General features: G+C 59.7%; 52 protein-coding genes, 2 tRNA genes and 1 pseudogene (2 of these 55 only partly in view). 32 read left to right on the top strand and 23 right to left on the bottom strand.

Annotated features, from left to right (window positions below):
• From ABIE63_RS04680 to ABIE63_RS04670, 3 genes are all read right to left on the bottom strand, one after another.
• Positions 1-877, bottom strand: partial view of a KpsF/GutQ family sugar-phosphate isomerase gene (locus ABIE63_RS04680; RefSeq protein ID WP_221205696.1) — the 5' portion only. The gene continues 125 nt to the left of window position 1, outside the view; the window shows 877 of its 1,002 coding nt (coding positions 1-877); the start codon lies at positions 875-877; its stop codon lies off the left edge, out of view.
• A gap of 193 nt (positions 878-1,070) precedes the next feature.
• Entirely contained in the window at positions 1,071-1,685 is a 615-nt protein-coding gene (locus ABIE63_RS04675) for a ribonuclease D (protein WP_183414808.1), read from the bottom strand.
• A gap of 123 nt (positions 1,686-1,808) precedes the next feature.
• Positions 1,809-1,895 (bottom strand) — tRNA-Leu (locus ABIE63_RS04670).
• A 203-nt stretch (positions 1,896-2,098) separates the two neighbouring features.
• On the opposite strand from ABIE63_RS04670, the gene ABIE63_RS04665 reads away from it, so the two are divergent.
• Positions 2,099-3,049, top strand: coding sequence for a complex I NDUFA9 subunit family protein (locus ABIE63_RS04665; RefSeq protein ID WP_354503240.1), 951 nt, complete (start codon positions 2,099-2,101; stop codon positions 3,047-3,049).
• 15 nt (positions 3,050-3,064) lie between these two features.
• On the opposite strand, the gene ABIE63_RS04660 is transcribed toward ABIE63_RS04665, so the two are convergent.
• Positions 3,065-3,910: an undecaprenyl-diphosphate phosphatase gene (locus ABIE63_RS04660; RefSeq protein WP_354503239.1), complete on the bottom strand. Its 846-nt coding sequence runs from the start codon at positions 3,908-3,910 to the stop codon at positions 3,065-3,067.
• 438 nt (positions 3,911-4,348) lie between these two features.
• Between ABIE63_RS04660 and ABIE63_RS04655 the strand changes: the two genes are divergently transcribed.
• From ABIE63_RS04655 to ABIE63_RS04640, 4 genes are read left to right on the top strand one after another with little or no spacing between them, the layout of a single operon-like run.
• On the top strand, positions 4,349-5,791 hold the full coding sequence (locus ABIE63_RS04655) for an NAD(P)-dependent oxidoreductase (RefSeq protein WP_354503237.1): 1,443 nt from the start codon (positions 4,349-4,351) through the stop codon (positions 5,789-5,791).
• 25 nt (positions 5,792-5,816) lie between these two features.
• Complete coding sequence (locus ABIE63_RS04650; protein WP_354503234.1) at positions 5,817-6,458, top strand: glutathione S-transferase family protein; 642 nt, start codon at positions 5,817-5,819, stop codon at positions 6,456-6,458.
• 22 nt (positions 6,459-6,480) lie between these two features.
• Positions 6,481-11,049 carry a glutamate synthase large subunit gene (gltB, locus tag ABIE63_RS04645; RefSeq protein ID WP_354503232.1) on the top strand — a complete coding sequence of 1,523 codons (4,569 nt, stop codon included), beginning with the start codon at positions 6,481-6,483 and terminating at the stop codon, positions 11,047-11,049.
• 48 nt (positions 11,050-11,097) lie between these two features.
• Positions 11,098-11,607, top strand: a complete 510-nt coding sequence (locus ABIE63_RS04640; RefSeq protein WP_354503230.1) for a GFA family protein — start codon at positions 11,098-11,100, stop codon at positions 11,605-11,607.
• Between the two features lie 17 nt (positions 11,608-11,624).
• Here the strand turns inward: ABIE63_RS04640 and htpG are convergent, their stop codons facing one another.
• Positions 11,625-13,520: a molecular chaperone HtpG gene (htpG, locus tag ABIE63_RS04635; protein ID WP_354503228.1), complete on the bottom strand. Its 1,896-nt coding sequence runs from the start codon at positions 13,518-13,520 to the stop codon at positions 11,625-11,627.
• A 98-nt stretch (positions 13,521-13,618) separates the two neighbouring features.
• Between htpG and ABIE63_RS04630 the strand changes: the two genes are divergently transcribed.
• Genes ABIE63_RS04630 through ABIE63_RS04620 form a run of 3 tightly spaced genes read left to right on the top strand, consistent with a single transcriptional unit; the run spans position 13,619 to position 17,429 of the window.
• Positions 13,619-14,332, top strand: a complete 714-nt coding sequence (locus tag ABIE63_RS04630; protein ID WP_354503226.1) for a protein-L-isoaspartate(D-aspartate) O-methyltransferase — start codon at positions 13,619-13,621, stop codon at positions 14,330-14,332.
• Positions 14,333-14,388: 56 nt separating this feature from the next.
• Positions 14,389-17,031, top strand: a complete 2,643-nt coding sequence (locus ABIE63_RS04625; protein ID WP_354503224.1) for a helicase-related protein — start codon at positions 14,389-14,391, stop codon at positions 17,029-17,031.
• An 11-nt stretch (positions 17,032-17,042) separates the two neighbouring features.
• A complete protein-coding gene (locus tag ABIE63_RS04620; protein WP_183414791.1) occupies positions 17,043-17,429 on the top strand; it encodes an RNA-binding S4 domain-containing protein in 387 nt (128 codons plus the stop codon).
• A 6-nt stretch (positions 17,430-17,435) separates the two neighbouring features.
• On the opposite strand, the gene ABIE63_RS04615 is transcribed toward ABIE63_RS04620, so the two are convergent.
• From ABIE63_RS04615 to ABIE63_RS04605, 3 genes are all read right to left on the bottom strand, one after another.
• A complete protein-coding gene (locus ABIE63_RS04615) occupies positions 17,436-18,017 on the bottom strand; it encodes a TetR/AcrR family transcriptional regulator (RefSeq protein WP_183414789.1) in 582 nt (193 codons plus the stop codon).
• A 39-nt stretch (positions 18,018-18,056) separates the two neighbouring features.
• Complete coding sequence (locus ABIE63_RS04610) at positions 18,057-18,614, bottom strand: carboxymuconolactone decarboxylase family protein (RefSeq protein ID WP_354503221.1); 558 nt, start codon at positions 18,612-18,614, stop codon at positions 18,057-18,059.
• Positions 18,615-18,812: 198 nt separating this feature from the next.
• A complete protein-coding gene (locus ABIE63_RS04605; protein ID WP_354503218.1) occupies positions 18,813-19,451 on the bottom strand; it encodes a DUF938 domain-containing protein in 639 nt (212 codons plus the stop codon).
• A gap of 114 nt (positions 19,452-19,565) precedes the next feature.
• On the opposite strand from ABIE63_RS04605, the gene ABIE63_RS04600 reads away from it, so the two are divergent.
• From ABIE63_RS04600 to ABIE63_RS04585, 4 genes are all read left to right on the top strand, one after another.
• Complete coding sequence (locus tag ABIE63_RS04600; RefSeq protein WP_183414784.1) at positions 19,566-20,024, top strand: TerB family tellurite resistance protein; 459 nt, start codon at positions 19,566-19,568, stop codon at positions 20,022-20,024.
• Positions 20,025-20,123: 99 nt separating this feature from the next.
• Positions 20,124-20,462 carry a ferredoxin FdxA gene (gene fdxA, locus ABIE63_RS04595; protein WP_183414782.1) on the top strand — a complete coding sequence of 113 codons (339 nt, stop codon included), beginning with the start codon at positions 20,124-20,126 and terminating at the stop codon, positions 20,460-20,462.
• Between the two features lie 392 nt (positions 20,463-20,854).
• Positions 20,855-21,352, top strand: coding sequence for a CarD family transcriptional regulator (locus tag ABIE63_RS04590; RefSeq protein WP_183414780.1), 498 nt, complete (start codon positions 20,855-20,857; stop codon positions 21,350-21,352).
• A 46-nt stretch (positions 21,353-21,398) separates the two neighbouring features.
• Complete coding sequence (locus tag ABIE63_RS04585; protein WP_354503215.1) at positions 21,399-22,292, top strand: hypothetical protein; 894 nt, start codon at positions 21,399-21,401, stop codon at positions 22,290-22,292.
• Positions 22,293-22,299: 7 nt separating this feature from the next.
• Here the strand turns inward: ABIE63_RS04585 and ABIE63_RS04580 are convergent, their stop codons facing one another.
• Positions 22,300-23,781 carry a M48 family metalloprotease gene (locus ABIE63_RS04580; protein ID WP_354503213.1) on the bottom strand — a complete coding sequence of 494 codons (1,482 nt, stop codon included), beginning with the start codon at positions 23,779-23,781 and terminating at the stop codon, positions 22,300-22,302.
• A complete protein-coding gene (locus ABIE63_RS04575; protein ID WP_354503211.1) occupies positions 23,781-24,605 on the bottom strand; it encodes a thermonuclease family protein in 825 nt (274 codons plus the stop codon). The genes ABIE63_RS04580 and ABIE63_RS04575 overlap by 1 nt, the downstream gene beginning before the upstream one ends.
• A 93-nt stretch (positions 24,606-24,698) precedes the next feature.
• Here ABIE63_RS04575 and pip point away from each other — a divergent pair, with 93 nt between their 5' ends.
• The 5 genes from pip to ABIE63_RS04550 all read left to right on the top strand — a co-directional run bounded on the left by pip (position 24,699) and on the right by ABIE63_RS04550 (position 28,318).
• On the top strand, positions 24,699-25,664 hold the full coding sequence (gene pip / locus ABIE63_RS04570; RefSeq protein WP_354503209.1) for a prolyl aminopeptidase: 966 nt from the start codon (positions 24,699-24,701) through the stop codon (positions 25,662-25,664).
• 63 nt (positions 25,665-25,727) lie between these two features.
• Positions 25,728-26,258 carry an acyloxyacyl hydrolase gene (locus tag ABIE63_RS04565; RefSeq protein WP_354503207.1) on the top strand — a complete coding sequence of 177 codons (531 nt, stop codon included), beginning with the start codon at positions 25,728-25,730 and terminating at the stop codon, positions 26,256-26,258.
• 126 nt (positions 26,259-26,384) lie between these two features.
• Positions 26,385-26,461 (top strand) — tRNA-Arg (locus ABIE63_RS04560).
• A gap of 88 nt (positions 26,462-26,549) precedes the next feature.
• The gene (locus ABIE63_RS04555; RefSeq protein WP_354503204.1) at positions 26,550-27,299 is read left to right on the top strand and encodes a sulfite exporter TauE/SafE family protein; all 750 of its coding nucleotides are present in this window, start codon (positions 26,550-26,552) and stop codon (positions 27,297-27,299) included.
• Between the two features lie 65 nt (positions 27,300-27,364).
• On the top strand, positions 27,365-28,318 hold the full coding sequence (locus ABIE63_RS04550) for a calcium/sodium antiporter (protein WP_354503201.1): 954 nt from the start codon (positions 27,365-27,367) through the stop codon (positions 28,316-28,318).
• Between the two features lie 624 nt (positions 28,319-28,942).
• Here the strand turns inward: ABIE63_RS04550 and ABIE63_RS04545 are convergent.
• Positions 28,943-29,761, bottom strand: a complete 819-nt coding sequence (locus tag ABIE63_RS04545) for a methyltransferase domain-containing protein (protein ID WP_354503199.1) — start codon at positions 29,759-29,761, stop codon at positions 28,943-28,945.
• Positions 29,762-29,943: 182 nt separating this feature from the next.
• Between ABIE63_RS04545 and ABIE63_RS04540 the strand changes: the two genes are divergently transcribed.
• Positions 29,944-30,435, top strand: a complete 492-nt coding sequence (locus tag ABIE63_RS04540) for a cupin domain-containing protein (RefSeq protein ID WP_354503198.1) — start codon at positions 29,944-29,946, stop codon at positions 30,433-30,435.
• A 160-nt stretch (positions 30,436-30,595) separates the two neighbouring features.
• Complete coding sequence (locus ABIE63_RS04535; protein ID WP_354503196.1) at positions 30,596-31,816, top strand: MFS transporter; 1,221 nt, start codon at positions 30,596-30,598, stop codon at positions 31,814-31,816.
• A 17-nt stretch (positions 31,817-31,833) separates the two neighbouring features.
• Here ABIE63_RS04535 and ABIE63_RS04530 read toward each other — a convergent pair whose 3' ends face one another.
• Positions 31,834-32,742 carry a LysR family transcriptional regulator gene (locus ABIE63_RS04530; RefSeq protein WP_354503193.1) on the bottom strand — a complete coding sequence of 303 codons (909 nt, stop codon included), beginning with the start codon at positions 32,740-32,742 and terminating at the stop codon, positions 31,834-31,836.
• 195 nt (positions 32,743-32,937) lie between these two features.
• On the opposite strand from ABIE63_RS04530, the pseudogene ABIE63_RS04525 reads away from it, so the two are divergent.
• The 8 genes and pseudogenes from ABIE63_RS04525 to ABIE63_RS04490 all read left to right on the top strand — a co-directional run.
• Positions 32,938-33,153 (top strand): annotated as a pseudogene (locus ABIE63_RS04525) (SDR family NAD(P)-dependent oxidoreductase); the annotation flags it as partial.
• The gene (locus ABIE63_RS04520) at positions 33,143-33,769 is read left to right on the top strand and encodes a 3-hydroxybutyrate dehydrogenase (RefSeq protein ID WP_354503190.1); all 627 of its coding nucleotides are present in this window, start codon (positions 33,143-33,145) and stop codon (positions 33,767-33,769) included. The pseudogene ABIE63_RS04525 and the gene ABIE63_RS04520, both read left to right, overlap by 11 nt.
• Positions 33,770-33,805: 36 nt before the next feature.
• The gene (locus tag ABIE63_RS04515) at positions 33,806-34,894 is read left to right on the top strand and encodes a patatin-like phospholipase family protein (protein ID WP_354503188.1); all 1,089 of its coding nucleotides are present in this window, start codon (positions 33,806-33,808) and stop codon (positions 34,892-34,894) included.
• Between the two features lie 235 nt (positions 34,895-35,129).
• Complete coding sequence (locus ABIE63_RS04510; protein ID WP_354503186.1) at positions 35,130-35,408, top strand: DUF2282 domain-containing protein; 279 nt, start codon at positions 35,130-35,132, stop codon at positions 35,406-35,408.
• Positions 35,409-35,461: 53 nt separating this feature from the next.
• Complete coding sequence (locus ABIE63_RS04505) at positions 35,462-36,466, top strand: DUF692 domain-containing protein (protein ID WP_354503184.1); 1,005 nt, start codon at positions 35,462-35,464, stop codon at positions 36,464-36,466.
• Complete coding sequence (locus ABIE63_RS04500; RefSeq protein WP_354503183.1) at positions 36,453-37,250, top strand: DNA-binding domain-containing protein; 798 nt, start codon at positions 36,453-36,455, stop codon at positions 37,248-37,250. Before ABIE63_RS04505 ends, ABIE63_RS04500 begins: the two co-directional genes overlap by 14 nt.
• A gap of 15 nt (positions 37,251-37,265) precedes the next feature.
• Entirely contained in the window at positions 37,266-37,742 is a 477-nt protein-coding gene (locus tag ABIE63_RS04495; RefSeq protein ID WP_354503181.1) for a DoxX family protein, read from the top strand.
• Between the two features lie 4 nt (positions 37,743-37,746).
• Positions 37,747-39,027, top strand: a complete 1,281-nt coding sequence (locus tag ABIE63_RS04490) for an NAD(P)/FAD-dependent oxidoreductase (protein ID WP_354503179.1) — start codon at positions 37,747-37,749, stop codon at positions 39,025-39,027.
• Between the two features lie 48 nt (positions 39,028-39,075).
• Here ABIE63_RS04490 and ABIE63_RS04485 read toward each other — a convergent pair whose 3' ends face one another.
• On the bottom strand, positions 39,076-39,378 hold the full coding sequence (locus ABIE63_RS04485) for a hypothetical protein (protein WP_183414750.1): 303 nt from the start codon (positions 39,376-39,378) through the stop codon (positions 39,076-39,078).
• Positions 39,379-39,594: 216 nt separating this feature from the next.
• Here ABIE63_RS04485 and ABIE63_RS04480 point away from each other — a divergent pair, with 216 nt between their 5' ends.
• Positions 39,595-40,320, top strand: a complete 726-nt coding sequence (locus ABIE63_RS04480; protein WP_354503176.1) for a class I SAM-dependent methyltransferase — start codon at positions 39,595-39,597, stop codon at positions 40,318-40,320.
• A gap of 234 nt (positions 40,321-40,554) precedes the next feature.
• Here ABIE63_RS04480 and ABIE63_RS04475 read toward each other — a convergent pair whose 3' ends face one another.
• The 5 genes from ABIE63_RS04475 to ABIE63_RS04455 form a co-directional block, all read right to left on the bottom strand.
• Complete coding sequence (locus ABIE63_RS04475; RefSeq protein WP_354503175.1) at positions 40,555-41,223, bottom strand: ABC-type transport auxiliary lipoprotein family protein; 669 nt, start codon at positions 41,221-41,223, stop codon at positions 40,555-40,557.
• Positions 41,201-42,259, bottom strand: a complete 1,059-nt coding sequence (locus ABIE63_RS04470; RefSeq protein WP_354503173.1) for an MlaD family protein — start codon at positions 42,257-42,259, stop codon at positions 41,201-41,203. The genes ABIE63_RS04475 and ABIE63_RS04470 overlap by 23 nt, the downstream gene beginning before the upstream one ends.
• Positions 42,260-42,269: 10 nt before the next feature.
• The gene (locus ABIE63_RS04465) at positions 42,270-43,040 is read right to left on the bottom strand and encodes an ATP-binding cassette domain-containing protein (protein ID WP_354503172.1); all 771 of its coding nucleotides are present in this window, start codon (positions 43,038-43,040) and stop codon (positions 42,270-42,272) included.
• Between the two features lie 4 nt (positions 43,041-43,044).
• Positions 43,045-44,199: an MlaE family lipid ABC transporter permease subunit gene (locus ABIE63_RS04460; RefSeq protein ID WP_354503170.1), complete on the bottom strand. Its 1,155-nt coding sequence runs from the start codon at positions 44,197-44,199 to the stop codon at positions 43,045-43,047.
• Between the two features lie 135 nt (positions 44,200-44,334).
• Positions 44,335-44,700, bottom strand: a complete 366-nt coding sequence (locus ABIE63_RS04455; RefSeq protein ID WP_354503167.1) for a hypothetical protein — start codon at positions 44,698-44,700, stop codon at positions 44,335-44,337.
• A 134-nt stretch (positions 44,701-44,834) separates the two neighbouring features.
• On the opposite strand from ABIE63_RS04455, the gene ABIE63_RS04450 reads away from it, so the two are divergent.
• Entirely contained in the window at positions 44,835-46,331 is a 1,497-nt protein-coding gene (locus ABIE63_RS04450; protein ID WP_183414742.1) for a CoA-acylating methylmalonate-semialdehyde dehydrogenase, read from the top strand.
• Positions 46,332-46,441: 110 nt separating this feature from the next.
• Here the strand turns inward: ABIE63_RS04450 and ABIE63_RS04445 are convergent, their stop codons facing one another.
• From ABIE63_RS04445 to ABIE63_RS04425, 5 genes are all read right to left on the bottom strand, one after another.
• Positions 46,442-47,239: a DUF1223 domain-containing protein gene (locus tag ABIE63_RS04445; protein WP_354503165.1), complete on the bottom strand. Its 798-nt coding sequence runs from the start codon at positions 47,237-47,239 to the stop codon at positions 46,442-46,444.
• An 83-nt stretch (positions 47,240-47,322) separates the two neighbouring features.
• The gene (gene holA / locus ABIE63_RS04440; RefSeq protein ID WP_354503163.1) at positions 47,323-48,375 is read right to left on the bottom strand and encodes a DNA polymerase III subunit delta; all 1,053 of its coding nucleotides are present in this window, start codon (positions 48,373-48,375) and stop codon (positions 47,323-47,325) included.
• 36 nt (positions 48,376-48,411) lie between these two features.
• Positions 48,412-48,945 (bottom strand): LPS assembly lipoprotein LptE, encoded by a 534-nt coding sequence (lptE, locus tag ABIE63_RS04435; protein WP_354503161.1) that lies wholly within the window; start codon positions 48,943-48,945, stop codon positions 48,412-48,414.
• Positions 48,946-48,964: 19 nt separating this feature from the next.
• Positions 48,965-51,628, bottom strand: coding sequence for a leucine--tRNA ligase (gene leuS, locus ABIE63_RS04430; protein ID WP_354503159.1), 2,664 nt, complete (start codon positions 51,626-51,628; stop codon positions 48,965-48,967).
• A 127-nt stretch (positions 51,629-51,755) separates the two neighbouring features.
• Positions 51,756-52,298: a DUF3576 domain-containing protein gene (locus ABIE63_RS04425; protein WP_183414737.1), complete on the bottom strand. Its 543-nt coding sequence runs from the start codon at positions 52,296-52,298 to the stop codon at positions 51,756-51,758.
• A 512-nt stretch (positions 52,299-52,810) separates the two neighbouring features.
• On the opposite strand from ABIE63_RS04425, the gene ABIE63_RS04420 reads away from it, so the two are divergent.
• The 3 genes from ABIE63_RS04420 to ABIE63_RS04410 all read left to right on the top strand — a co-directional run.
• Positions 52,811-53,899 (top strand): porin, encoded by a 1,089-nt coding sequence (locus ABIE63_RS04420; protein WP_354503157.1) that lies wholly within the window; start codon positions 52,811-52,813, stop codon positions 53,897-53,899.
• A 414-nt stretch (positions 53,900-54,313) separates the two neighbouring features.
• Positions 54,314-55,453, top strand: coding sequence for a porin (locus tag ABIE63_RS04415; RefSeq protein ID WP_354503155.1), 1,140 nt, complete (start codon positions 54,314-54,316; stop codon positions 55,451-55,453).
• A gap of 320 nt (positions 55,454-55,773) precedes the next feature.
• A protein-coding gene (locus ABIE63_RS04410) for a porin (RefSeq protein WP_183414734.1) crosses the window boundary here: on the top strand, positions 55,774-56,612 show its 5' portion. 256 nt of this gene lie beyond the right edge of the window; only the first 839 of its 1,095 coding nucleotides appear in the window; its start codon is at positions 55,774-55,776; its stop codon lies off the right edge, out of view.

Below are 56,612 nucleotides of genomic sequence, written 5' to 3'. Positions count from 1 at the left end.
CCTCCTTGCGGATGGTCTTGGGCGCGGCTGTCATCACCGCACCGGCGGCTTGCGATAACAGCGCATCGCCCATATGGCGGCGCAGGTCGCCGTCGGTAATGATGCCTGTGAGACGCCCGGCATCGTCGACGACGCCGATACAACCAAAAGTCTTCGTGGTCATGGTCACGATCGCCTCGCTCATGGGGGTGTCGCGGTTGCAAAGCGGCAACTCTTCGGGACCATGCATGATGTCGACGACACGCACCAACTTACGGCCCAGGCTTCCGCCCGGATGCAGAACATGGAAGTCATCCGCCGAGAAACCCCGTCGGTCAAGTAGCGCGACCGCCAAGGCATCGCCCAGCGCCAGCATCAAGGTTGTCGATGTCGTCGGCGCCAATCCCATCGGGCAGGCTTCGGCTGTCTTGGGAAGCAGCAAACAGGTATCCGACTGTTCGGCAAGCTGGGAATCGGCGCGCGCGGTCATGCCAATTAATGGAATGCCGAACCGCCGCGTAAAGGCGATAATGTCAGTGAGCTCCGCCGTGTTGCCCGAGTTGGACAGCGCCAGGACCGCGTCACCCTGGGTTATCATGCCAAGATCGCCGTGGCTGGCTTCGCCGGGGTGTACAAACAGCGCCGGTGTCCCCGTGGAGGCTAGGGTGGCGGCAATCTTGCGTCCGATATGGCCGCTCTTACCCATGCCGGTCACCACTAGGCGACCGCTCAGTTTATGCAGAAGATCCACGGCGTCCGAAAAATGACTATCCAGGGAATCGGCAAGGGCGCGCAGTCCGTCGCATTCCGTGTGTAACACGCGGCGGGCTACTTCCAGATCGCCCTCGCGTGCGGCCGTATCACCGTTGTCCGCTTGATTGTGCGGCTCACTATTCATGTTGGTTCCGTTCGTCATATTGTTTTTGCGCATTCGGATGTCCGTGACGCCACGTTGCCCGTTGCGCAGTTCTGGCGCCAGCTTACTCCAAGCACGGCGGCTAGGCGAGATTTAGGCCGTTGGCCGTAGATTCCAATGCTTGATTGCAAAAACGAGGGGTCGTGAAGTCGGTTTCTCGGTTATCCAATGCCGTTCAAGCGTGCGCGAAAACATCCACGTCGGGCCAACCGGCAAGATCAAGCTCAGCGCGCCAGGGGAGGAAATCGAAACAGGCTTGCGCGAGCGCCGCGCGATCGTCGCGCCGCAACATCGCGTCCAGGTGTTCCCGCAAGGCATGCAAATGCAGGACGTCAGAGGCCGCATAGGCGACTTGGGCGTCATTCAGTTCGGCAGCACCCCAGTCAGATGACTGCTGTTGCTTGGAGATCTCCACGCCAAGAATATCGCGGCAAAGATCGCGCAGGCCATGGCGGTCCGTGAAAGTACGCACGAGCTTAGAGGCAACCTTGGTGCAGTAGACCGGTCGGCAGGTTACCCCCAGGTCGCGACGCAGAACGGCAAGATCAAAGCGCGCAAAGTGGAAAATCTTGGTTACGCCAGGGTCGCCCAGCAGTTTCTTGAGATTCGGAGCGTCGTATCGTGGCTCGGGAAAATGCACAAGGTGTGCTGTCCCATCGCCCGAAGACAACTGTACGACACAAAGTCTGTCACGATTGAGGTTCAAGCCAAGGGTTTCCGTATCCACCGCCAGGCTGTTTCCGAAGTCTAGCCCTTCCGGGATATCGAAGCTGTGAACAGTGACCGACATGGGCGGGTTTCCCCCTCGACAAAGCCCCAACAGGGTCAAGAGACTAACATTCGCAGCGAGATAGCGAAATGAAAACGCCCCTCAATCGGGCTATCCTGAAGGGGCGTGACGAACTCTTGTAATTGGTGCCCAGGAGAAGACTCGAACTTCCACGACCTTTCGGCCACAGGTACCTGAAACCTGCGCGTCTACCAATTCCGCCACCTGGGCATCTAGCGAGGCAGGAAGATGTTCAAGGGCGGCGCTTCTGTCAAGCCTTGTTTCGGTAAATAAGCGCGCCGCCTCGCCGGTTGCTGCGCCTAGGGCCTTTTCCTAACCCGAACGGCTGTTGTATACCCACCGCACGGAATTGGTTTGCCAGAGACAGCGAACCGAAGGGTTATCCGGGCACTGTTTGGACAGGGAGTACAGGAATGGGCACGCGGCAGGTAACGGTCTTCGGCGGATCGGGCTTCATCGGCCGCTATGTCGTCGAGCGCTTGGCCGACCAGGGTTGGGTTGTCCGGGTTGCCGTACGCAATCCGCGTCGCGCCGATTTCCTGAAGCCTTTGGGAAATGTTGGGCAGATCGTCCCGATGCGGGCCCCTCTTCAAGATGGCAATGCTGTGCAGGCCGCCGTTGAGGGCGCCGACGCCGTCATCAACCTCACAGGCATTCTCTATCAGCAAGGTGCTCAAACCTTTGCGGCCGTGCAGGCTGAAGGTGCGAAGCTCATTGCCGACGCGGCGGTGGCGGCGGGCGTGGGCACTTTCGTCCATGTTTCCGCGATAGGGGCTGATGCGCAATCGGCCTCCGCTTATGCCCGGACCAAGGCGGCGGGCGAGCAGGCGGTGCGGGATGCCTTTCCTGAAGCGACGATTCTACGGCCCTCGATCGTCTATGGCCCAGAGGACGATTTTTTCAACCGCTTCGCTGTGATGGCGCGGTTGTCTCCGGCGCTACCCTTGATCGGCGGCGGCAGAACGCGCTTTCAGCCGGTTTATGTTTGTGATGTGGCGGATGCTGTCGTGGCGGCGCTGACGTTGCCGGCGGCGCGGGGAAATCTCTACGAGTTAGGGGGGCCGAAAACCTACAGCTTCAAGGAGCTGTTGGCCTATATTCTGGAGGTTACAGGACGGCGTTGTTGTCTTGTGACCCTGCCGCGCAACATGGCGCTCCTCAAGGCGAGCGTGCTTGAGAGGCTTCCGGGCGCTCCCTTGCTGACCCGGGATCAGGTTAAGCTACTCGACCACGACAATGTTGTCAGCGAAGGTGCGGCAGGTTTGACGGACCTAGGGATCACGCCGACGGCGCTAGAAGGTATTGTTCCCGAGTATCTCCTGCGCTACCGCAAAGGCGGTCGCCTGACGGCCGACGCCGCCTAGCTTGGCGGTGCTCCACTACACTGGCAATAGCCCGCTGTTGCCATAGACCAGCCAGAACAACAGGCCCGCGAGGCCAAGGCGATACCAGACAAAAGGTGTAAAGCTGAAGCGCTTCAGCCAAGCCATCATCGCCGCAATTGCAATGAGAGCCATAACGAAAGAAAGGCCCGCGGCGATCAAGGCATCGGCGGTTAGTTGCGCATCTTCGGCTTTGGCAAGATCCAGGCCTGCGAGCGTGCCGGCCCCCAAGATTGTCGGGATGGACAGCAAGAGGGAGAAGCGCGCTGCCTCTTGCCGTTCGTAGCCCAGAAATCGTGCGGCGGTCATCGTGATTCCAGATCGGCTGGTCCCGGGAACCAGCGCCAACACCTGCGCGAGTCCGATGATCAGGGCTTGCACTACGGTGATGTGCTCCAATCGCCTGACCGTCAGACCGATGCGGTCGGCGAAGTACAAAAGCAGGCCGAACCCGAAAGTCGTCCAGGCGATGATCTCTATGCTCCGTAGGCTACTGGCAACGAGGTCCTTGGCGACGAAACCGACCACCACGACCGGCAGGGTGCCTATGATAAGCGCCAGCGCCAAACGCGGCATCGGCCCGCGCCCCCCCGCAATCAGCTTGAAGAACCCTGCTATCGCGCCCGATAGGTCGCGCCAGAAGTAAAGGCAAACGGCACCCAGGGTGCCAACGTGGACCGCAATGTCGATGACGAGGCGATGTGCGTCGCTCTGAGACAGTCCGGGAAGGCCTTCGGCATCGAAGACGGCCCAGGCCAGGATCAAATGGCCTGAAGACGATATTGGCAAAAACTCTGTGATTCCCTGAACGAGCGCCAGGATCAGGAGATGCAGAATAGGCAAAAGATCACCTTTCGCTTCCTTGTAAAAATATACCGAGACCGCGGAAGAAACCCCTTTGCTGTTCCCAGGATCGGGCTCCGAGTCGCTGTTCGGTCATTCGATTACACCACCTCCAACGGCTTCGCTAGGCGGAAGAACGTACCAAAACGGGACTAATAGGATAAATTTCCGTCAGCCGATCCGCTGAAGGCGCTGATGACGGGATGTGGGCAACAACAATTAGTCAACAATCATGACCTATTAAGGGATTTCTCCTGGATTTGACCACTTTCTTCCCTTATAGAAAGGCAGAGCGCCTGATTTGAGGCCACAAAGTTACGGATAACTCGAGGGCGGCGAACTCAAGCTCGCAAAGGGCTCAGATGCAGAGTTCGTGATGGCTCCGTTGACGCGCCGACGGCGTGTAGACCACCGCCGACAAAAAGGGGAAGGCCAAGAATGGCAAACAAGATGCTGCGCTTCGTTGATCTCGAAAAATCCATGCCCGACAAGCGCGAGGCCGATAGTCGCAGGCAGGATTTCGATGAGATCTATGAAGATTACATACCCGCCGCCGCAGCAGAACAGGCTGCCCGCTGTTCCCAGTGCGGCGTGCCTTATTGTCAGGTTCATTGCCCGCTCCACAACAACATTCCCGATTGGTTGAAGTTGACGGCGGAAGGCCGGGTTCAGGAGGCCTACGAACTTAGTCAGCAGACTAACAACTTTCCCGAAATCTGTGGCCGCATATGCCCCCAGGACCGCTTGTGCGAGGGAAATTGCGTGATCGAAAAGGCTGGGCACGGGACGGTCACCATCGGATCGATCGAGAAGTACATTACCGATACGGCTTGGGAAGAAGGTTGGGTCAAACCAGTCCGCCCATTGGCAGAAAAGCCGCAGTCCGTCGGAATCATCGGTGCGGGACCGGCCGGGCTGGCTGCTGCCGAGGAGTTGCGACGCCAGGGTTACAAAGTAGAAGTATATGATCGCTACGACCGCATCGGCGGGTTGATGGTCTACGGCATTCCAAGCTTCAAACTTGAAAAGGATGTGGTCGCCCGCCGAGCGAAGCTGATCGCCGATGCCGGGGTGATCTATCACACAGATTGCGCTGTCGGAGAGACGCTCGCGTTCGAAGAGCTTCGCGAGAAACATGACGCCATTCTGGTAGCAACTGGTGTTTACAAGGCGCGGGACATGAAGGCGCCAGGCATTGGTCTGGACAATATCGTCCCGGCATTGGATTACCTGATCGCCTCGAACCGCAAGTGTTTGGGTGACGCGGTGCAGGCTTTTGATGACGGTAGCCTCAATGCTGCTGGCAAGCGGGTTGTTGTTATCGGCGGCGGCGATACGGCGATGGATTGCGTGCGTACCGCCGTGCGTCAAGGCGCCGAAGCGGTCAGCTGTCTTTACCGACGTGATCGGGCCAACATGCCCGGATCGCAGCGCGAGGTCGCCAATGCTGAGGATGAGGGTATTGATTTCCAGTGGCTGTCGGCACCCGAGGCCTTTCTGGGCGAGAGCGAAGTTTCCGCCGTGCGGGCGCTGAAGGTGCGGTTGGGCGCGGCCGACGCGACCGGACGTCAGACTCCGCAGCTTGTTGAAGGGTCACAGTTCACGATCAAGGCGGACCTCGTGATCAAGGCGTTGGGTTTTGACCCGGAAGACCTCCCAAAGATGTTTGACGTTCCCGAATTGCAGGTCACCAAATGGGGCACGCTCAAGGCGGATTTCAGGACTTTCGAAACGAGCCTGGAAGGCGTTTTCGCCGCAGGCGATATTCTTCGCGGGGCATCGCTCGTGGTCTGGGCCGTGCGTGATGGGCGTGATGCGGCTGAACAGATTCAAAAGTTCCTGGAACGGAAGGCCAGCCGTCGCGAAGTGGTTGCGGCGTGAGGAACCAGGAAGGGATGGGATAGCAATGTATCGTCTCTACGACGACCCGATCTCAGGCAACGGTTACAAGGTACGTCTGGCGCTGGCGCAGTTGCGCATCGACTATCGGTATCACGCTCTGGATGTCCTAAAGGGCGAGACCCGGCAGCCGACATTTTTGACCAAGAACCCGCTCGGCAAAATTCCGGTCCTTGAGACACCCGACGGCCGCTTTCTTTCAGAATCTAACGCGATCCTGTGGTATCTGGCAGGCGCCCATCCAGCCGGCCGGTCATTCGGCCCGGCGACGCCGGATGAAGAGTATGAAACGCTGCGCTGGATGTTTTTCGAGCAATACAGCCACGAGCCGAATATTGCCGTTGCCCGCTTCTGGCGTCATCTCCCGGAGATGAGCGAGTTGCAGCACAAGATGCTGCCCGAGCGTTTGGAAAAGGGTTACCAAGCCCTAGCGGTAATGGAGAAGCACCTAACCGGCGCGGATTACTTCGTGGGTAACAGATACGGCATCGCAGATATCGCGCTTTATGCCTACAGCCATGTCGCCGAAGAGGGCGGGTTCGACCTTTCAGTATATCCGGCGCTTGGCGCCTGGCTGAAACGAGTTGCCCGTCAGCCAAACCACGTCGCCATTACAGATGTACCAGCCGCCGCCGGAACCGCGGCTTAGTGTCCGGGAGGGACCAGAAGAGATGGAACAGAGCCAGGAAGTGAACCGGCCGACGGAACAAGGATCGCAGTTTGTCCAGCAATGGAGAAAGGATGCCACGGTATTGTCCGAGCAGGGCCTTTATGACCCTGCCGAGGAGCACGATGCCTGTGGCGTTGGCCTAGTTGCCGCCATTGACGGAAAGCCCCGCCGCGAGGTCGTTCAGGCTGCCATTGATGCGCTGAAGGCCGTTTGGCACCGGGGCGCGGTGGATGCGGACGGCAAGACGGGCGACGGCGCCGGCATTCATATCCAGATTCCGCAAGATTTCTTCCGTGAGCACATTTCCCGCACAGGACACGAGCATCATGGCGAAACCATCGGTGTGGGCATGGTTTTCCTACCGCGCACGGATCAGGCTGCGCAGGAGCGCTGCCGTGTGATCGTGGAGCGTGAAATTCTCAATTACGGCTACAAGATTTACGGCTGGCGTCAGGTGCCGGTGAACACCGATGTGATTGGCGACAAGGCGAATGCCACGCGCCCCGAGATCGAGCAGGTCATGATCTCGAACCGCAAGGGGGCGCTGGACGGTCAGTTCGATATCGACCTCTATGTGATTCGGCGCCGGATCGAGCGGGCGATGAGCCATGAATCGATCAAGGAGTGTTATATCTGTTCGCTGTCCTGCCGCTCGATCATCTACAAGGGCATGTTCCTTGCCGAACAACTCGACACCTTCTATCCCGATCTTCGAGATGCCCGGTTCAAATCGAACTTTGCAATATTCCACCAGCGCTATTCGACCAACACTTTTCCGACTTGGTGGCTGGCGCAGCCCTTCCGCGTACTTGCCCACAACGGCGAGATCAACACGCTCAAGGGCAACGTCAACTGGATGAAGGCCCACGAATGCCGCATCGCCGCGCCGGCCTTTGCGGATACCATTGATGACCTGAAGCCGGTCGTCCAACCGGGCAGTTCCGATTCAGCCGCGCTGGATGCCGTTTTCGAGTTGATGGTCAGGGCTGGCCGTGACCTGCCGATGGTCAAGACGATGATGATCCCGGAAGCCCTGCGACCGGACGATTCCATGCCGCAGGTGCACAAGGATTTGCTCAGTTACTGCAATGCGGTCATGGAACCATGGGACGGCCCGGCGGCGATCTGCGGATATGGCGGACGGTGGGCGATAGCCGGAATGGACCGCAACGGGTTGCGGCCTTTGCGCTACACGCTCACCGGCGATGGGCTGCTTTTTGCGGGCTCTGAAACCGGTATGGTTCGCATTGACGAGGCGACGGTAATCGAAAAGGGCCGTATTGGGCCCGGCGAGATGCTGGCGATTGATTTGAAACTGGGCAAGCTTTATCGGGAAGGCGACATCAAAGCCTATCTCGCGAGGCAAAGACCCTTCGGCGAGTGGACCAAGAACACAACGGCGCTCGATGACTTGGTGCGCCGCGCCGCAAAGGGCGAAAGTGCGGAATTGAGTCGCGAAGAGCTGCGCCGCCGCCAGCTATCCTTCGGTCTCACCATGGAGGACATGGAGTTGATTCTCCATCCCTTGGTGGAGGACGCCAAGGAGGCGGTAGGCTCTATGGGCGACGATACGCCGCTTGCGGTTTTGTCGGATCGTTACAGGGGGCTGCACCACTTCTTCCGGCAGAACTTCAGCCAGGTGACCAACCCACCTATCGATTCTCTGCGCGAGCGGGCGGTGATGACGCTCAAGACCCGGCTTGGCAACCTCGGCAACATCCTGGACGAGGACGAGACCCAGTGTCGGCTGCTGCAGCTCGACACGCCGGTGCTGACCAATGCCGAGTTTGAGGCCATGCGCGGCTACATGGCCGAAACCGCCGCTGAGATCGACTGCACTTTCGACCCGAAAGAGGGCGAACATGCGCTGCCGGACGCCTTGGCGCGCATCCGCAAGGAAGCCGAGGATGCGGTGCGGGCGGGCAAGGAGCATGTCATTCTTTCCGACAAAACGATGAATGCCGAGCGCGCAGCCCTGCCGATGATCCTGGCGACCGGAGCGGTGCATACGCACCTGCTGCGCCAGCAATTGCGCACCTTCACCTCGCTCAACGTGCGTTCGGGCGAGTGCCTTGACGTGCATTACGTCGCCGTCTTGATCGGTGTCGGCGCCACGACGGTGAATGCCTACCTCGCACAAGAGGCGATCGCGGACCGTTTGAGCCGCGGTCTGTTCGGCGAGATGACACTGAGCGATGCTCTGCAGCGCTATAAGAAGGCGATGGACGAAGGTCTGCTGAAGATCATGTCCAAAATGGGAATTTCCGTTCTTTCATCGTATCGCGGCGGCTGTAATTTCGAGGCCGTCGGTCTGTCTCGTACCCTAGCGGACGAATACTTTCCGGGTATGACCAGCCGCATTTCCGGCATCGGCCTGACGGGCATTCAGCAGAAGGTCGCGGAGATGCACGCCCTGGCCTTCCGCAAGGATGTGGTCACGTTGCCGGTGGGAGGCTTCTACCGCTATCGCCGGGGCGGCGAGGCGCACGGCTGGCAGGGAAAGCTGATGCATACCCTGCAAAGCGCGGTGGCGAGCGATTCCTACACCGTCTTCAAGCGTTTCTCGGAGGGTCTGCGGGAACTGCCGCCGACGTCGCTACGCGACTTGCTTGATTTCAAGAATGAAGGTCGTCAACCCGTGCCGCTGGAGGAGGTAGAGTCCGTCACGTCCATTCGCAAGCGTTTCGTTACGCCGGGCATGTCGCTGGGCGCCCTGTCACCCGAGGCGCACGGTGTTTTGAACATTGCGATGAACCGCATCGGGGCGAAGTCTGATTCCGGTGAAGGCGGCGAAGACCCGGCGCGCTTCAAGCCGCACCCTAACGGTGACAACGAAAACTCTGCGATCAAGCAGGTAGCCTCAGGTCGTTTTGGCGTAACAGCCGAGTATCTGAACCAGTGCCGTGAGATCGAGATCAAGGTCGCCCAGGGTGCCAAGCCCGGTGAAGGCGGCCAGCTTCCTGGTTTCAAGGTTACCGAGATGATCGCCAAACTCCGTCATGCGACGCCGGGCGTCATGCTGATTTCGCCACCACCGCACCACGATATCTATTCGATCGAGGATCTGGCGCAGCTTATTTACGATCTGAAGCAGATAAATCCGGATGCGCGGGTCTGCGTAAAACTGGTCGCGCGTTCGGGCATCGGAACGATTGCGGCCGGCGTTGCCAAGGCAAAGGCAGACGTAATCCTCATTTCCGGGCATAACGGCGGCACCGGTGCCAGCCCGCAAACCTCGATCAAGTACGCTGGAATCCCTTGGGAGATGGGGCTTTCGGAGGTACACCAGGTGCTCACACTCAATCGTTTGCGCAATACCGTGCGCCTGCGTACGGACGGTGGTATCAAGACCGGGCGCGATGTCGTTATTGCCGCTTTGTTGGGCGCCGAAGAATATGGTGTCGGCACGGCTTCGCTGATCGCCATGGGCTGCATCATGGTGCGTCAGTGCCATTCCAACACCTGTCCGGTCGGCGTCTGCACTCAGGATCCGCGCTTGCGCGAACGCTTCAGCGGCTCCCCCGAGAAGGTGGTGAACCTCTTCTCCTTTATTGCCGAGGAAGTGCGCGAAATCCTCTCATCCCTGGGTGCGCGGTCTCTCGACGAGATTGTTGGGCGAACCGATCTGCTCAAGCAGGTGAGCCGGGGCGCGGAACACCTGGACGATCTGGACCTCAATCCTCTGTTGGTAACGGCGGAATCGCACGATCTGCCGGTGACCTGCACGATGGAGGGCCGCAACGAGGTTCCCGACACCCTGGACGCGCAGATTCTCAACGATGCGCAGCAGCTCTTCCGGGATGGCGAGAAGACCCAATTGCAATACAACATCCGCAATGTTCAGCGGGCCATCGGGACCAGGCTTTCCGCCCACATCACCCGCCGGTTCGGCATGACCGGACTGCAACCCGGCCACGTGACACTGCGGCTGCGCGGTTCTGCAGGCCAGTCACTCGGAGCCTGGGCCGTTCAAGGCCTGAAGCTGGAAGTGCTCGGCGACGCCAACGATTACGTGGGCAAGGGGTTGTCCGGCGGCACTATCGTAGTGCGACCGTTGGCCTCCAGCCCATTGGAGACCGAGCGCAATACGATCATCGGCAACACGGTTCTTTACGGCGCCTCGGCCGGGGAGCTCTTCGCTGCCGGTCAGGCCGGGGAACGTTTCTGCGTCCGCAACTCCGGCGCGACGGCGGTGATCGAGGGTTGCGGCTCCAACGGCTGCGAATACATGACCGGCGGTATGGCCGTGATCCTGGGTTCGGTCGGCTACAACTTCGCAGCCGGGATGACCGGCGGTATGGCCTTCGTCTATGACCGCGACAACGTCCTGCCGGTCCGCATAAACGATGAGAGTGTCATCATGCAGCGCATCGAGGTTCCGCATTACGAAGCGGTGCTGAGGGGATTGGTCGAACGCCACGCCACCGAAACTCAGTCGCGCTATGCCGAGCGCTTGTTGATAGACTGGGAGGCCGAGGTCGGGCATTTCTGGCAGATCGTGCCTAAGGAAATGCTGTCCCGGTTGGAAATCCCGGTGCGGGCCAGCGAGGTTGGCGAAGCGCGCGCCTGAACAAAAATCGTCCGGTGGTGAACCGCCGGACCTAAGGGAGGTGTTGCCATGAAGCTACAAGGGTCCTGCCACTGCGGCGCGGTGCATTTCCGCCTGCGATCTGCGCATCCCTATCCCTTCAATCGCTGTTATTGCTCGATCTGCCGCAAAACCCAGGGGGGCGGTGGCTATGCGATTAACCTCTCCGGACAGGCGGCCAGCCTACGGGTCGAGGGTGAAGAGTTCATCTCGGTTTATCAGGCTCAGGTCGGCGTTGCCGCCGATGGGTCGCCCGAGATAAGTCCTGCCGAGCGTCGCTTCTGCAAGCGTTGTGGAAGTGGTCTTTGGCTTTGGGACCCGCGCTGGCCGGACCTGATCCATCCCTTTGCTTCTGCCATCGACACCGAGCTGCCTGCCGCGCCGGAACACACACACCTGATGCTGGGCTCCAAGCCGGAATGGGTGCCCCTGGACAGCCGGCCCCAAGACCGCTGTTTCCAGGAGTACCCGGAAGAATCAATTGCCGACTGGCATCGGCGCGTGGGGCTGGAAGTGGAAGTCGGTTCCGGCAGCCAGTAGGTTTTCGAAAGCGGCTTTCAGGCCAGTCCTCGCGCCAGGGCGTCGGAGAGTCGACGGGCGAACTTCGCCGGATCGGGCAGGCTCTCGCCTTCCAGGATACGCGCTTGATCGAGCAACAGCCAAGCGGCCTCCTCGACAGCGGCGCCGGCACCTTCGCCGTTGTCGCTGGCCACACGAGCGGCCAGACGCTCAATCACCGGGTGCTTGGCGTTGATCTCCAGAATCCGCTTGCTCACCTGATCCAACTGCTTGTGCTGGCGCAACAAGCGTTCCAAATGCATATCCATATCGCCTTCGTCGGCGACCAGACATACGGCTGACGACTCCAACCTCTCGGAGGCACGAACGTCCTTGACCGCGTCCTTCAAGGTCAGCTTCAGGAATGCCAGAAGAGCGTCGAAGCCCTCGGGTGTCGCCGATTTTTCACCCGCCTCGTTCTCTTTCTCCTTACCGGCAATGCCGGAGAGGTCCGCACCGCCGCGGGTGACGGATTTTAGCGGCAGGCCCAAAACCTCACCGACGGCTGTCACCCAGAACTCGTCCACCGGGTCAGCCATCAACAGGACCTCCACGTCCTTGGCGGCAAAGCCTTCCAGCTGCGGGCTCTGGCGGAGCGTCTCCACCGAATCTCCTGTGATGAAGTAAAAGGCTTTCTGGCCTTCCTTCATACGGTCCTTTATCTCGGCAAGGCTGGTCCAGCCATCGCCCTGGGTCGAGCGGAAACGGGCGAGGCGCAAAAGCCGCTCCCGGTTGGCGTGATCTTCGTAGAGCCCTTCCTTCAGGACGCCGCCGAAGGTCTCCCAGAAAGCGCTGTAGCTATCCGGTTTTTTCTCGGCCTTCTCTTCAAGGGCATCGAGCACACGCTTGGTGACGCTCCCGCGAATCTTGGACAGCACGGGCGAATGTTGAAGCATCTCCCGCGAGATGTTGAGAGGCAGATCCTCGCAATCAATTATGCCGCGCAGGAATCGGAGATAAGGTGGCAGCAAAGCCTCGTTATCATCCGTTATGAAGACGCGTTTCACGTAAAGTTTGACGTGCTGGCGGCGTTCGGGATGGAAAAGATCCACTGGCGGTTGGCTGGGAATGAACAGCAATCCGGCGTACGACAGCAGCCCCTCGACCTGGAAATGCAGCTTCATCCAGGGATCGTCGAAGGCGTGCGCGGTGTGGTGGTAGAACTCGCGGTATTGGTCGTCCGTGATTTCACTCTTGGGTCGCGTCCAGAGCGCCGAGGCGCTGTTTAGTTGACGCGGTTCCTCCTTACCAGGCTCCCGCAAATGGATCGGCACGGCGATGTGATCGGAGTAGGCTCGAACGATGCGCTCCAGACGCAAGGGGTCGAGATACTCCTTTTCCTCGTCTTTCAGGTGCAGTGTGATGGTCGTGCCACGTTCGGGAGCCACATCGCTTTCGGCAACGGTAAAGCCACCCTTGCCGTCAGATTCCCAGCGCCAGCCTTGCGCGTCACCGGCCTTTCGGCTCTCCACGACGACACGGTCCGCTACCATGAAGCTGGAATAGAAACCAACGCCGAACTGACCGATCAGATTGACGGCTCCCTGGCCGTTCTCCTTCTTGGCCTGTTCCAGCCCGGCCATGAAGGCTGCGGTGCCGGAACGCGCGATGGTGCCCAGGTTGGCAACCAGGTCATCATGATTCATGCCGATGCCGTTGTCTGAGATCTTGAGCGAGCCGGCCGCACTGTCGGGATGTATTTCAATAGCCAGCGGATCGCTCCCCGCCGTCAACTCCGGCTGGGTCAGCGTTGCGTAACGCAGACGATCGCAGGCGTCGGAGGCGTTCGAGATCAACTCGCGCAGGAAGATCTCTTTGTTCGAGTAGAGCGCCCCGGCGACAATCTCCAGAAGTCGGGAAACTTCAGCCTGAAAGGCAAGCTTTTCCTCGCTCATGTTTTCCTTTCCCTCAAAGCGTTATGGTTGTCGAGCAATACGGTTGTTGGATAGAGGCTGATATGTGCGGTCTGTGCCGCGCATGCAAGGAGGGAGTTTTGAGATCGGCGGCCTTTTCCCAGCGTCGTGGTGAACGGGAAGCCCTACTGGCCGAGATAGAGGGCGATGTGCGGGAAACCGCCCGACAGACTGGCCTTAGTCGCTTGCCCGATGTTGTGCGCACTGCGATCGCATGCGTGCCGCGGCACTGTTTTGTTCGGCCGAGCGATAATGCTCACGCCTATGAAAACCGGGCGCTACCCATCGACCACGGTCAAACCATTTCTCAGCCCTATATTGTTGCTGTAATGACAGCGCTCTGCGGCGCGGGGCCCGGCAAGCGTATCCTGGAGATTGGCACGGGCTGCGGCTATCAGGCAGCCGTGTTGGCGGAAACCGGGGCCGTCGTTTATTCGATTGAGGTCGTGCCACCGCTTGCGAGGTCTGCCGCGCAAACGCTCGAAGCGCTTGGCTATGGATCGCCCGATGTAGTGTTAAGGGAGGGCGACGGTCGTCAGGGGTGGCCGGAAGCAGCGCCATTCGATGCGATCCTCGTCGCCGCCGCGGCGGAAAGAATGCCGTCTGCATTGGGCGAACAGTTGGCTGTTGGGGGGACGCTTGTGTTTCCGATGGGGCCTGCCAACCCGCGGCGGCCTTTTCCGAGCGGTCAGACTCTGTGCGCGGTAGACAAGCAATCGGATGGAAGCTTCCGAACGCGCAAGCTGATTCCGGTCGCGTTCGTTCCTCTCGTAGCGCCGGGACGCATAAGTTGATCTGCCTTACGACAAGGCTTGCGATCTAAGCGAGAAGTCTTGATCCTTTGGGCGTTATGACAGAATCCGAGCCCTCAAACCTTTCCCCAGGCGGTCGCGGTATTACCGCATTGCTTGGTCCCACCAACACCGGAAAGACTCATCTAGCCATCGAACGCATGCTGGCGCATCGATCCGGAATGATTGGGTTTCCTCTGCGTTTGCTGGCGCGGGAGAACTATGATCGCGCGGTCAGGTTGCGTGGGGCGCACCAAGTGGCGTTGATTACGGGTGAGGAGAAGATCTTGCCGCAGGGTGCCCGGTATTTCTTCTGCACCGTCGAATCAATGCCGACGGATCGGCAGGTCGAGTTTCTTGCGGTCGATGAAATCCAACTCTGCGGCGACCCTGAGCGCGGTCACATCTTCACCGAACGTCTGCTTCATGCGCGCGGCATTGCGGAGACGATGTTTCTGGGCGCATCGACGATAAAGCCGTTGCTTCAGCGTTTGGTTCCCGAAGCCGAAGTCGTTTCGCGGCCGCGCTTTTCAACGCTGTCCTATGCGGGTGAGCGCAAGCTGACCCGCCTGCCGCCACGATCGGCGATCGTCGCCTTTTCGGCCGCCGATGTTTACCAGATTGCCGAATTGATACGCCGCCAGAGGGGTGGTGCGGCTGTGGTGCTCGGCGCCCTTAGTCCGCGCACCCGAAACGCGCAGGTTGCTCTCTTCGAAGCGGGGGAGGTCGACTATCTGGTAGCAACCGATGCAATAGGCATGGGTCTCAATCTGCATCTTGACCACGTCGCCTTTGCCCGGCTTGGTAAGTTCGACGGTCGCGAAATGCGGCGCTTGACACCGGCGGAGATTGGGCAGATTGCCGGCCGCGCCGGCCGCCACATGAGTGACGGCACTTTTGGAACAACGGCTGAGCTAGGCGGCTTGGACCCGGCGCTGGTGGAGGCTGTCGAGAGCCATCGCTTCGACCCATTGCGCTCTTTGGCTTGGCGCAATCGCAGCCTCGATTTTTCCAGTGTGACCAGGCTTTTGAGCAGCCTCGAGGCGCTGCCGGGTCGTGCGGGTCTTTACCGAGCGCGCGAGGCGGAAGATCAATTGCACCTCGCCGCCCTGCTCAAGGACCCGGCGGTTGTCAGCCTGCTTTCCGATGAGGCGACCATAGTGTTGCTGTGGGACGTCTGCCAGATTCCGGATTTCCAGAAAACCCTGACGGATCAGCACAATCGCCTGCTTGCGAGAATCTTTCAGACGCTGCTGAAGGGCGCGGGGCGCCTGCCGGAGGACTGGATCGCGGGCCAGCTCAAGGCGATCGACCGCACGGACGGGGAAATCGATAGCCTAACGGCACGCATTGCCCGGGGACGGGTCTGGACCTTCATTACACACCGGGGCGACTGGCTGGATGATAGTCAGGGTTGGCAGGATCGGGCCCGGGCTGTCGAGGACCGCCTTTCCGACGCCCTTCACCAACGCTTGACCCAGCGGTTTGTGGACCGAAAGGGAACGGCTCTGCTGCGGCGTCAAAGGAAGGCGTCGGCCTTACTCGCAGGTGTACGAAAGGACGGCGAGGTCGTTCTAGAAGGGGAAGCGATAGGCCGTCTTGTGGGCTTTACTTTTCAACCGGCTGAGGACCTGGGGCCGGAAAACCGTAAGGCTGCTGAGTCCGCGGCGCGCCGCGTTTTGGCAGACGAAGTGCCGCGCCGTGTTCTGCAGCTCGAGCAGGATGACAATGGTTCATTCTTGCTGGACGGCGAAGCGCGCCTCACCTGGCGCGGACATGTGGTCGGTCGTTTGGTCAAAGGCAGGGACAGGCTGCATCCGGCAGTGCAAGTCGACGAAGGCGATCTGCTGGATGGGAGTATGCGCGAGCGGATGCGACAGCGGCTGGAAAGCTGGGTCGGGGTGTTCCTGCGGAACCGGCTTGGTCCGCTGTTTGATCTGGCGGAGGCGGATGTGAAGGGGAACGCGCGCGGCCTCGCCTACCAGCTTGTCGAATCGCTGGGTTGCCTGCCGCGCCGCACGGTCGCGTCGCAGGTTCGAAAGCTTGTTCGAGGCGAGCGCCAGACCCTGCAAGCCGCTGGATTGCGCATTGGCGCGGAATCATTGTTCCTACCTGCGCTGTTGAAGCCAGAGTCGCAATCCCTCAAGGCGCTTCTTTGGAGTTTGTGGGAGGGAGTGCCATTGCCACCGCTTCCTGCGCCCTCTGAGATCTTGTCCGACTCGCCGGCGGCCGAATCGCTGCTCTTGGCCTGTGGCTGGCGCCGAATTGCCGGTCGCCGTTGGACTTTGGCCGTGCGTGTGGACGTGCTTGAGCGTTTAAGCGCCGCACTTTACCGAATGAAGCCGGAAGGTTTGTTCTGTCCGACACCAGCATTGACGGAAATCGTCGGCAATGATCGAGAGGCGCTTTCCCGCCTGCTTCCTGCATTGTCCTTTCAGATGTCTGGGGATCCGTCACGGGGTTTGGAAACGCTGGCCTTCGCCCCAAAAGGGCATCGCGGGGTCAAGCGCAAAGCTCGACAGGCGGGCAAGATAACACCCGCCGCGCCCGGTGCTGGCGTGAACGAAAAGAGTCCCCAGCGATCCAGAAAAAGCGATGGCGGCCAAAGCCTTCGAAAAAGGGATTCAACGCCCAAAGGGTCGCAAAGAGGGATCAATCCGGACTCTCCCTTTGCAAAGCTGGCTGAACTCTACAAACGTTGAGACGTGATCAAATGACGATACAAAGCCAACGCTTGGATAAATGGCTCTGGGGAGCTCGCTTCTTCAAAACCAGAAGTTTGGCGACGAAGCAGTGCCATGCCGGCGGGATGCGCGTCGACGGAACCTTAACTCTAAAAGCGCATCACCTGTTAAGGGGCGGCGAGGTGCTGACCTTCCGTCAGGGCGACCATATTCGGGTGATTAGGGTTCTGGCCTTAGCGGAGCGCCGAGGTCCGGCCAGCGAAGCACAAATGCTTTATGAAGACTTGTCGCCGCCCGAGACTCAAACACGCCTCCCGGCAGACAGGGCCTTGGCCAGTGGCGCACGGGACCGTGGCAGCGGGCGGCCCACAAAGAAAGATCGCCGGCAGATCAGCAAACTAAAGGAAGATTTGTAGCGGACCCTAATCTAGGACACTCAGGACGCCGGAAAGGGCTGACTGGAGTTCGGACTTGGAGGCGCCAGCCCGCACCATGCTGCGAAGCCCCAGGAACGCGGCAAGCATCCCGCGCGCAAGCATCGCTGGCTTCTGCTTGTTTCCAATCTCGTTCTTTGCTTGCGCCTCCGAGATTTTCCGAGCCAGAAATTTCTCGGCCTCTTCAAACCCCCGCCGGACCACGGCGGCAACCTCCGGGTCATGCGGCGCCCGTTCAAGCGCCGTGTTGGCCAGGAAACATCCACGGCGGTCCTTGTCGCTGAGGTAGGCATCGATTGCGTGCTGAAACAGCAACTCCACCGCCTTCCGCGGAGAGGGCTCAAGGTCCAGCTGCGCGAGTTGTGCCGACTGGCGTTGTTGGCAGTAACGTTCAAGGGCTAGCAAGAACAACTGCTGTTTATCACCAAAGGCGTTGTAAAGGCTGGTCGCTGTGATACCCAACTCAGCTGTCAGGTCTCGAATCGACGTAGCTTCGAATCCGCGGTTCCAGAACAGACCTACAGCCTGGTCCAGAGCCTCATCCTTGTTGAAGGCCATAGGGCGTGCCATCGGACGACCGTCTCTCCCAATCGGTTTCCGTGTCGCTTACTAACCAGCCTTTTTCCAGGTGCGTTGTGTAAAGGACGCATCCACCGGAGTTTGGGCTAGATGATTTGCATAGTTGGAGATGGACTTGTGCGCAACGAAAAGTATGATCTCCAGGACTTGTGATTTCTCAAAACCAGCTGCAATGAAGCGTTCAGCCGCATCATCTCCCACCCACCCGCGCGTGGCAACCATCCTTGTGGAAAATTGTCTCAATGCCTCCAGGCGGGGGTCGTCGATCGCGGTTTCATTGCGGATCGCAGCAATGACGTCCTCATTGACCTTTGCTTTTGCCGCGCCGGTGGAATGTGCCGCCACACAGTAGTGACAATCGTTCGCGCGGCTGATGGTCAACCATAGGATCTGCTGCTCGGCGGGCGAAAAGCTGGAGCCGTCTGCAAGCATCTGACCAAGGGTGAAGTACCCCTTCAGGGCAAGCGGCGATTCCGCCATCATGCCGACCAGATTTGGCACAAAGCCAAACCTACCGGCAGCGCCCTCCAGCAGAGGTTTGGCATCGTCAGGCGCTGTTTCTTGCGTATGAACCTTGAACTCGACCATTTGATCCCCGCGATTCGACTGCGTGTACCTGAACGCGCAGGTTTTGGAACAATCGTTAATTTAACGAGTGTCGTTCGCAGGCTGAGCGCCGTTAATTCACGTTTTCGTGATCTCGGAGGCTTGGGCGCGCGTGACCAGGGGGCATGGGGCCAGGGGGCATGGAGCCAGGGACAATGGGTCGAGCGCCCACGAGATTGCTCAGGTTCTGGTGAAAACCAACGAGAGGTTGTTTGCCGGCATCTCAATGACGTCGCGCAATTCCAATCCGGCTAGGCTCGCCTTCGAAGTCACGGCCTCCAGATCGCGAACGCCCCAGGCGGCGTTTTCTTCCCGCAGCTGTCGATCGAAGGCGGCATTGCTGGGCGCGGTGTGTTCCCCGCCCCGCTTGAAAGGGCCATAGATAACCAGAAGCCCACCGGGGGACAACGTCCGCGCAGCACCGCTCATCAAGGCTTCACAAGCAGTCCAAGGTGCGATGTGGAGAAGGTTGCAGCAGAACAACGCATCGGCGCGCGATAGCGGCCACAGGTCGCTGTGAACCTCCAAGTTCAACGGCGGCATGATGTTCGGGCTATTGGCTTCCTCGCTATGGGCTGCAATGGACGCTCGCATCGCCGGGTCTGCGTCGCTGGGCTGCCACACAAGAGGAAGCAGTTGAGGCGCCATCCAGGCAGCATGCTCGCCGGTGCCGCTGGCCACTTCCAGCAGAATGCCCTCGTGCGGCAGGACCTGGCGCAAAACCTCCAAGATTGCATCCCTGTTCCGCCTCGTGGCGGGCGCGTGCAGCTTCACGTTACCGCTGTCCTCACCTGATCGATCTTGAAAATGTCGAGCCATGAAAACCGACCCTAGGCGGTCCTTTATTGCCGTGCAAGACACTAGAGGCTACCTCTTGGGTCAGAGATGACATGAACAGACATGGCATGAGTAAGCCAAGAGGTGAGATGCACGATGATCCAGAAGCTGAAGAAGATTTTTGCGAGCGCCCCCGTTAGTGAGCCGGAGAATGCGTTTGAGCCGACGGAGCTGGCCTGTGCCTGCTTGTTGACCCATGCGGCCCTGCAGGACGGCACCTTGGAGCCGCAGGAACAGGAGGCCATGGCGCGGCTATTGGGTCAGCGATTCAAGCTGGACAACGTGAAAGCAGAGGCGCTTCTGGAAACCGCGCGGGGACATGTGGCGCAAAGCGTTGAAATGTATGGCATCACCCGCGATATCAAGGATGCGCTCGCCCATGATGAGCGCCTTGGATTGATGGAAATGCTCTGGCAGGTCGTTTATGCCGATGGTGAGTTGCACGACTATGAGGCGAACTTGATGCGCCGCATTGCCGGCCTCATTTATGTATCTGACCGTGAAAGTGGTGAGGCGCGTAAGCGTGCGTTGCGCGCATTGGGCATCTTGGAATAGCCAAGGCAATGTTCTAGAAGGATCAGGTTCTACGGAATGCAAACAGCGGCGTGAGGGTTGATCCCGAACGCTCCAACAGCCGAAACCGAGGGTAAGGGAATGACCTATATCGTCACGGAAGCCTGCATTAAGTGCAAATACATGGATTGCGTCGAGGTTTGTCCCGTCGACTGCTTCTATGAGGGAGCCAATATGCTGGTGATCCACCCCGATGAGTGCATCGACTGCGGCGTCTGTGAGCCCGAATGCCCGCCGGAGGCAATCTTGCCGGATAGCGATCCTGAAGCCGAGAAATGGTTGGAGCTCAACAAGGACTACAGCGAGTCCTGGCCCAACATCACGCGTAAAGGCGAAGTGCCGACGGACGCGGATGACTATCGGGACGCCAAGGATAAGTTCGAGAAGTTTTTCAGCGCCGACCCCGGGCAGGGCAGTTGAAGTAGCCAGCCCCCACGCATCAATCGACATAGCGCTGGGGATTAGTCCCGGCAGGTGCGGAGCCCCAGCCGTCGCGCCATTGGATGCTGCGCCGCAGCATCAGTTGAAATCCGGCGCGTTTACGGGTATGATGGTTTAGTGACAAACCGGAAGTATGGCCCTCCGTCCGTTCGGGCTGGCGAACCGGTCCCTGGGCAGCGCAAGCGCATAGAGGAACAGCGGTTGCGTATCATTCATCGTGTTTATTCGGACCGGCGCCGTCCTTAAATGGGGGGCGCCATAAAGGTCTGGTGACGCGTTAATCGGCAGCAAAAGCCGTTGCGTCATCGCTGTAGGTTGACCGAAACCAATTCGGTCCGGATAGAACTGAGGGACGAAAGAGACCCCGCATTATGAGCAATGAAATGGAATTTTCCGCCGGTGATTACGTGGTTTACCCGACTCACGGCGTCGGTCGGGTTACCTGCGTGCAGACCCAAGAAATTTCAGGCGTTTCGCTTGAACTCATCGTGATCAAGTTCGACAAGGACCGGATGACGCTTCGGGTCCCTGTAACGAAGGCGCAGAACTCTGGCTTGCGTAAGCTTTCCAGCCGCAAGCTGATGGATGCCGCTCTGCAGACCCTGAAGGGCCGCAGCCGCGTGAAGCGGACCATGTGGAGCCGTCGCGCGCAGGAGTATGAAGCCAAGATCAACTCGGGTGATCCGGTGGCCATCGCCGAAGTCGTGCGTGATTTGCACCGTGGCGACGATCAGCCGGAGCAGTCTTATAGCGAACGTCAGATGTATCAGGCTGCAGTCGAGCGTCTTGCCCGCGAATTGGCGGCGCTGGAGAAGATCGACGAGATCAAGGCAGCAGAAAAACTGGAAAAGCTGCTGTCAGCCGCCTAAACGGCGCTTGATCGCAGCGCAAGGGTCCGTAGGCTAGAGGGACCCGATGGATTCGGGCCGGATGGAAGAAAACTCCATCCGGCTCTTTTCGTTCGATCAGGAGCGCTCGTTGGTCGAAGTTAACCCGACAAAGGCTGTAACAACAAACCGGCAGAAGTTTGCCGTGCTCAAGGGCGGTCGCCGCGTGTGGGCGGTCGGTAGCGTCCACGGCGAGGCAACGCGCCTGATGGCACTCCACGACATCCTGGCGGACAAGCTGCAACCGGGCGATCAGTTGGTTTACCTGGGCAACCTTATCGGCCGCGGGTCGCAAGTCAGCGAGACCTTGGACGAAGCGATTTCGTTTCGCCGTCTTTTTCTTTCGCGCCCGGGCGCTTTGGTCTGCGATCTAGCCTATCTGCGCGGCAGCCAGGAGGAGATGTGGCAAAAGATGCTGCAACTCCAATTCGCAACCGACCCCAGGTCGGTGTTGGCATGGATGTTGCAGCAGGGCGTCGGGGCGACCATTGAGGCTTACGCAAGCACGCGCGCCGAAGCTGAACGCGCCGCCAGTGGCGGTGTCATTAGCATCACGCGGTGGTCCGGCCAGCTTCGCCAGCAAATGCAGAAGCACCCGGGGCATTACCAGTTTTTCGCCGCCCTCCGGCGCGCTGCCTTCACCGACGACGGCGCCCTATTATTCGTCCATGCCGGCATAGCGCCCGAGCGTCCGCTGGACGCCCAGAAGGACACCTTCTGGTGGGGCGGTCAGGGTTTTCAGCGCATCTCCGAGCCCTATGGGAATTATCGGCGGGTTGTTCGGGGTTTCGCCGCCGATCATCCGGGCTTATTGCTGGAAGACCATCGCGCAACACTCGATGCTGGCTGCGGCTTTGGTGGGCCGCTCATCGCCGCCTGCCTGGATAGCGAAGGCGCGCTGCAGGATTCCATTGAAGTTTGATCGCCGTCTAGTATTCGGCGATCAGCTTGATCTTTTGCCCGACGAGAAGTTGCTCGCCCGCGGCTAGACCGTTTAGCACGCGCAACCGGTCTTCCCTGTGGTCTGGAAATGGAAGCGTTGCGGCCAGTCCGGACAGGGTTTCCCCTTTTCTAACCTCATGAATACGGATGCGGTAGGGCTGGATTGCCGCGGCTTCGGCTTCGCTCAACCTGCGGAAGCTGTAGGTCGTTTCCCTCAAGTCATTCGCCAACGCGGCGGTCTGCGCGGTGGGCGTGAAGAAAAGGAACCGGTAAATGCTATCACTGTCCAAGCGGACAGCCAGAAGCCGCAGGTCCCGTGGGCCTTGGCGCGTGTTGATCCGGCTGGTCGCGGTTGCCGCGGCCAGACCGTTTATGGTGATGCGCTCAAAATCCTTCAAATTGAGTTTGGCGGCCCACACCCGGGACAGGTAATTTCCAACCTCGGTGTTCTGCGCTTCCTTCTTTGGTGCGTTGTCAAAGGCGATCGCTGCGCCGTCCGGGTGCCTTGCAATCACTGAGGACGGCGTATTGGTCAGCCGGAACCCTGCCGGCACCTCGAAGGCGAAACGTAGCTCCGGATGGATAAAGCGCTGCCCTCTGACCAGGCCCTGCGCCCGGCTGTCGCCGTAAACCATACCGTCGATTTTTGCGTAATAAATGTCGCGGGCTTGGATCGGGTCTTGAACTTTGATGCCGCCAGCCCTGGCTGCCGCCTCGCGTATCCGGTCGGCGGTGCGCGGATGGGTTTGCAAGAGGTTGAAATTGTCGGCGGCTTCCGGCTTGCCGGACAGCGTGGCCTCCAATCGGTCGTTTGCCTGCAAATTCTCCAGGAATCCCGCCATCGCATCCGGGTCGTAGACCGCGCGCGACATGTAGCGGATGCCGAGCTCGTCGGCTTCGGATTCCTGCCCGCGCGAATAGCTGGAGAGCGCGAGTTGGGCTGCCGTGCCGCCGGCGTTGGCGGCGGCGCCGCTGCCGGTCAAGATGCCGACTGCGGCAACGCCCACACTGGCCAGTACCGTCGAGCCATAACGCTCGGCACTGTGTCGGGCCGTGACATGACCGATTTCATGCGCCAGCACACCGGCAAGCTGGGCCTCGTTTTCCGCCAGCCCGACGAGCCCTCGCGTCACATAGACGTAACCGCCCGGCAGCGCGAAGGCGTTGACGATCGGCGAATCAAGCAGAGTGAAAGTGAAGGTGGCGTTCGGTGTCTCGGAGGTTTTGACCAGAAGTTGCCCGATGCTGTCGATGTAGGCCTGCAGAGCGGGATCGTCGTAACGCCCGCCGAATGCGCCAACCATCTTCGGATGTTCCTGCGCCCCCAGATTAAGCTCATCTTCCGAGGACATGCCGCCGGTAAAGATGCTCCGACCCGTGCCGGGCGCGGTACTGCAAGCGGCCAGCGTTACCAGCAGCAACCCGGTTGCGAGCAGTTTGGACAAGGAAGGGCTCATACGGGACATCATCAATCTAGAATCTCCAGCTGTTCAGGGTGGTCAACCTTCAATGACGGGCCATTATAGGCGCTCAACCACCCGCGTACACGCACCAGCTTGCCCGCCAGTGCCGTCAAGTCGATGCCCGCGTCGCGAAAGGCGCGCCGGTCGGCCGAGGCGATGCGAAGACTGAAGTCGCTACGCCAGTCCTCACCAAAATTGATATAGGTCGCCGACTTGGCTTCGTGAACCGCCGCCACGCGGCCCGCGATGATTTGAAAGGAATCGATCAGAGGCCAGAGGGCGTCGTGATCGTTGGCCTTGCGCAACCCGTAAAAAGGGTGGCTCCAGATACCCCGGCCGCTGGCCCGCGCCGCCCGCTCGATGCTTAGCATCTGCGCCACGCCGGCGCGGTTGTCCGAAAAGCTGTAGACCCGGGCCAATCCCATCTCCAGCAAGCGACCCTGAATCCAGAGACCTTCGCGCGTTACCAGATGGGCCAACCTACGGTCGTGTCGGTCACGTGTGGCTCCGTCGCCTTCAGCCAGCCCGACCTCGCGTCCCAGGGTCAAGACTTCCAGCGCGACCTTTGCTTCGGGCGCCAGCGGCCAGGCGGTGAACCCGCGCCGCCCCAGTGGCAGCTTGGGGGCCTGAATCCCGACCAACCGCACCTGCTTTCCGGTCGCCAGAACCAGGGTATCCCCGTCGATCACCTCGATCACGCGTCCCCATTCAGCGACAGACAGGTCTGATGGAAGTGTGAGTTCATCCTCCGGGCTCTGTGCGGCGCTTGTCATATCGGAAGCCTGTGCCAGGGCGACGACAAACAAAAGGGTCAGCAGCCGTCTTGTCACCAAAGCAGGGTTTTTCCAATAGCCTCTCCACTGCAAGGGTGCAAAAGCCCTACGGCCCCGATATGCTTTGCCAACGCTATGAGGCAAGCTTCGATGAGGGATGCAAACAAGGTGCAACAAGACCTCTTTCCGTCGATTGAGCCCTATGACCAGGGATATATGCCGGTCGACACCCACCACTCTATCTACTGGGAAGTTTGCGGCAACCCGAAGGGTAAGCCGGTTATCTTCCTGCATGGGGGCCCGGGGGCCGGTTGCGGGCCCGAACACCGGCGTTTCTTCGACCCGGCGCACTACCTGATCGTGTTGTTCGATCAGCGCGGCGCCGGTCGGTCACGACCTTATGCCGAGATCAAGGACAACACGACACAGCATCTGATCGCCGACATCGAGTTGCTGCGCGAGACGCTGGGGATTGAACGCTGGATGGTGTTCGGCGGCTCCTGGGGCTCGACCCTGGCGTTGGCCTACGCCCAGGCGCAGCCCGCGCGGGTGAGCGAACTGGTGCTGCGCGGCATCTTCCTGGGTCGCGCGCCCGAGATCGATTGGTTCCTGACCGGAATCCAGCAGATTTTCCCCGAGGCCTGGGCCGATTTCATGGCCCCCCTGGAAGCGGTTGAGCGGAGCGACATCCTGGCCAGTTACTATCGCCGCCTGAACGACCCTGACCCGGCTGTCCACCTACCCGCCGCCCGGGCCTGGGCCCAGTACGAGGGGCGCTGCGTGACCTTGTTGCCCTCCGCCGATACCGTTACCGCCTTTGCCAGTGCGTCCAAGGCGCTGGCCCTGGCGCGTCTGGAGGCCCACTATTTCATACATGGCGTTTTCCTGGAGCCTAACCAGTTGCTGGACCGGATCGGCGCCATTCGCGATATTCCCGCTGTGATCGTTCAGGGTCGTTACGACATCGTCTGTCCGGCGATCTCGGCACACGACCTGAAGACCGCCTGGCCCGAAGCGCGGCTGGAGATTATCCACGATGCGGGTCATTCCGCCTTGGAGCCGGGGATCCGCCGCGCGCTGGTCGGCGCGACCGAATCCTTCAAAACCCGGTTGTGAAGGCACCACGGGTTCAGTAGGGTTTTGAGCGCAACCAATAACAACGAGGAGCCTAGGGGGAAGATGGGACACTTTAAGAGTCTGACCATTGCGACGGCCCTGGCGGGCCTGCTGGGTGCAACCGGCTTTGCGGGACCGGCGGCGGCGCAGGAGTCCGATCCCTCCCTCCTTGCGCTGGGCGTGGGTTGGTACGACTTCAATCTGGGCGACGACGAGGCGGCCGATTTCCGGATCGAATATCGTCACGGGCAAGGCTTCTTTGACATCTTGAAGCCCTTCGCGGGATTGGAAGTCACCAGTGACGGTTCGGTGTGGGCGGGCGCCGGTCTGGCGCTTGACTTCAAGCTTGGGAATCATGTGGCGCTTACCTTGAGCTCGGGACCCGGCTATTACAGCGAAGGCGACGGCAAGGACCTCGGCAGCGAGCTTGAGTTCCGCTCCCAGGCCGAGCTTTCCTATATCTTCGACGACAAGGCGAGGCTGGGCGTTGCCGTCAGCCACCTCTCGAACGCCGGTATCGGCGACCGCAATCCCGGCACCGAGGTCCTCAGCCTCTATTACATGGTGCCGCTGCACAGCCTGACCGGCAACTGACGGCGCGGGGCGGCCTGACCTGGCCTGGCTTGGGCAGTTCATGAGCGGTCGCCGAGGAAGGATGCCGCACCAGAAGGCTCGACGTGGCGGGCCGCCTTCTTGTATAACCGCCGCCATCCGGCTGCTGTCCCCGTAGCTCAGCAGGATAGAGCATCAGATTCCTAATCTGAGGGTCGCAGGTTCGAATCCTGCCGGGGACGCCACTTTTCATTCCTGCTAGCCTGCCTTTAAGCGCGATATCGGACAGACTTCCTCCAGAGTAGAATGCTCTCTCTACTGGCGGAGGGTGCGATGCAGGACTTTCTGCTCTTCGTCGCGGTCGGTTTCTTGGCCCAGCTAGTGGACGGCGCCATCGGCATGGCCTATGGCCTGACCAGTATGAGCGTGCTGCTGGGTCTGGGGGTGGGACCAGCCACGGCCAGCGCCAGCGTTCATGTGGCAGAGGTATTCACCACTAGCGCTTCCGCTCTCTCACACTGGCGGCTCGGCAACATCCGTCCGCGCCTTGTTGCTGCACTCGCCTTCTCTGGCATGCTTGGCGGCGCGACCGGGGCCTACGTCCTTGTGATATCTCCCGGTGACGTGATCATGCTGACGGTTAGTGCCTACCTTCTGGTGATGGGCTGCATTATCCTGATCAAAGCGTTGCGGCCACGTCGGAGCGACAGTGGGCAGCCGATGCGTCACATGGTTTTGTTGGGTGCTATCGGCGGGTTCCTGGATGCGGCTGGCGGCGGCGGATGGGGGGCGATCGTCACTTCAACACTGGTCGGGCGGGGACTAACACCGCGCCTTGCCATAGGTTCCTCCAACGCGGCCGAGTTTTTCGTCGCATCCGTAGTTTCGGTCACGTTCCTTGGTACCATAGGTCTACAGCCCTGGCCGATCATCGGAGGTCTCATTGTGGGCGGTGTCCTGGCCGCTCCGGTCGCTGCCTATGCCGCCCGGTATCTGCCAGAGCGCTTGATCATGACCCTGGTCGGCGGCGTCATCGTTCTCTTGAGTTTCCGTCAGGTCGTCACGACATCTTCTTGGCCCTGATACAGGGTGTAAGCCGTCTCATCGAGCGTGCGCTACAGAGCGGGAGATTTCCAAGGGAGGATTCTTTGGTTTGGCTGGAACTGACGGCGGGCCTATTGCTGCTCCTGGGCGGCGGCGAAGCCTTGGTGAAGGGAGCCGTTGAGGCGGCGCAGCGGCTCAACGTCTCGCCCCTTCTGATCGGGCTGACACTCGTCGGTTTCGGAACTTCAACCCCGGAACTCGTAGCCAGCCTGGAGGCCGCTTTCATCGGTGCCCCGGGAATCGCGGTCGGCAACATCGTCGGCAGCAACATCGCCAACATTCTGCTGATCCTGGGAGTCTCCGCCGTAATCCTGCCGCTCTCGATAACACCGGCGGCGTTCCATCGTGACGGCACGGTGCTGGTCGGGGCGAGCCTACTGCTCGTGGCGGTCAGCATTCTGGGCACGCTGTCCAACCTAATCGGGATTGTCTTCCTCGGCCTGCTAGCGGCTTACACGGTTTGGACCTTCTTGGCGGAACGCAGGCGAGAGGACGCCTCCGCCCGCATGCATTTGGCCGAGGGAGAGGTTTTGGCGCCACGAAAACCGGGAGGCATGGCTCTGCCTTTTGCCCTACTGGTCGCCTTTGGGGGAATTGCGGCCGTAGTGGTGGGTGCCAACCTACTGGTCGGTTCCGCTGTTGTTTTGTCACGGGAACTCGGCGTGTCGGAGAGCGTAATCGGCCTGACTCTCGTCGCCGTGGGCACCTCCTTGCCGGAATTGGCGGTTTCGGTGCTAGCGGCCATCCGCCGCCAGGGCGATGTGGCGCTCGGTAACATCGTCGGCAGCAATATCTTCAACATCCTTGGAATCGCAGGCGTGACGGCAACCGTCGCACCGGTTCCCGTGCCGCCGGAGATCAAGGCCTTCGACATCTGGGTCATGCTGGCGACCGCCCTGCTGCTGGTGTGCTTTGCCGTCACGGGCTGGCGTATTAGCCGCCTCGAAGGCGCCACCTTCTTGGCTGGCTATGGGATCTATCTCTGGATCCTGATCTAGGCAGCCGGGTAATGATGCCCCCGACTTCCCAGCAGTTGATTGAGGGTCAGGACAAATTTCTTGAATCCAAGGTTGGTTCGCTAAACTCACATAGTGAGCCCCGCTGGTTAATTGCAGAGCATCGAAAATTCGGTGTTAGAGCCCTGGTAACCTTCGCCGCCTTTTCTGCAGAACGATGATCCGCTTTTTGCGTTAGTGGCAGTGTACGATGCCGACTTTCCGGTCCATGTGGCAGCATTTTCCGGGCGGCGAGCTTTTCCGACATCCCCCGCCATGTTCTAGAACTTTGCTCTGAAGCACGGGCGTTGACATCTTGCCCGCGCTTACATGATTTGGTCCAAGGCTGAAGACCGCAACTAAGGCCGCAAATAAAAGCACTCTCATCCAACCCTCCGTGATTTTAGATCCACACAAAATTACCACCAAGCGTTGTTCAATTGTATTAGATAATGCCGTTATGATTATAAATCGCTCGGCGCAACGGCCCTGCTTTCAATCGGCGCTTCTGGCGGCGAATGCCCGGCCGATCAGGTGAAACAGGGCGTCGCCGACACGGCGCTGAACCACATCGACCTGGCGGGCTTGGCGCAGCCCCCTTGGGCGCGAGGTTGCCCGCGTCGTTCTTCAGGCCGCGCGCGTGGCGGTGACGAGGAAGGTTTCGCAGGGGATAGCGTACCCGCCCGGCACTTTGAAATCTTTGAGGTCTCCGGCGACCTGATTGACGAGAGCAGCTTTCTTGTCGGCGGCAATTGCCGCCACTTCGCCTGCGTAGGGCATGCCTGCGATGTCGGCTAGAATTGACTCCTCGGCCGGTCCCATCCGCCTCAGAATCGTAAAGCATTCCGACTTCACGTCTGTGAATCCCGCCTGACCCGCCAGGACGGCAATTTCGTCCGTCTCATCGAATGAAAAGGGCGCCAGAGCGCGCTCTCCTGCGCGGCGGCTGACAAACTTGGTGAGGGCTCTCGAAAGCGCCGCACCATAGGGACTGACTGACTTCCAGACCGTTAACGCCAGGCGGCCACGAGGAGTCAGCACACGCGCCATCTCGCGCAATGCCCCGGCCCTGTCCGGGAAAAACTGTAATCCCTGTTGGCAAAAGACCAGATCGAAGCTTGCGGACGCGAAGGGCATGGCGCAGACATCGCATTGCCGCCAGTCTATGACCAATCCCTTTTGTTCGGCCACCGCCGCAGCAACGCGGAGCATCCCCGCGTTCTGGTCGATACCGGCGACGAGACTGCCCGGCGGCATTGCCGCAGCGGCAAGACGGGCCACAATCCCCGTTCCACAAGCGACGTCAAGCACGCGCGCACCAGCAGTGACACCAGCGCGTTCGAGCGTCGCTTCGGCAAGCGCCTTGAAGATTGCGGGAACCTTTTCAGCCTCGTAGAGGTGCGGCGCATCGCCCTCCAGCTGGAAGTTTTCCTCTCTGGCCATCATTCACATCCTCCCAAACATGCCGCCCTGGCGAGAGGGCCCTGTCTTTTTTCTTCCCACCATACATTCCGGTTATCGAAATGACAGGGGAACGGCATTTCACGCGAGGCGGTGCCTTCCCTACCTTTGCTCATCAGGTTGCCCGCGTCCGGCGCAACCGGCTTTGAGCAAAGGAGTTTACTGCCATGACCCACTTCGCTATCGGCCGCGGTTCGCGGTTTCTTGTCGCCGGGCTGCTGCTCGGCGCGACGGCCCTGCTTTCGCCCGGCGCTTCCGCCGGAGAATGCCCGACCGACCAGGTTAAACAGGGCGTTCGCCAGTCCGGCGAGACCGAGCCCAAGGGCGTTTCCGACACGGTGCTGAGCCATATCGACCTGGCAACCCAGGCGGTAAAACTGGAAGACACGCAGTTCCGTATGCGCCGTCTTGTTGTCGAGCCCGGCGGTGTCGTGCCTTGGCATTCGCACGGCGAGCGTCCGGCGCTGATCTACATCGTGTCCGGCGCCATCACCGAATACTCCAGCAACTGTGCGGTGCCGATCGAGCACAAGGCCGGCGACGCGGCCAAGGAGTCCGTCGGGCTGGCGCACTGGTGGAAGAACAACAGCAACGAACCTGTGGTGCTGATCTCCAGTGACATCCTTCACGTCAAGAAGGACGACGCGAAGGTCATGTAATCGGCGGTGACATCAGGACCGCGACTCAGCCGTCAACTCGGCTTCCTGCGTCATCCCCTTCTACTCGTCCGTTGTTTAGCGTCCGTGGCGCTCTTGGTCCTAGCAACTTCGGTTCTTGCGACTGGGCGCCACGCCGCTTCTTGTTGCAAGGAATTGCGCCATGTCCAGCATAGCCCCCGTTTCCACGCTTCCCCCGACCGTCAGAGGCAGCCAAGCAACTGCACGCCGCATCCGGGCGCTCGTGATCGGCGTAATCAGTTTCTTGACCTTGATCGATCTTTTCGCCGCCCAGGCAATCCTGCCGAGCCTGGCGGCGGCCTACGATGCGACGCCGGCGGAGATGGGGGTCGCCGTCAACGCCAGCACGTTCGGTATGGCGGTCTCTGGGTTGCTGGTGGCGCTCTTTAGCCGCCGCATCAATCGCCGCAAGGGTATCTGGGTGAGCCTGTCACTCCTGGCGGTCCCGACGCTGCTGCTGGCCACCATGCCCGATCTGGCGACCTTCACGGTCCTTCGTGTCCTGCAGGGCGTCTTCATGTCGGCCTCCTTCACGCTGACGGTCGCCTATCTGGCGGAGCAATGCAGCGCCGAGGAGAAAGCGGGCGCCCTGGCCGCCTATGTGACCGGTAACGTCGCCAGTAACTTCCTGGGTCGACTGATGTCGGCGGCCATTGCCGATCACCTTGGGCTTTCAGCCAACTTCGCGATCCTTGCGGGACTTAATCTGGCGGGTGCTCTGCTGGTCTTCTATAGCCTGCGTGGAGTCACCCCTATGATGGCGGATGCCGGACCGCGCCCGCCGATTTTCGCGGCCTGGGCTGAGCATCTGCGCAACCCTCTGTTGCGCCCGGCCTTTCTGCTGGGATTCTTGATCCTGTTCGTTTTCATCGGCACCTTCACCTATGTGAATTTCCTGCTGGTCGCCGAACCGCTGGCGCTGGATGCCATGCAGCTTGGGTTTGTCTACTTCGTCTTTCTACCCTCCATCATAACCACCCCCCTGGCCGGTCGCGCCGTACAGCATTTCGGGTCGCGGCCGACCTTCCTGGGTGCGCTGGCGTTGGCGCTTTTCAGCTTGCCGCTGTTGCTCTTGCCAAGCCTATCTGCGGTCCTGCTGGGGCTTGTGCTGGTCGCCGTCGGCACCTTCTTCGCCCAGGCGGCTGCAACCGGATACGTCAGCAGCGCCGCAACCGGTGACCGCGGGGCGGCTAGCGGACTCTATCTGGCGTCCTATTACTGTGGAGGTCTTTTCGGTAGCGCTGTCCTGGGTCAGCTCTTCAGTTTGTTCGGCTGGCCGGCAACCGTTGCGGGATTGGCTGTCGCGTTGCTGCTGGCGCTGGTATGCGCGACGCGGCTGGCAACGCCCCGCAGTCTTCGTTGAGGGTTATCGATTCGGATTCAAGCGGCGCTTAGCCGCGCGCCACTCGCGGGCGGCGCCCACTTATAGGATTTGACCGCCTGCACGAAGGCGGCGACCGCAGGCGAGAAGCGGCGCCCGGAAACGGTCACCAGTAAAATTTCCCGCCATACATCCGGCTCGACGACGGGGCGCGTCTTGATACCCGGAAGGACGGCGCTGTACTCGGGGATGAAACAGATTCCCAGACCGCCGGCGACCATATTCTGAATCCAGTCCTCACGCTCGCTGGCGTAAGCCAGATGCAAGCCCACATGCTGCACCTGGCAAAGCGAAAGCAAGTTGTCGCGGTATTCGCAATTCAATCGCCGAAGATAATTCTCGCCGTGGATTGCGGCGACCGGAATCTCGCTCATGGCTGCAAAACGGTGGCCGAAGGGAAAGGCCAGAACGAAGCGTTCCCTGTATAGGGTATAGCTGTTGAAACGTTCGGGAAAGCCGTCCGGGTCGCTCATGATCGCAACGTCCAGCTCGCCAGCGCCAAGCTGCTCGCAGAGCGCCCCCGGCATTCCCTCGATCAACTTCAACTCTATACCTGGATGCCTGGTTTGGAAGTCGGCCAGCAGGCCGGTGAAACGGGTGGGGCCGACGGTGCACATGATACCCAAAGTCACACTTGCCTGCTCCAAGGTCAGGAAACGCTTTGCATCGTGTTTCGCGCCTTCGGCGCTTTCCAGGATCTGTGCCAATCGCGGCCGGAGCAGCGCGCCGAGGTCGGTAATGTGAGTGAGACCCCTTTCGCGGCGCAGAAGCAGGCCGCCGATCTCGTCTTCAAGCTGTTGAATGGCGCGGCTGAGCGCCGGTTGAGTGACGTTGCACTTCTCCGCAGCCCGCGTGAAATTCAATGTTTCGCAGACCGCGAGGAAGTATCGGATGTGATGCATCTCCATGGCGCTAAGTCCTTTCGAGGTGCCATTTTCACCGCAACTTTCCAATCTTGGACCAACGAGCCAATCTTTATCCAATACTCCCTGGCTATCGAAATCATATCACGGCGGCATTTCACCAGCGAGCCGGATAAGCGCATCGTCCTCCTATCAGCCTGCCCCTTCAGACAGGCAAACACCTTTCATAGGAGGTAAAAAATGTACGACACCAGTTTCGCCACTCGCCCCTCCGCACGCCGCCGGCGCGCACTGGAAGGCCGGGTTGCGATCGTGACCGGTTCTACCAGCGGCATTGGGCTAGGCATAGCGCGAACGCTTGCCGAGAATGGTGCCGCAGTGTTGCTGAACGGCTTCGGCGACGCCGAGGAGATTGAGCGGATTCGCGGCGAGCTCTCCCTGCAGAATGATGTCGACGTGGCATACGACGGCGCCGACATGTCCAATCCTGAACAGATCGCGCGCATGGTCGCCGCACGCCAACGATGCGCTCGGGCCGGTCGATATTCTGGTCAACAACGCAGGTATCCAGCACGTATCGCCCGTCGAGAGCTTCCCGCCGCACAAGTGGGACGCGGTCATCGCCATCAACCTGTCCTCGGCTTTCCACATGACCCGGTTGGTCTTCGCCGGCATGAAACAACGTGGCTGGGGGCGGATCGTGAATGTTTCTTCCGCTCACGGGTTGATCGCCTCACCGTTCAAAGCAGCCTACGTGGCGGCCAAACACGGCATTGTCGGCCTGACCAAATGCGTCGCTCTTGAAGGCGCGGAGGCGGGCGTCACCTGCAATGCCATTTGTCCCGGTTACGTCTGGACTCCTCTGGTGGAAAAGCAGATCGAGGACCAAGCCAAGAATCACGGTATTCCGCGCGAGGAGGTTATTCGTCAGATCCTCCTGGCTCAGCAGCCCAACAAGCGTTTTGCAACCGTCGAGGAAATCGGCGCGCTTGCCGCATTCCTTTGCGCCGATGGCGGCGCGTCGATCACCGGCGCGGCCCTGCCAGTCGACGGCGGCTGGACAGCGCATTAACCCCCGATGCCGAGAGGCCGGAGAAGGAGAAAAGCGATGAACGTTCAGACATCCAGATCGCCGCAATCCGGGACCAAAATGCCGGACCACGGTGTTTGCGGCTGCGTTCCTGGAACCAAGACCTTGAACCTGGCACTTCAGGGCGGCGGAGCCCATGGAGCGTTCACCTGGGGCGTACTCGACCGTTTACTGGAAGATGACCGCCTCTCATTCGAAGGCATTGCCGCCACCAGCGCCGGCGCCATGAACGCCGTCGTTCTGGCCTATGGTTTGGCCGCGGGCGGCCGCGAAGGCGCGAAGAAGGCGCTTGCGAACTTCTGGCGTCGGATCAGCCACGCGGCGGCCTTCGGTATGCTACAGCCGTCGGAGTTTGACCGCGCGATGAAGGATTGGTCGCTGGACCATTCCCCCATGTTTCTCTGGTTCGACGTGGTCTCGCGATTGTTTTCGCCCTACCAGTTCAACCCCTACAACGTGAACCCGTTGCGCCGGGTGCTTGAGCAGTCGGTCGATTTCGACGTGCTTCGGAATGCCGCCTGTCCGGTACAGGTGTTCCTGGGGGCCACGAACGTACGTACAGGTAAGATCAAGGTGTTCGACAATGCCCAGCTAACAAGCGATGCCGTGCTGGCCTCCGCCTGTCTTCCGTTCTTGTTCCAGGCGGTCGAGATCGACGGCGAGGCTTACTGGGATGGCGGTTACATGGGGAATCCGGTGATCTTCCCCCTGATCTATAGCTGTGCGACCAGGGATGTGCTGATCGTGCATATCAACCCGCTGGAAAGAAAAGAAGTGCCCCGCACTTCGAGCGAGATTATGAGTCGCATCAACGAAATCAGCTTCAACTCGTCGCTCATGCGCGAAATGAGGGCGATCGCCTTCGTCAGCGATCTGATCGATAAGGATGTTGATAACAAGCTTGATCTGAAGCGCATGCTGATACACGGGATCGCTGCCGATGATGTAATGCTGGAACTGGGTGCCCGAAGCAAGCTCAACGCCGACTGGGCTTTTCTCACCATGCTGCGTGATACGGGCCGCGAGCGGGCCGGACTCTGGCTCCAGGAAAACTTTGAGAACATCGGCAAGGAAACCACGATCGATATCCAGGCGCGGTTCCTCTAGCCCACAAGCTATTCACGTCCCTCCCTGAACCTTTCGGACTGTTTGCCGGAGCCTCCCGAGAAATCGGGAGGTTTTTTTCATCGCCTTCGATGCCCGATACGTCAGCTCTATCGAAACCATCACTGATTGGCATTTCAGATTCAAACGGCAGCGGACGACATTGGTTGCAGGGCAGGCAACCGCCTTGCCTCCGATGAACCTACGCAAAGCGCAACCTTTAATGAGGAGACTTCCAATGATCAACACGAAGCACCTGGTTCTTTCCGCCGTCGCCGCCGCCGCCACTTTGGCGGCAGCTACCGCCAGCGCTCAGACCGGTCCGGCGCCGAAGCCGGATTTCAAGTTCGAGAAGTGCTACGGCGTCGTCAGCGCAGGCAAGAACGACTGCCAGACGGCAAACAGCTCCTGTGCCGGTACGTCCAAGACCGACCAGCAGGCCGATGCCTGGATTTATCTGCCAGCCGGAGCGTGCGGCAAAATTGTGGGCGGCTCGACCGAACCCAAGAACAGCTGAGTCTGCAAGCAAGCAATGCCGAAGATCCGCCACGCCGACCGATGGAGACTGTCATGACCGCATTCGCTCAAGTATCTTGCCTCCCCGCCAACGCGGGCATAGGCCTGCGTCACCCCCACATCGCGGAGATGCTTGAGCGGCGGCCATCGGTCGGCTGGCTGGAGGTTCATGCAGAGAACTTCATGAATGACAGCGCCCCCGCCGATGATCTGGAGACGCTTCGGAGCGCCTACCCGATTTCCCTTCATGGTGTTGGGCTTTCACTTGGCTCTGCCAAGGGTATTTGCGAGACGCATCTATCGCGCCTGCAGGCCGTGGTCGAACGCTATCAGCCTGCCCAGGTATCCGAGCACCTTTCCTGGTCGGTCCATGACGGCGCATACCTCAACAACCTGCTACCCTTGCCGCTTACCGAAGAAGCGCTCTCGGTTGTCGCACGGAATGTCGAGCGCTTGCAGGAACGGCTTCAGCGTCGAGTTCTGATCGAAAATCCCTCCGCCTATCTGGATTTCAAACACGCGACAATGAGCGAGCCTGAGTTCCTGTCCGCCTTGGTTCGGCGCACCGGTTGCGGTCTGCTTCTCGACGTCAACAACGTTTATGTTACGGCCCACAATCTCGGTTTGGACGCTCTGGCATACCTCCGGGCATTGCCTGCCACCGCTGTTGGCGAAATACACTTGGCCGGTCATCGCCGGATCGACGGCGAAGGGGGCCCCCTGCTCATTGACGATCACGGATCCCGCGTGGCCCGCCCGGTTTGGGCGCTCTACTGTGCGGCCCTGCACATGACCGGGCCGCAGCCGACCTTGATTGAATGGGATTCCGCCCTTCCGCCCTTGACGGTTCTGCTGGAAGAGGCAGCGCGCGCCGATCTGCTTGCGGACAGCGTGGCGTCAAGCAACGCAGCCGATCGGGATGAAACGACCCCGGCACGGACACCGGCGAACTGCACCACCGAATGTGACAGGAGTGTACGTTCATCCCCTAGGACCCAAACAACACAACGGCACGTACAAGCGCTCAATCTGAAGGAGGTTCGCGATGTCTTCGCTTGATTGCATTCAAGGACGCCTGAGCGATGTCGTCCTCGGCCGCAAAGAACCTGCGGGATTAACCGAAACCATTCAGGATGATGCGGTGATCGGCAATAAGGCGATCCAGGATCGTATTGCCGTTTATCGGGACACCACGTTGTTGACGCTGACAGCTGCTTTGAAGGCGACCTTTCCTGTCACGGTCAGGTTGGTGGACGACCGCTTCTTTGCCTATCTCGCCGATGGTTTCATTCGTTCAAATCCGCCGAGCGAGCCTCGGCTTACCCACTACGGCGCGGCGCTTCCGGACTACATCGCTCGTTTCCCGGCGTGCCGGGAGTATCGCTATCTAGCGGATGTCGCGCGCCTGGAGTGGGCTTTTGCGCAAGCGGCGCTGGAACGCGCGTGCGTCGCTCTGGAACCGCAGGTGCTGTTCAAGCTCCTGAAGGAGGGCGCGGATGTCCGTCTGCATTTGCAGCCGTCGCTTCAATTCCTCGTTTTGCGCTGGTCGGTCTTGCCATTGTGGGAAGAGCTTCGAGAACCTGCCGATCCCAGCGCGCCGCCGGTGCCGCTCCGCGAAACGACCTACAACATTCTCAAGCGGGACGCGCGGAATGTCCGCCTCCAGAAACAGGGCCGTGCAACCTTCGCCTTTCGCCACGCTCTGGCCCATGGGTACAGCATCGAGCAGTCCGCCCGGGTCGCGCTGAACCGTGATCGGTTCTTCGATCTGGCGGTCGAGCTTTTGGATCTTTTCGGAGAGGGGCTCGTCACCGGCATATCCCTCAATGCCAACCATCAATAGGAAAGGAAGTGCGTTATGAACTCGCAAACTCTATCCCTTCGGTCCATCGCCGATATGGCGGCCCCTCGTGCGCTACGACGGGTCGTCGAGGCGGTTGAATGCGTACCGTTGTCGCTCGTCCAAGTCATGGGTCGGGTGGCGCTGGCCAGTCTGTTCTGGAAATCGGCGCAATCGAAGCTCGCGAGTTGGGAGATCACCCAGCAGCTTTTTGCCTATGAATATCAGGTTCCCTTGCTGTCGCCGGAGCTTGCCGCCGTGCTTGGCACGGCGGCCGAGTTGGGCGGTGCGGTCCTGTTGTTCTTTGGCTTGATGACCCGGTTTGGGGCTCTGGCCCTGCTTGGGGTAACGGCGACGATCCAGCTTTTCGTCTTCCCAGGTAACTGGGGCGAGCATCTGCTCTGGGCGTCGCTTCTCATTCTCTTGATTGCGCGAGGCGGCGGGGTTCTCTCCTGTGATTATCTGCTGACCCGCTTGCTGACCGCAGGGAGGTAGGATCGTGGCTGTGTCTGGCAGCAAGGAAAACGGCGGTCGATTGCCGGAAGTGGTGATTATTGGTGCTGGCTTCGGGGGTCTTTCGGCCGCAAGGGCTCTTGCAGGGCTTCCGCTGCGAGTCACGGTGATCGACCGGCGCAACTACCACCTGTTTCAACCATTGCTCTATCAGGTTGCGACAGCGGGCTTGTCACCGGCGCAAATAGCAGCGCCTATCCGGCGAATTCTCCGCGGGCAAAAGAACACACGCTCCGTCATGGACCGTGTTGTCGGCATCGACCGCGATCGCCGCGTGGTGACGACGGAAACGCAGACCTTCGCGTTCGACTACCTCATTGTGGCCACGGGAGCGCGGCACAACTATTACGGCAACGACCAGTGGGAGGAAACGGCGCCCGGCCTCAAGAAGATTGACGACGCAACCTCGATCCGCCGTCGCGTGTTGCTCGCGTTTGAGCAAGCGGAGAACGCCACCAGTGACGAGGAGGTGCAGCGGCTGCTGACTTTCGTCGTAGTGGGCGGCGGCCCGACGGGCGTCGAGATGGCGGGCGCCATCGCCGAGTTGGCCCGCAAGGCATTGGCCGAGGACTTCCGCCGAATCGATCCGGGCACGGCCCGTGTGATTCTGGTGGAGGCCGGTCCGCGTTTGCTGCCAACCTTCTCCGAGCCCTCGTCGCTTGCTGCACGCAAGCAGCTTGAAGCACTGGGGGTCGAAGTTATGGCCGGAGTTGCAGTGGCCGCTCTTGATGCCGGGGTCATCAAGCTTGCCGACGGAAGTACGATCGAAAGCAACTGTGCGGTTTGGAGCGCCGGCGTCATGGCGTCTCCTGCCGCGCGCTGGCTTAACAGCAACCGGGATGCCGCAGGAAGAGTGCTGGTTTCTGGAAATCTGACCTTGCCTGACGATCCGCGCATTTATGTCGTTGGAGATACGGCGTCGCTTGTCGATGCGCGGTCCGTGGCCGTGCCGGGAGTGGCGCCTGCGGCGAAGCAGATGGGCCGTTACGCAGCACGATCAATCGTGCGCCATATTCATACCCAGCCTCCACTGCCGCCGTTTCGCTATCGCAACTACGGCAACCTTGCGACGCTCGGCCGTAAAGCCGCGGTCGCCGAGTTTGGGCCTCTGCGATTGAGCGGATTTCCCGCGTGGCTGCTGTGGAGCTTGATCCACATTTACTTTTTGATTGGCCACAGGAACCGGCTGGGGGTGATCTTAGACTGGGTTTGGGCCTATGCCACCTACGATCGCGGCGCTCGCTTGATCACAGGATCGAGCGAGTAATCGCCGAGTTCCTCCTCTTAAGCAAGGTATAGGCACGTCTTTGCGGTATCAGCCATGAGCTTCGCTACGCCAGCCCCAACGGGCCTGCCAGGCTTTGATGGGGCTGAAGGGGCGAACGACATAGGATTGGGAGAGTCGTAGGGCGGCCTGCCATTCTCGAAAAGCAAGCGAGGCCTCCTCTCGCGTCAGCAGCCGCGTCGAAAGATCGGCATGGGAAATGTGCTTTGCGAGGGGGGAACGAACAAGGCCCTCCTCGATACCAATCACCCGCCAGCCTTCTCCCTCGGGTTGCAGGCGCAGGATCCCGGTCCGTCCATCACTGTCACGATACAAGGCGAAGTCGCGGTCCATGACACCTCCTTGGACCCCGCAGACCGGCGGAGTCCCTCCGCTAGCAGCCTTCCCCTTCAATAATACATCATTCAACAGCAAATTCCTTAATAGAGCCTTATTAAGGGTGCAAACAATCTATTACAAACAGCTAATAAGAGTAAAATTGAGTCTATCAATGCGCATTGATTGGGCGTCTCCGCCTGTCTAACCTGTTTGAAGTGGGGGGCAATGGGTATGGACCTGAAAGAAGAAGAAATACTGGGCGCAGCCATTGTTGACCATTGGTACTACCGGTCCAAGGGAGCCGCGCTCCGTTCTCTGCTGAAGGGAATGCCTGCACGACGTCTCGTGGATGTAGGCGCCGGGTCCGGGATTTTTTCCAAACAACTCTTGGAACATGGCTTGGCAGCCGAAGCTTACTGCATCGACCCTTACTACAGCGAGGAACGGGATGAAACGCACGCTGGGCGGCCACTGAGCTTTCGGCGCGTGCTGGAGCCCTCCGGCCGCGCCGACTTGGTCTTGATGATGGATGTACTGGAGCACGTGGACGATGATCTGGCGCTTTTGACCCAGTACAGCAATGATTTAGCATCCGGTGCCCGCGTTGCCATTACAGTGCCAGCCTTCACATTTCTTTGGTCTGGCCACGATGTCTTCCTGGAGCATAGGCGGCGGTACAGCCTGGCCGAGCTGGAAGATCTCGTCCGGCGCGCAGGCTTGGAGATAGAGCGAGGCCGGTATTTCTTCGGCCTTATCTTCCCTTTGGTCGCGGTTCTTCGGCTACTTGAGAGCAGACGGGTAAAGCGCGGGGACCTGCAACCGGCAAGTTCCCTCAGAAAAGCTCCGGAGCCTTTGAATAGCCTCCTTGTGGCAGCTCATGCCCTGGAGCGAATCCTTCTGTTTCCAATAAATCGCATGGCTGGTCTGACGGCCTTTTGCCTTGCCAGAAAGCCCTGAGCGGCGTCATTCTCTGTCGGCCTCTTCTTTTTCCTGACTTTTGTCGGTGGTTGCGTCGGCTCGACAAGCGGCGCGATCAAGATCTTTCGGTTTCAAATCCTTTTGCTTGTCGCGCGCCGCCAATTGCGGAGCCTTTATGCTCCACACGCGGTGGTGCGCATGACCTACAACGGCCGCCTGGAGCTATTCACCTTACTGGTGTTGCTGGATAGTGGGTTCTGGCGCTGGTAGCCGCTAGCCTTGTTGCTGCTCGGCGTTGCCGGTCTCCAGCGTCCAGATCACCAATTCCTTCAAGACCTGATTGAGCGCTTCGTCGTAGGCCTCGATGATGGCTCCAATCTTATCTTCAGCCGCCGCTACCTTGGCGCCGAAGAGGCGACCCTGCAGAATTCGTCGATCCAGGGCACGCACCAGTTTGGCGTTGATGCGCACATGCGCGATCGGCTTTCCCCCATCGAAATACTCGACTTGGAACTCGCGCAGCTCGGTCTTTAGAAGGAAGTCCGCACGCAGCCCCAGCGCCTCCGGTCCCACCGCGCCGATGGCGTTGGTATTCTCGAAAGATTCCGAAATCAGCCCTTGCACCATGCGCGTCGCGCGGTCTGTCCAGGCCGCCTTGGCGTAGTACTCCAACGTGACCGGTGAGCGCATCAACGCGATGCGTGGCACGTCGATACCGGCCCCTGATGTCGGCCTGTCGATCAGCAGCGCCCAGGACACCTGTGGCAAGTCCTGGCGAAAGGTTGATTTCGGCGTCAGGCGATAGAGTTGCGGCGGCTCGCCGCGCGGGCCTACCAGTCCCGCGCAACCGCTGAGAATGGGTAGGGCTAAAGTGAGCGCCAGACCTCCTGTCCCCTGGACCAGGGTGCGGCGCGTTCGATCAATCCGGGGTGCCAGCGTCATAACCCTCCGAGCGGTTGCCAAAAATGAAGTTGCCGGGATCGCGTTCGATTTGTCCCAGCAACCTGTTCACGTTAGTCACGAGGTCTCGGGCCTCACTGAAAAAGGCGACAACCTCGAAAAGACCGCTGGAGGTGAATTCCGCGAGTTGCCCCCGGTTCTCCTCCAGAATCTTGTTCATTGTACCACCCAGCACCTCGAAGCGCTCTGCCGAGGCACGGATCGCCTGCAGGCTACCGCGCAGATCGCCCCCGAGGTTGTCCGCGCTTCCCTCGACCGAGCGGGCGGTGTCCTCGAAGGCCTTGAGTGTTGCGCCGGCCTGACTCGCCAGCTGTTTCGACTCGCTCTCGAAACCAGCTATCAGTTCCTGAAAGGATTGTGTGGTCGTGCCAACAGTCTTTGCGGTTCGACCGATCTCCTCGATGGTCACGCGCGATGTATCCATCAACTCCGGCAAACCGGTTGCTCCCTCCTTAAGTGTTGCGAGTAGCTGCGACAAGTTGATGAGCGCCTGTTCAAACTCCTTACGGTTTTCGGGCCGCAGGAGGTCATTGGCGCGTTTGAGGACTAGATTGGCCTCGGAAAGAACCGACGGCGCGCTATCCAACAACTCCTGCAGGCCGGAAGCCTTCGAGGCGATTACGGCCATCCTTTGTCCCGGCTGCGGGACCAGGGGCGCCGCAGACTGACTGCCGCCGGAAAGCAACACATAACTGCCGCCCGCCAAACCCTGAATCGCCAATGTCGCAACGGTATCGCTGCGGATCGGTGTGTCAGCGCGCACCTCGATCGTGACGACAATCCGTTCCAGGTTTTCGGGATCTATGCGAATGGCCTTAACTTCGCCGACGTTGATGCCGCGATAGCTGACACTGGCGCCTTCACGCAAGCCCGATACGCTATCCTCGAAGTGAATCTCATAGGAGGTGATGCTGGCATCGACATTGACCTTGGCGAGCCAAACGACAAAGCCGATCCCGCCGACGAACAGCGAGATCACGAACAACCCGACCAGAAGATAGTTCGCACGGGTTTCCATAATTCCTGGCCTAGCCCTCTCCCATGGCGGCGCGTGCGCGCGGCCCGTTGAAGTATTCCTGAATCCAGGGATGCGGGTCGCGCCGCAATCGATCCAACGTGTCCACCTTAACACGCTTGTCGACAAGCACGGCAATGCGATCGGCAACGGCGACCAGGGAATCCAGATCATGGGTAACCATGATGACCGTCAGGCCGAGCGCGCCTTGCAACGTGCGCAGCAGCGTATCGAAATTGCTCGCACCGATAGGATCCAGGCCTGCTGTCGGCTCGTCCAGAAGCAAGATGTCCGGGTCCAAGGCCAAGGCCCGCGCAAGACCGGCGCGTTTTCGCATGCCGCCGGATAGTTCGGAGGGGTACTTGTCGGCAGCGCCCGGCGGCAGCCCCGTCATGGCGATCTTCAACAAGGCTATCTCCCGGCGCAACGCTGGTTTCAGACGCAGGTGCTCGCGCAGCGGTACTTCGATGTTCTGCGCGACCGTCAGCGACGAAAAAAGCGCGCCGTCTTGAAACAGCATCCCCCAATGGCGTTTGAAGCTGTGGCGTTCGACCGGCGTCATGCCCCTCATATCCCGCCCCAGAACCTCGACCTCTCCCGCGGCGGGGGTCATCAGGCCGATGATGTTGCGCAGCAACACCGATTTTCCAGTACCCGAGCCGCCGACCAGCGCCAGAATCTCGCCGCGCCGCACAGTTAGGTCGACACCATCATGGATGACATTCCTGCCGAAGCGGGTAACCAAGCCTTTGACCTCGATAGCGCTTTTTGCGGTTTCCGGCATGGCGCTAGATCCCGACGATGGAAAAGAAGATGGAGAAGATGGCGTCCAGAACGATCACGATGAAAATCGATTGCACAACCGCTCGGGTGGTTTGTTGGCCCACCGATTCGGCGCTGCGGGAAACCCGCATGCCCTGGAAACAGCCGACCAGGGCAATCACAAAAGCAAAGATCGGCGCTTTGCCGATACCGACGAAAAAATTGTCGATGGGCACGGCGCCGTGAAACTGCGTGATAAACTGCGAAGGTGTAATATCCAAGGCGATCATGGACATAACCGCGCCACCCAGCACACCCATGATGTCGGCGTAGAAAGTCAGCAACGGCAAGACCAAGATAAGGGCAATTACGCGGGGCAGGACCAGCACGTCCACCGGGTCCAGGCCGATTGTTTCAAGGGCATCGATCTCCTCGTTCACTTGCATGGTGCCGATCTGAGCCGTAAAGGCGGATCCGGACCGCCCTGCGACGATGATGGCGGTGATCAATATGCCCATCTCACGAAGGACGCCGATGCCAACCAGATTGACGGTGAAAATCTCAGCCCCGAAACGGCGCAGTTGGTCTGCGCCCTGGTAGGCCAGTACGACACCGATTAGGAAGGATAGCAGGCCGACGATCGGCAAAGCGTCAAAACCGGTGCGTTCCATGTGAGTGAAGATGGCCGCGAAACGCAGTCGGCGGGGCCGCAGTATCGCCCGAGTCATCGCGATGACCGTCATCCCCATGAAATTGATCAGATCGCGGGCCTGAAGCAGAAACCATATCGACGCGCGGCCACAACGTTCTATCAAGGCAATCAGAAGCGTTGGACGCGCTTCCCGGGGCGGCTCCAGATCGCCTAAAGCCCCAACATTGTCGAGCAGCGCCTGCTTATCGTCACTGATACCGGTAAACTGAACGGTCACGCCTTCAGACTGCCACCGGGCTACATGGCGGCAAAGTTGCCAAGCGGCGGCGCTATCCAGGCGCCCGACGGTTTCCAGATTTACTTCCAGGGAGAGGGGGCTCTCCGGCTTCAGCGCAGTGAGTTGCTGGGCAAGCTGCTCAAGATTGGCGGTGACCCAATCTCCGCCACAATGCAAGATGGCGGCCTCGGGCGCCGCGCCTTGTTGATGCTCCAGCTTTACGCTCGCCGGGGTGCCTTCCCAAGACGCCATCGTGCGTTCCCTCGTCAGCCCGAATGATCAATCCAAGGTGACGGCATGCCGTGCCACTGGCAAGCCCTTTGGCAATTTACCCCAGTAGGCAAGTCAGGGTCGGCAAGTCAGGGTCGTTGTACGAGGTTGAGATATCTAAAGCAGACAATCGCCTTCGCCCCAATAGGCGCAGGCCATTTCCACCTCTTCCTGATGATACTCGATAGCAGCGGCTCCGTGGTCCGGGCCATCGTAGAGGCCCAACTCGGAGATGAGCTGAAAAAACCCCTTGCCGGGAAGCCCTGGCTGGGATCGGCTAACGACGAGCGCCGCCAACAAAGGCCGTCCGGCGGCGGCGTCCTCCCGGATCATCTGCTCCAAGGCGACGGTGATGCTGTGGATAGCGCAGGGCGACGGAACATTCGCGACAATAGCCAGGTCGCGGTACGTGATCGTGCGACGGCAGCGGGCCAGCCCCATCAAAGTTTCGCGTAGTGAAGTGTTCAACCCGTCACGTGGCATTTTGTCACCTATTGGTCTCCGAACCATAAAAAGGTGTGCTTTGCCAAGATTGCAAGGGCGGCCTCGACGGACAGGTGCAATTGCGTTATGACCAAGTTGAAATTTCCAGGGATATTTGTAAGGAGAAAAGTTCGATGGCGACGAAGATCCACCATTTCATCGGTGGCGTGAGAGTTGAGAGCAATAGCACGCGGTTTTCCCCGGTATTTGACCCTTCTACCGGAGAGCAGGCCGCCGAGGTTGCGCTGGCGACGATTGGTGAGGTGGATGCCGCTATCGAGTCCTCCCGACAGGCGCTAGCAACCTGGTCCGCGACCACGCCGTTGAACCGCGCTCGAGTGCTTTTCAAGTACAAGGAGCTTCTGGAGAACAACCGTGAAGCGCTTGCAACCCTGATCTCCAAGGAGCATGGCAAGGTTCTGAGTGACGCTATGGGAGAAGTTACGCGCGGCATCGAGGTGGTGGAGTTCGCCACGGGCATTCCGCATCTTCTCAAAGGCGAGTTCAGCGAGAACGTCGGAACCAACGTCGATAGCCATTCAATGCGTCAGCCGCTTGGTGTGGTTGCCGGAATCACGCCCTTCAACTTTCCGGCCATGGTGCCGATGTGGATGTTCCCGGTCGCGCTCGCCTGTGGAAACACTTTTGTCCTCAAGCCTTCTGAGAAAGACCCTTCCGCGCCATTACTGCTTGCCGAATTGATGATGGAGGCAGGCGCGCCCGCAGGCGTTTTGAACGTCGTGAACGGCGATAAGGAGGCGGTAGACCGCATTCTGTCGCATCCCGATATCGCCGCTGTCAGTTTTGTCGGTTCGACACCGATTGCCGAGTACGTCTATCACACCGGCACGGCCCACAATAAGCGTGTTCAAGCGCTGGGCGGTGCCAAGAATCACATGGTGATCATGCCGGATGCGGATATGGATCTAGCAACCGACGCCTTGATGGGCGCGGGGTATGGCTCGGCCGGCGAACGATGCATGGCGATTTCTGTGGCAGTCGCCGTGGGGGACGCGGGCGATGCTCTGCTTGAGCGTCTGGAGCCGCGTGTCCGCGGTATGAAGATCGGCCCCTGGAACGATCCGGAAGCGGAAATGGGCCCGCTGGTCAGCAAGCAACACCTGGACAAGGTCCGCAGCTATGTGGATCTGGGCGTTCAGGAGGGGGCGAAGTTGGTCGTCGATGGCCGCGATACCAGCCTGCAGGGATACGAAAACGGTTACTTCCTGGGCGGCTGTCTGTTCGACGAAGTTCAGCCAGACATGCGTATTTGCAAAGAGGAGATCTTTGGTCCGGTTCTTTCCGTCGTCCGCGTACCCGACTATGCGAAGGCTGTTGAGATGATCGACGCCCATGAGTATGGAAACGGAACCGCTATCTTCACCCGTGACGGAGACGCGGCGCGCAACTTCGCAAGCCGTATTCAGGTGGGCATGGTAGGGATCAACGTACCGATTCCCGTCCCCATGGCCTTTCATTCCTTTGGCGGCTGGAAGCGTTCCCTGTTCGGCGACCATCATATGCATGGCCCCGAGGGTGTGCGCTTTTACACCAAAATGAAGACGATCACCTCGCGTTGGCCGACAGGTATCCGGGCAGGGGCCGAGTTTGTCATGCCGACGATGAAATAGGCTGCGCCGTTAGCCCGTTTGATCCGAGAGATGCGAACGGAGCGCCTGAGTCACATGAACGGCTTGGGCTTCCGTTCGTAGCGACCCGTTCATGGAAAGCGGCGGGCCGATTAACTGCGGAACGGCAAAAGCGCCGCGCCGATGATCGGTCCGGTTTCGTTGCTTTGCAGGAGCACCGCGCAGCCGTCGCGCCCGTCGGCGATCGCCGCTTCCATGTTGAGGTCCATCGTTACCGCGGCCCCATTCCATTCGCCGATTTTCACCAGTTTTCGGACGACATGCGCGTTGGTTATCTTGCGGCCGTTGTTCTCTCCCGCGCGAACCTCGGTCTCATGCTTCTGATCGAAAAAGGCCATCCAGATCGTCGCCCCGCCATCTGGTGCATGTCCTGCTGGAATGGTAAGGCGCTCCCGTTCCAGAACGATCGGAATCTTTGGCGTTCCTCGGGCCTTCTCAATAGCTTCCCGCACCTGATTCCGGCGCGATCCGACCACATCCCAACGTCCGTCGACGATAATCTGCGGCGTGTAGATGAAACGGTTTGATAAGCTTGCCAGGTACGCGCGCTGTCGATCGGTGTAGAGCGGATCGGAGAAGGGGTCCTGCCATCCGATGTAATCCCAATAATCCACGTGCAGGGAGAGTGCCACGATCGTTTCGTCGGTTGCCAGTTCAGCCAGCAATTGATCGGCAGGCGGGCAAGAACTGCACCCTTGAGATGTGTACAACTCAACGACAACGGGTGTTTTCGCGGCTGGATCCGCTGCGTTTACCGGATGCCCTCCGCCAAGCAGATACGCGCCTAGAACAAGAGCGAAAACCCAAACGGTGAGAAGTCTGGTGGTCATGGTGGGGTAGGCAGTGGTGCGTACTGTTCTCATGCCGTCAATGTAAGACCAGCGTCTCATCACCGGCCAATCACTTACGGGTGAAGGCCGGTCGCCTGTTCTGCGGGCCGCGGCGCCGTTCTGCGATCGGTGTGTGGTGAGCCTCAGCCGCGACCGCCCTTGGATTTCGGTGCGCGCGCCGTCAGTTCAAACAACGCGCGCGAAGTAATCATCTCGGAGGGAGCGCCCGTCCGCTTACAGTCCATCTCCGCATCTAGCAGCCGGTTGATCGCGGTTCCCAGGGCAACGGCGCCCCAGCGGCCGAGCTGCCGTTTGAACCGGTCCTTCGTTTTGAAAAAAACCGGCGGGCGAAGTTTCGCAACGGCCTGATCGGATGACTGTCCCTGGTCAAGATGGCCCCGCGCGGTCTGGAGGCGAATGAAATGCCCGGACACGGCGCGCAACAAAGGCACTGCATGCAGACCTTCGGCAAAGGCTTTGGTAAGCGACCTTTCGACCTGGGCCAAGTCGCCGTCGCCAACAGCGAAGCTCAGATCATCAAGTGTCAGGTGGGCGCTGTCTCCGACGCAGGCGAGGACATCATCCATATCGATGCTGGAATGCCCATCTTCAACGGGACCCTTGTAAAGCATCAGCTTTTCAAGTTCCTGACGGGTCATAAGGCGATTGGTTCCCAAATGATCGCGGAGGAAAGCAATGGCCTCCGGGGTCGCGCGATAACCCGCCTGCGCGAAGGTCTCGCGGATCAAGGATTCCAGCGTGCCTTCCTCGTCCCGGTAGCACGGCAAGGCAGCGCTTGATTTCTCCTTTTCGAAGAGCCCGCGCAGCTTGGATCTTGGTGGCAGGTCACCGGCTTCCAAGACCACTAGAGTATCGCCACCGGGGGGGTCGGCCAGGAAGGACGCAAAAAGCGGCGCCAGGGAGTCCTCCGAACTGCGCAGCCGGACAACCCGGCGGCCGCCGCCAAAGGCCATGGCGGCGACTTCGTCGATCAGACGCGCGGGATCGTCCTTGAGATCTCCAACACTCAACTCGGCGACTCGGAACGGGTCACGAGGGTCTTCAACGACACTCGCCGTCAGCGTGTCCGCTCGTTCTTTGACCAAGCCATCATCGGGGCCGTAGACAAGGACCGCGCGGATATCCGGGTAAGGTTTTGCGGCAAATCGGTCGGCAGAGCGGGCATCGATCTTCATGATTGCCTTCCGATTACTTTCCGTCCGGGGTTACTATCACCCCTCGTCGCGTGACAGGAACACTGCCAAGCGTTGGGAAATTTCGTCGGCGACAACCGTGAGCGCCCGCCGTCTAGCATCACGCTCGGCCACGACTGTGCCATACTCTTCCTCTAGAGCCAGAATGCTGTAACCGCTGGTTGCTTGGCTGTTCCCGCGGTAAATGACATTGCGTCCGGATTTGTCATAGAGGGCAAAGCGAGCGCGGACGATCAGGTTGGCGCGACGGGCCGTTTCGTCTTTCCGCAGGGCTAGCTCTTGAGTCGATTCACGCAGATCGACGCGCAGGATGTACTCGGGGTCGCCGGGTTGTCCCTGAGGATTAATGCGATCGCGCAGGAAATTGTGCAGCATTTGGCCGTTGCGGTCGCTCAGCGGATCTATGCCCACTGATGCCAGACGGTCGTTGACGCTGGATCCGTCTGAGCCACGCTTGGCGTGGAGCGGCGTGAAACCGCAAGCCGACAAAAGCGGGAGCGCGGCGAGCGCCCCTATCGTCAGGATCGCACCACGCCTGGATCGCTTAACCAAACTCCTCGGCCCAGTTTTCTCAGACAACAACATTCACCACCCTGTTGGGCACCACGATGACTTTCCTCGGCGCCTTGCCCTCCAATGCCCGCACAACACCATCGGCACTCAGTGCGGTTTTTTCCGCCAGACCCTTGTCGCAGTCCTTAGGCAAAAGGATCGTGGCCTTGAGCTTACCATTAACCTGAATTGCAACGGTAACTTCGTTTTCATGCAATAGGTCGGATTCCGGTTCCGGCCAGGCCTGGTTTGCCAGCAAACCCTCTCGCCCGAGGCGCTGCCACAATTCTTCTGCCAAATGCGGCATCATGGGGCCGATCAAACGGGTCAGGATCTCAAGCGTCTCGCGCAGCACCCAGGCGTCCGAATCGGCGCCGGGTTTAAAGCTCTGCAAGTCGTTTGACAATTCATAGACCCGCGCGACGGCCTTGTTGAAGCGGAACAGTTCGACATCTTCGGACACATCCCGCACGGCACGGTGTGCCCGGCGCCTGAGCGCCATCCCCTGATCGCTGAAGCTGGAAGGCTTTGCGGCCTCTACCGGCGGTAAGGTTTCTATCGCCTCGTTCGCCTGCCGCCAAAGGCGTTGAGTGAAGCGCCATGCTCCGGCGATACCGGCATCGGTCCATTCCATATCACGGTCGGGCGGGCTGTCGGACAACATGAACCAGCGCGCCGTATCGGCGCCGTAGTCGCGGATGATGATCTCCGGATCGACAGTGTTGCGCTTGGACTTGCTCATCTTCTCGACACGGCCGATCGTGACGGGCTTACCGTCGGGCCCGACGGGCCGATCACCGTCGCGAGACACCTCGTCCGGGGAAAGCCAGTCTCCGTCGGCGTTGCGGTAGGTCTCGTGCCCGATCATGCCTTGGGTAAAAAGACCGGCAAAGGGCTCCTTAACGTCCAGGTAGCCGCAATCCTTGAGCGCACGGGTGAAAAAACGCGCGTAGAGCAAGTGAAGAACGGCATGCTCGATTCCACCGATATACTGGTCGACGGGCAACCAGTAGTCGACGTCCTCTCGGGCCATCGGCAGGTCGGCGCGCGGGCTGCAAAAACGCGCAAAATACCAGGAGGAATCGACAAAGGTATCCATCGTGTCAGTATCGCGTCTGGCGGCCGCTCCGCAGGACGGGCAGGGCACAGCCTTCCAGGTTGGGTGCCGCTCCAAAGGATTGCCGGGTTGACCGAATTCGATGTCCTCGGGCAGTTGCACCGGCAGCTGGTCCTCGGGCACCGCGACAGGGCCGCAAGAATCGCAGTGGATAATAGGGATCGGGCAACCCCAATAGCGCTGTCGGGAAACGCCCCAATCGCGCAGGCGGTATTGAATCACGCCTTCCGCACAGCCAAGCGATTCCAAATGGTCGATCGCTTTTTCGACCGCCTCTACGGGTGTAACCTTCGGGTCGGTGAGGAACGAAGCGCGCGTGTAGAACACCTTCTCATCGGCGGATTTATCCGCAAAGGCCGTCTTGCTGATATGGAAAATCAGCGCCTTGCCGCTCGGCCCGGAGATTGCCAGGAGCGGGTTCTCTGCCAACTTCGATGCAAACGCCTCCAACTCAGCCCCGGTCGGGTCGCGAGCGTCGAGCGGTCGATAGGTCTCGATGACCGGAAGGCCGTACTTGTTTGCAAAATCAATGTCGCGTTGATCGTGGGCCGGGCAACCGAATATCGCCCCGGTTCCGTAGTCCATGAGCACGAAATTGGCGACGTAGATCGGAAGTTCACGATCACCAAGATGGCCAAGCGTTCCTTTCAGCCCGGTGTCGTAGCCCAGCTTCTCCGCCGCTTCAATTGCTGCTTCGCTAGTGCCCAAGTGGTCGCACCTGGCGATAAAGGCGCGCAGGCCAGCATCCTTCTCCGCCAGCTCCTGGGTTAGGGGGTGGTGTGGTGAAACCGCCAGGAAGGAAGCGCCCTCGATGGTGTCGGGACGGGTCGTAAAGACTTCAAGGGGTACGCTGCGACCTTGAACGGAAAAGCGGACCCGGGCACCACGAGACCGGCCAATCCAATTTTCCTGCATCAACCGAACCTTATCGGGCCAGCGATCCAGGCTCTCCAGGCCTTCCAGCAAATCGTCGGCATAACGGGTGATCTTAAAGAACCACTGCGGCAGCTTACGCCGCTCCACAGGAGCGCCGGAACGCCAACCGCAGCCGTCGATAACCTGTTCGTTGGCGAGCACCGTGTGATCCACGGGGTCCCAGTTCACCCAGGACTCCTTACGGTAGACCAGAGCATTCTTAAAGAAATCCAGGAACAGCCGTTGTTGATGCCGGTAGTAACCCGGGTGACAGGTCGCCACCTCCCGGCTCCAATCGATGGAAAGGCCCATCGATTGCAATTGCTCGCGCATTGTCGCGATGTTCTCGAAGGTCCAGCGCGACGGGTGTACACCCTTCTGCATCGCGGCGTTCTCGGCCGGCAGGCCAAAAGCATCCCAACCCATCGGATGCAGGACATTGAAACCGCGGGCGCGCTTGTAGCGTGCGATCACGTCCCCAATCGTGTAGTTACGGACGTGGCCCATATGGATCCGCCCCGAAGGGTAGGGAAACATTTCGAGCACATAGTATTTTGGTTTGGTTTTATCGTCCCGAACCGCAAAACACTGGGATTCCGTCCAGGCTTTCTGCCATTTGATTTCGGTCGATTTGGAATTGTAACGGCTCATGGACGTCCTGAACTCTTAGCTGTGCTGCGGCAACCCCCCGATTGCCGGTCAAATCCTGTTAGCGCATGCCCCTAAGCTGCAGCCCAATCATCAAACCGCAGACCGCTGCGCTCGATGCGCGCTGGCTTTACTGAATGGATGCGATCCGTAACTGGCGCGCGCGCGTGAGAATTGCATTCTCAAGGTCGACTGCCGTCTGCTTCTCCACCGCAGCATCCGTCCACACGCCGTTCTGCAGATTTTGCTTGAAGACGGAAGCACGCAAGCCATCCGCACGAAGCTGCCGGGTAAGGATGAAGACGTTCACCTTGAAACGCTCACCGGGCGAATCGCTCGGTTGATACCAGTCAGTGATGATAACGCCGCCAAAGGGGTCGGCCGAAGCAAGCGGCATGAAGGAGACAGTATCCAGAGAGGCCCGCCACAAGAAGGTGTTGACCGCTATGCCAGAGCCACTCTCGAGTTGAGTCTCCTTGTCCGAACCGCCAAAGAGCACGAGGCCGTCTTGACCGAATATGCTTTCCTGCTCTTCGTAGCCCGGCTTCGAACCCTGCCGTTTGCCCGGGTATACGGCCTCGGTGTTCTGCCCGCCGCAAGCCGCCAAGAAGGCCAGCAACAGCGTAGAAATCACCAAACGGCTTGCGAAGAAGCTGTCTCTGTTTTGACCCATAATCTTCATGCTTCCCGTCTCAAGAAGTCCCACCTATCAGGCGTCACGACCCCGGACGCCGCGCGGCGTATTTCGCGCTCTTTAGACCACGGTGGCGCACCGGAGGTCAAGAAAGCAAGCGTTCCACTTGTCAGCCATGTCGCTCTTGTCGTGTCGTTTGGCCTTCCGAGCGCCTTATTAACCGAACAGTTAATTGTAATTATTCATTGAAAACGTATGGGTTCAGTCGGAAACAGGGGGTTTCTTCAGTTCATTTCAGCATTACTGTTTATAAGCCTTTGAGAATCCAACGACGTTAACGAACTGTGTCCTTGATGCAACAGTATGGTGCGAAGGTCACAAAAAACATTCAATTACGTTGACCGGCGCGGCACTCTGCATAAAGTGTTGATGCTGCTCGGGGGCGAGGAATCCGGGCAATAAAAAGTACGGGGGGCGCCCAGCGCTCCATTTGCGAGGAATGATGAACCGGTTTTTTAAGTTACCGGTTCGCAATAGAAAGGGTGAAAACCATGAAAAAAGTGCTTCTCGGCACGACTGCCCTTGCCGTTGCCAGCTTCGTCGGGGCCCAGCAGGCCAAGGCGCAGTTCGAGGTTACGGTTGGCGGTTACACGGAGCAGAAGTTCGGCTATTCGAGCGTTGATATCGACAACACGACGGTCGACTTCGACGGCTTTGACCTGAAGTCCGACTCGGAAATTCACTTCAAGGCGAAGCAGACTCTCGAGAACGGCCTGACCTTCGGCGTTCAGATCGAACTCGAAGGTGAGACCAACACGGCCGACCAGATCGACGAGTCCTATGTCTTCATTCAGGGTTCTTTCGGTCAGTTGTTGCTCGGCTCCGAGAACTCGGCTGGTTACAAGATGACCTATGCCGCTCCGGACGTCAGCTTCGCGAACGTCAACTCGGGCGACCAGACCAACTGGCTGCCTTCCTTCGGTCTCGGCACCACGCAGGCTGGCTACTTCCGCCGCGTGCTCGGCACGACCTACCTTGAGTTGGACGGCGTCAACGACTCCCAGCGCGTGACCTACTTCACGCCGCGTTGGAGCGGTTTCCAGCTTGGTGTTTCCTACACGCCCGATGGCGCGCAGGACAACAACTCGCAGCTGACCGAAACCCGCGCCTTCAAGAACGCCTTCGACATCGCGGCCAACTACGTCAACTCCTTCGACGGCTTTGACGTTGCTCTGTCCGGTCGTTATGGCTTCGCTGAAGACGAAGTGAACGCCAACAGCGATCCGGAAGTCTGGAGCGTCGGTCTGAACCTCGGTTATGGTGGTTTCACCATCGGTGGTTCTTATGCCGAAGCCAACGACCAGGGTGCCAACACGGGTGAGGCCTATGATGCTGGCGTGTCCTACACGACCGGTCCTTGGGGCGCTTCCTTCACTTACTTCCACGGTGAAGCAGAAGGTTCAGTCCTCGCCGGTGAAGAAGAGCAGGATGCATTCCAGTTCGCCGTCTCCTACGCGATGGGCCCGGGCGTGACGCTCGAAGGCAACATCACGCACGTCGAGTTCGACGACGATGACGGTGGCGCCGGCTTCAATGACGACGCGACTTACGGCATTCTCGGCGTGAAGCTGAGCTTCTAAGCTCAAGCATCACGGCATCTGCCGAATTGGGAAGGGGGCGGTTTACCGCCCCCTTTTCTTTTGTCTCTTCATGGTCTTTCGTTGTCTGCACCGCCCGATGATTGGCTAGAGAACAGGGCGCTCATCTCTCCCGGCCTCGCAACCCATTTCCTCGCAACCCATTTCCTCGCAACCCATTTCCTCGCGACCCCAATGCCGCAGCCTGCCGCCTGTGATCAAAGTGCAACAGTCGTTACAATATTGTAGCGATCTGGCGGACCTCGTCTTGTGCCCAAAGAGTAATAAAGTACTGTTCGTTACAGAACGAATCCACAAGTGCGTGGACCGTTCGTTCCTGGGGCACAGGGCAATTCCTCTCCCAGCCTACATTTGAACCAGGAACCGTGGGGCAATATCTCGATAGCGGGAGGCCCCATGGTTCGCGACAGAAAGGGTAGTATCATGAAGAAGGTGCTTCTCGGCACGACCGCCCTTGCCGTTGCCAGCTTCGTCGGGGCCCAGCAGGCCAAGGCGCAGTTCGAGGTTACGGTCGGCGGTTACACAGAGCAGAAGTTTGGTTACGCCAGCGTTGACGTTGACGGCGCCAATGGTGATTTCGACGGCTTCGATGTGAAGTCCGACTCGGAAATTCACTTCAAGGCGAAGCAGACTCTCGAGAATGGCCTGACCTTCGGTTTCGAAGTCCAGCTTGAAGCGGAAAGCAACACCGGCGATCAGATCGACGAATCCTTCCTCTTCGTCGAGGGTTCTTTCGGTCAACTCCTCATTGGCTCGGAAAACACCGCCGGTTACAAGATGACCTATGCCGCGCCGGACGTAGGCTTCGTTAACGTCAACTCCGGCGACCAGACCAACTGGCAGCCCTTCATTGGTCTGAACGCCGGCTTCTTCCGTCGCGTATTCGGCACGACCTTCATCGAACTGGACGGCAACAACGATGCCCAGCGGTTGACCTACTTCACGCCGCGCTGGAACGGTTTGCAGATCGGTGCTTCCTACACGCCGGACAGTGCGCAGGACAACCAAAGCCAGTTCGCCGAAACCCGCGATTTCAAGAACGGCTTCGACATCGGTGCTAACTACGTCAACACCTTCAGCGGTGTCGATGTGGCAATCTCCGGCCGTTATGGCATCGCAGACGACGACAGCTCCAGTGGTGCGGCGACCGTGCCCGGCTCGCCCGGCGACGTGGACACCGATTCCCCAGAGTTGTGGTCGGTGGGTCTGAACCTTGGCTACGCAGGCGTTACCATCGGCGGCTCCTACGCCAGTGCCGATGCACAGGGCGTCAACACCGGTCGCTCCTACGATGCCGGTATCTCCTACGAGACCGGGCCTTGGGGTGCCTCCTTCACCTACTTCCACGGTGAAGCGCGGGGCAGCTTGGTCAATCCGGGTGATGACGAGCAGGACTCCTACCAGTTCTCCGTCACCTACGCGATGGGCCCGGGCGTCCTGATCGAAGGTAACGTGACTCGCAGTGAGTTCGACGACGATGGCGGCATCGACGAGGATGTCACCTACGGTCTAGTGGGCGTTAAGCTGAGCTTCTAAGGCTCTGCCAACCTCACGGAGACGGCGGGAAGGGGGCGGTTTCCGCCCCCTTTTTGTATATCTGGGCGCCTGTCGCAGGGGCTATTCACTGTTGCGGTTTTGCAACAGGTGTCACAAAGGTATAGTCCAAATCAGAAACACGTCTTGATTGAAAGGTGGCTTGCCATAGGCTGCGCATCGGATCGATTCAGATAAAACAAACGCGAATCGACCACCTAGGGGGCCCCGGGACAACCTGTCCCGGCTCATAAAAACAAGGAACCGCCGCAAGGTTTCCCGCAAAGGACCAAAAGCGGTTCGCGAATGAAAGGGTGATTACCATGAAGAAAGTGCTTCTTGGCACGACGGCGCTTGCCGTTGCCAGCTTCGTCGGGGCCCAGCAGGCCAAGGCGCAGTTCGAGGTGACGGTTGGCGGTTATATGGAGCAGAAGTTCGGTTACTCGAGCGTTGACATCGACGGCACGACGGCCGACTTCGACGGCTTTGATGTCAAACCGGATTCGGAAATTCACTTTAAGGCCAAGCAGACTCTGGAAAACGGCCTGACTTTCGGCGTCGATGTTCAGCTCGAGGCGGAAACCAACACCTTTGACCAGATCGACGAATCCTATCTCTTCATCCAGGGTTCCTTCGGTCAGATTCTGCTCGGTTCCGAGAACTCGGCTGGCTACAAGATGACCTATGCCGCGCCGGACGTCAGCTTCGCCAACGTCAACTCGGGCGACCAGACTAACTGGCTGCCCTCCTTCGGTCTCGCCACCACTGCGGCTGGTTATTTCCGCCGCGTGCTCGGCACGACCTATCTTGAACTGGACGGTGTCAACGATTCCAACCGCGTCACCTACTTCACACCGCGTTGGAATGGTCTGCAGCTTGGTGCTTCCTTCACGCCGGACGGCGCGCAGGACAGCCTGACCCAGTTCTCCGAAACCCGCGCCTTCAAGAACGGCTTCGACATTGCGGCCAACTACGTCAACTCCTTCGACGGATTTGATGTTGCTGTGTCCGGCCGCTACGGCTTCGCCGACGATGATTCCGGGGCAACCGACAGCAGTCCGGAATTGTGGAGCGTTGGTCTGAACCTCGGTTATGGTGGTTTCACCATCGGTGGTTCTTACGCCGAAGCCAACGACCAGGGCGTGAACACGGGTGAGTCCTA

This window comes from Limibacillus sp. MBR-115 (genome assembly GCF_040549425.1).
GTDB lineage: Bacteria > Pseudomonadota > Alphaproteobacteria > Kiloniellales > CECT-8803 > Limibacillus > Limibacillus halophilus.
This window is presented reverse-complemented; position numbering and strand designations above follow the sequence as displayed.

Coding starts and splice junctions, on each gene's coding strand:
- ABIE63_RS04450 (WP_183414742.1), top strand. CDS start 44,835: ATGGCGACGAAGATCCACCATTTCATCGGTGGCGTGAGAGTTGAGAGC.
- ABIE63_RS04505 (WP_354503184.1), top strand. CDS start 35,462: ATGACCGCATTCGCTCAAGTATCTTGCCTCCCCGCCAACGCGGGCATA.
- htpG (WP_354503228.1), bottom strand. CDS start 13,520: ATGAGCGAGGAAAAGCTTGCCTTTCAGGCTGAAGTTTCCCGACTTCTG.
- fdxA (WP_183414782.1), top strand. CDS start 20,124: ATGACCTATATCGTCACGGAAGCCTGCATTAAGTGCAAATACATGGAT.
- ABIE63_RS04530 (WP_354503193.1), bottom strand. CDS start 32,742: ATGGAGATGCATCACATCCGATACTTCCTCGCGGTCTGCGAAACATTG.
- ABIE63_RS04615 (WP_183414789.1), bottom strand. CDS start 18,017: ATGGCACGCCCTATGGCCTTCAACAAGGATGAGGCTCTGGACCAGGCT.
- ABIE63_RS04415 (WP_354503155.1), top strand. CDS start 54,314: ATGGTTCGCGACAGAAAGGGTAGTATCATGAAGAAGGTGCTTCTCGGC.
- ABIE63_RS04610 (WP_354503221.1), bottom strand. CDS start 18,614: ATGGTCGAGTTCAAGGTTCATACGCAAGAAACAGCGCCTGACGATGCC.
- ABIE63_RS04555 (WP_354503204.1), top strand. CDS start 26,550: ATGCAGGACTTTCTGCTCTTCGTCGCGGTCGGTTTCTTGGCCCAGCTA.
- ABIE63_RS04485 (WP_183414750.1), bottom strand. CDS start 39,378: ATGGACCGCGACTTCGCCTTGTATCGTGACAGTGATGGACGGACCGGG.
- ABIE63_RS04605 (WP_354503218.1), bottom strand. CDS start 19,451: ATGGCTCGACATTTTCAAGATCGATCAGGTGAGGACAGCGGTAACGTG.
- ABIE63_RS04520 (WP_354503190.1), top strand. CDS start 33,143: ATGATGTCGACGTGGCATACGACGGCGCCGACATGTCCAATCCTGAAC.
- ABIE63_RS04425 (WP_183414737.1), bottom strand. CDS start 52,298: ATGGGTCAAAACAGAGACAGCTTCTTCGCAAGCCGTTTGGTGATTTCT.
- ABIE63_RS04600 (WP_183414784.1), top strand. CDS start 19,566: ATGATCCAGAAGCTGAAGAAGATTTTTGCGAGCGCCCCCGTTAGTGAG.
- pip (WP_354503209.1), top strand. CDS start 24,699: ATGAGGGATGCAAACAAGGTGCAACAAGACCTCTTTCCGTCGATTGAG.
- ABIE63_RS04545 (WP_354503199.1), bottom strand. CDS start 29,761: ATGATGGCCAGAGAGGAAAACTTCCAGCTGGAGGGCGATGCGCCGCAC.
- leuS (WP_354503159.1), bottom strand. CDS start 51,628: ATGAGCCGTTACAATTCCAAATCGACCGAAATCAAATGGCAGAAAGCC.
- ABIE63_RS04580 (WP_354503213.1), bottom strand. CDS start 23,781: ATGATGTCCCGTATGAGCCCTTCCTTGTCCAAACTGCTCGCAACCGGG.
- ABIE63_RS04655 (WP_354503237.1), top strand. CDS start 4,349: ATGGCAAACAAGATGCTGCGCTTCGTTGATCTCGAAAAATCCATGCCC.
- ABIE63_RS04500 (WP_354503183.1), top strand. CDS start 36,453: ATGTCTTCGCTTGATTGCATTCAAGGACGCCTGAGCGATGTCGTCCTC.
- ABIE63_RS04515 (WP_354503188.1), top strand. CDS start 33,806: ATGAACGTTCAGACATCCAGATCGCCGCAATCCGGGACCAAAATGCCG.
- ABIE63_RS04590 (WP_183414780.1), top strand. CDS start 20,855: ATGAGCAATGAAATGGAATTTTCCGCCGGTGATTACGTGGTTTACCCG.
- ABIE63_RS04650 (WP_354503234.1), top strand. CDS start 5,817: ATGTATCGTCTCTACGACGACCCGATCTCAGGCAACGGTTACAAGGTA.
- ABIE63_RS04640 (WP_354503230.1), top strand. CDS start 11,098: ATGAAGCTACAAGGGTCCTGCCACTGCGGCGCGGTGCATTTCCGCCTG.
- ABIE63_RS04455 (WP_354503167.1), bottom strand. CDS start 44,700: ATGCCACGTGACGGGTTGAACACTTCACTACGCGAAACTTTGATGGGG.
- ABIE63_RS04510 (WP_354503186.1), top strand. CDS start 35,130: ATGATCAACACGAAGCACCTGGTTCTTTCCGCCGTCGCCGCCGCCGCC.
- ABIE63_RS04480 (WP_354503176.1), top strand. CDS start 39,595: ATGGACCTGAAAGAAGAAGAAATACTGGGCGCAGCCATTGTTGACCAT.
- ABIE63_RS04535 (WP_354503196.1), top strand. CDS start 30,596: ATGTCCAGCATAGCCCCCGTTTCCACGCTTCCCCCGACCGTCAGAGGC.
- ABIE63_RS04665 (WP_354503240.1), top strand. CDS start 2,099: ATGGGCACGCGGCAGGTAACGGTCTTCGGCGGATCGGGCTTCATCGGC.
- ABIE63_RS04460 (WP_354503170.1), bottom strand. CDS start 44,199: ATGGCGTCTTGGGAAGGCACCCCGGCGAGCGTAAAGCTGGAGCATCAA.
- ABIE63_RS04465 (WP_354503172.1), bottom strand. CDS start 43,040: ATGCCGGAAACCGCAAAAAGCGCTATCGAGGTCAAAGGCTTGGTTACC.
- ABIE63_RS04585 (WP_354503215.1), top strand. CDS start 21,399: ATGGATTCGGGCCGGATGGAAGAAAACTCCATCCGGCTCTTTTCGTTC.
- ABIE63_RS04445 (WP_354503165.1), bottom strand. CDS start 47,239: ATGAGACGCTGGTCTTACATTGACGGCATGAGAACAGTACGCACCACT.
- ABIE63_RS04625 (WP_354503224.1), top strand. CDS start 14,389: ATGACAGAATCCGAGCCCTCAAACCTTTCCCCAGGCGGTCGCGGTATT.
- ABIE63_RS04475 (WP_354503175.1), bottom strand. CDS start 41,223: ATGACGCTGGCACCCCGGATTGATCGAACGCGCCGCACCCTGGTCCAG.
- ABIE63_RS04675 (WP_183414808.1), bottom strand. CDS start 1,685: ATGTCGGTCACTGTTCACAGCTTCGATATCCCGGAAGGGCTAGACTTC.
- ABIE63_RS04495 (WP_354503181.1), top strand. CDS start 37,266: ATGAACTCGCAAACTCTATCCCTTCGGTCCATCGCCGATATGGCGGCC.
- holA (WP_354503163.1), bottom strand. CDS start 48,375: ATGAAGATCGATGCCCGCTCTGCCGACCGATTTGCCGCAAAACCTTAC.
- ABIE63_RS04470 (WP_354503173.1), bottom strand. CDS start 42,259: ATGGAAACCCGTGCGAACTATCTTCTGGTCGGGTTGTTCGTGATCTCG.
- gltB (WP_354503232.1), top strand. CDS start 6,481: ATGGAACAGAGCCAGGAAGTGAACCGGCCGACGGAACAAGGATCGCAG.
- ABIE63_RS04420 (WP_354503157.1), top strand. CDS start 52,811: ATGAAAAAAGTGCTTCTCGGCACGACTGCCCTTGCCGTTGCCAGCTTC.
- ABIE63_RS04565 (WP_354503207.1), top strand. CDS start 25,728: ATGGGACACTTTAAGAGTCTGACCATTGCGACGGCCCTGGCGGGCCTG.
- ABIE63_RS04540 (WP_354503198.1), top strand. CDS start 29,944: ATGACCCACTTCGCTATCGGCCGCGGTTCGCGGTTTCTTGTCGCCGGG.
- ABIE63_RS04620 (WP_183414791.1), top strand. CDS start 17,043: ATGACGATACAAAGCCAACGCTTGGATAAATGGCTCTGGGGAGCTCGC.